Consider the following 57,671-nt stretch of genomic DNA (forward strand, 5'->3'; position numbering starts at 1 on the left):
AATTGAAGATTGCTCATACTCACATTTCCACGTTGCCGCGGAAGATATGAGGCAATTCGATCAAATTGTTCTTTTGTTATTTCCATATAATTATTATACTATATTTTATACTTTAATGCAATAGTGTTAACAGACTCTAGTACAAAATCGGAGATGAGCAATCTGAAACTAACGGCAGAGGAAAAACAGTTTTTTAAAAGCTGTGCAGAGGAATTATTGAATTCCGACGATGTGCAGTTGATGGATACTTTCATACAGCATGCGGATGTTTCCTGTTTAAAACACAGCATTTCCGTGGCCTACCTCAGCTTCTGGATTTGCCGTAAGCTAAATCTGCAAGTTGATTACCGAAGCATCATTCGGGGCGCGCTTCTGCATGACTTTTTTCTATATGACTGGCATAATACAAAAAATCCAATAGGGTTGCACGGCTTTAAGCATCCGCTTACCGCCCTTGCAAACGCGGAAAAACATTTCCTGCTGAATGAGTTGGAAAAAGATATTATTGTAAAGCACATGTGGCCGTTGACGGTGAAATTTCCAAAATATAAGGAAGCTTACATCGTCAGCTTTTCGGACAAATTTTGCTCCATCGCTGAAATTTTACGAATTTCTTCTGTAACCGAGTCCTATTAAAAAGAACCGCCAAGTTTTTTGGCGGCTCTTTTTTCTTACATATTATGGAAAAAACAGGCTGACGCCGTCTGAAAGACGTTGTCAGCCCTTTTCACATACGATACACTCATTTTTACCCAGGAGAGAGGAAAAGAACGCCCCTTTTTACAGAATTCGGTTATCGTATCTTCCTATAATCCACCAGCTTATTTTGTAAACATGCGATACATTGCCTCCAGGCAAATCTGCGCATGCACCATAAAGCGGTCAATGTCAATGTTTTCGTTCGTATTGTGCAGCCGGCGATCCGCTTCGTCCGGGAAGAAAGGACCGAACGCCACGGCGCGGCCTTCAAATGCACGCGCATACGTGCCGCCCCCGGTAGCGTATAGATCCGCCGGATTCCCGGTGATCTCGGCATACGAATCCTTCAAAAGGGAAATGAACGGATTGTCCTCCGGAAGGAAAAGAGGCTTAGAATGTGTTTGCCATTCGCATTTCAAGCCAAAACCTGCGGCATTTTTTGCGATCTTTGCAAATATCCCCTCTCCATCTCCGGTAACAGGATAGCGAATATCAATTCCGATCGAATCTTCGCCCTCCCCTATATTTACGAGACCAACATTGAAAGTAAGCGGACCGGATTCTTTATCCCGCTGCGAAATGCCAAGGGATTCGCCGTAAAGCTCCGTACTGATCTTTGTATTAACAAACCGAACGAGCGTACCCAGCTCCTCTGCTTTAAAAACGACGCCGAGAAGCTTCATTAAATGGGTTGCGGCATTAAATCCTTCCTGCGGTTGCATGGCATGCGACGCTTTTCCGGCGGAGGTGATTTTCGCGCCGTCCGCCGTCCGCTCCACATGGAAATCGCCGGGCGTTGTTTTCGCAGCCTCCTGCAATTTCCGGAAGACATCTTCCGTGCAGAGAATCTCCGCCGCCGCTTTGGACGGTACGGCATTGACGACCGTTCCGGCAGTAAATTTCTTTATAACGGAGCTGTCGCTTTTTGTGGAAATCGTCAGACGCATGATTCCCTTTTCGCGGTTGCAGATACCGTAATCGGAATCCGGCGTAAAGGCCATAACCGGCATCTGTTCCGATTTCAGATACATTTCCAGATCATTGCTGCTTGTTTCTTCCCCGCCGCCGAAAATGACGCGAAGACGGCGTTTTCCCTTAATATTTTCATCTTTCAGGACTTTTAAACAGTAAAGAGCGACAATTGCCGCGCCCTTGTCGTCCGCGGTGCCGCGCCCGAAATACAGGTTTCCCTTTTTTGTAAGCGTAAACGGGTCGGTGTCCCAGCCTTCCCCTTCCGGAACAATATCGAGATGCGCAACAACAGCCGCAACCTCGTCTCCTTCGCCGTATTCTGCGTGGCCGGCATACCCTCCGACATTTTTCGTTACAAAGCCCATCCGATCCGCCATATTTGCAAACGCGTCCATGACCCTTGCCACTTCCCTGCCGAACGGCATTCCCTCCTCCGGCTTTGATTGGACAGAGGGAATAGCAACCAGCTCCGCCAAATCTTTCAGTATATCCTCACGGTAATTTAATATTTTATTTCCAAAGCTCAATGTTCATCTTCCCTTCTTCATGTTAATTTATTATACCATAAATTATTCCAAAAATTAAGAGCGAACCGGAGTTCGCTCTGTAAAACTTCTGGCTGATCAGCCGATCGCGGAAGGATTTTTCTCCCGGATCATCTTCAACGCTGCTTCGTCGGCAACCACCGTTAAATCATTGTGAAGCTGAAGAATAGAAGCGGGAACTTCCGGCGTTATCGGCCCGAAAAGGGAACGGTACAAAATATCCGCTTTACTTTCCCCGTTTGCTATCAGCAATATCTTTTTTGCCTGCATAATCGCTTTAATGCCCATTGTGATCGCATAGTGAGGGACATCCTCGGGCTTTTCAAAAAAACGGGAATTCGCATCAATGGTCTTTTGTGTGAGTCTGACGCTGTGTGTGGTTTTGTCAAAATCGGAATCCGGCTCATTAAAACCGATGTGGCCGGTATGGCCGATTCCCAAAAGCTGTAAATCGATTCCGCCAAGGCTGTTGATTACATGGTCATAACGTTTGCATTCCGCTTCAATATCCTTTGCCAACCCGTTGGGAACGTTTGTGTTTTCTAATGGGATGTTTACATGTTGGAAAAAGTTCGTATTCATATAGTAGCGGTAGCTCTGCTCATGGTCGGGAGCCAAACCGCAGTATTCATCCAAATTAACCGTGTGAACTTTGGAAAAATCGATATCTCCCTTTTTGTACCATTCCGCAAGCTGGCTGTAAACACCCAGCGGCGTGGAACCGGTTGCAAGGCCCAAAACCGAATGGGGGAACAGAATCACTTGAGCAGATATGATATTCGCCGCTTTTCTGCTCATGCTTTGGTAATCCGGTGCGCTGATGATTTTCATTTCAATCTCCCTTTCCTTAAATAAAAAAATAATTTATTTTTATAAACTGTATTGAAAATCATTTCTACAACAGATTATAACACAAAATAAAAAAAAACTACAGAGCAAAATACACAAAGCTGCTCTGCAGTTTAATCTTTTATCCGGTTTTCAGCTCATCAAGGAAAGCAATGGCCTCTTCGCCCGGGACAGGCTTGCTGATGTAGTACCCCTGAATTAGGTTGCATCCGCATTCGGAAATACACTGCGCCTGCTCCTTTGTTTCCACTCCCTCGGCAATCACCTTCAGATTCAGGCGATGCGCCAGCCGGATGATCATATCAACAATGTCTCTCCTTACCCTATCGGAAACGATGTTGTCAATAAAGCTTTTATCGATTTTCACCGCATGGATCGGCAGTTCCTTTAAGTAAGAAAGCGAAGAAAAGCCGGTTCCGAAATCATCCAGATAGATGCTGATGCCGCAATCCGTGAGGATTTTCAGTTTTTTTACCACATCATCAAACGATTCAATCAAGCAGGACTCTGTAATTTCAATCGCCACGCTCTCCGGCTCCAGCTCGTAATAGCAGAAACGCTCGATTACATAATCCGTAAAATCCGCCTGCATTAACTCAATCGGCGAAGCATTAAAGGATACACAAATGCCGGGGTCACTTATGCTTTTTGCAAAAGCAAAGGCTTGGTTGATCATGAAACGCCCCAACTGCTTAATGAATCCGGTTTCCTCGGCCAGCTCGATAAACTGAAGCGGAGGAACCATTCCAAATTTCTTGCTGTTCCAGCGGGCCAAAGATTCAAAGCCGACGACGGCTTTTTTATCATAGTCGTACTGCGGCTGATAATAGCAGACCAATTCCTTATTGTAGATGGACAATTTCAGCTCTGAAAGCATTTGGAAGCGTCGCTCAATGGACATCCCATACTGGTCGTTGTAGATTTCATAGCTTCCCTTTGAGTTCTTTTTTGCCTCCTGCAGCACAAACTCCCCGCGGTTAATGATATCGTCAAACTTATTTTCCTTGACAACCTCGCTGTAATTAAAGAGGACAGCGCCAATGCTGCAGGTTAACTGGATAACATTTTTCCGAACCAGAAAAGGCTTTTTAAAGAGTTCGACGATCTTTTTCGCGAAATCCTCCAACTGGGCGTTTGTACTGATATTCGAGATAAACAAGGCATATTCATCGCCGCCGATTCTTCCGATAATGTTATTCTTCCCGGTAAGCATCGCCAAGCGTGAAGCGGCGGCAGCAAGGAATTCGTCCCCCACATCATTCCCAAACGTATTGTTTACGGAACGGAAATTATCCACATCAAGAAAAAAAGCTCCGCCTGTTTTGCACTTGGTGCACTCAAACCATTCCCTTATATTTTTTTTCACCCCTTTTCGGTTCGGCAGATCGGTTAACGCATCACTATAAATAAAATGATTGATTTCTTCTTCCTGGTGCAGCTTTGCTTCATAAGTATTCTTTTTAAATTTTAAAAAACTAATTGCACAAGCAATACATATCAAAATTAAAAAAGCGACGAGTATTTCACTCATGAACAGGACTTTACCCGCCTGCGACTGAAACGTATTCTCTTCCGCTGTGACAGCAAGAATCCAGCCGTCGGTACCCTGAATCGCACTATACCCCATCAAATTAGCCGTACCATCCACAGTTAACAGGCCGTTTCCAGGCCGATCCTGCTGGAAATCCCTCTGAATCCTTTCCAGTTCTTTCGGATTCGATTGTTTTCTGAAATATTGAAAAAAATTTTGGAAACTGTCTTCGCCGGCACTTCTGGAAATCACGGAACCGTCCGAGGATAAAAGAAAAAAGGAACGATCCGGCCCGGTGGCAATGCCGTCCAGTATTCCAAGATTTCCGTTATCAGCCGTTGCGGCGATAACCCCGTAAACGGCATGAGACCGGATAACCGGAACGGCATACGTAATCACCTTACGGTCAACATCAAAAAGATCGGTCTGGCCGAAGGAAACATTCGCATTTCCTTTCATGGCCTGCTGAAAATATTTTTGTTTGTCCAATCTTACGATTTTTCCATCATTGGTAACCACCCGGCCGGTTTTATCCGCAAAATAAATCCTTGTAAAATTTCTTCGTTCTGCTCCTTTGGAAAGCGCGCGGATTTGCTCTAAGGTATCATTCGATTTTAAAAACTCCTCCTGATCGGAAAGAGTTCTCAGAAAATCCAAATTTTCCGTAATCGATACATGTACCGCGTTTGCCCCTTGCGCGGAAATTTCCTGAATCATCGACAGGGCATCGGATGTGAGAAGGCTTTGAACTTTGTAAACAAGCCCTGCGCCTGACAAAAGCAGCAATAGAATAAGTATAGTGACTGCAACCATCATTTTATTTTTTTTTGACATGCAATCACCCACTTCTATTTATAATCAATTCTTTCGACTATTTACATCCATAATTATTTATCAAATATCGTATTATAAATATTATCGGCCTGCCGCCTTAAAATTTAAGCAAAAATGCATAAATTCATCCACCCTGCAAACAATTCGATTAGAAAACCAAACGGGGTGATATAGGATGAAAAAAAATGCATTGCTTTTTTTTACGGGAGGAACGATTTATCCCGCATTGGAAATCCTTTGCAGAGGCAAAACGGATATCTCTATGGCCGCTGCCGGAGGAATCTGCCTGTGCTTAATCAACCGCGTATGCAACCATGACATGAAAGCGAAACCTATGTCGGTAAAATGTTTTGTAGGCTCAGCGATTATCACAGCGGTAGAATTCGTCATCGGTATGATTGTAAACGTCGCATTAAAAATGGACGTGTGGGATTATTCCTCCATGCCTCTCAATATAATGGGACAAATCTGCGTTCCTTTCTCCATGCTTTGGTGCCTTCTTACCATTCCGGCAATGGGAATCTGCGCATTATGCGAAAAGCACATAGCAGAGTAAGACCCGTAAAAATCCGCCCCTCAATCACTTGGGGCGGATTTCCTATATAGCAATATACTCCAATGCGATTGAAACGGTTCCGTATAAAATTTGAAAAATATTTTCTCAAGCAGCCTTATTTTGCAAAACATCCTTTTTTTCGATTTTCTTCGCTATTGAAAAAATACTGGGCATCCACTATAATTTAATCGTGGTAGATGATTGTATAATCGATCGTTTAAATAGAAAGGAAGTGTTGTAAATGCAAAAGATATTGGTAAGCCTTGACTCTGTGAAAAGAAAGTTATCGGAAATTGAAAAAGATAATATGGAGTATATTGAGTTTAACATTGTTCCAAGGCAAGTAGACAATACGTACATACATCCTGCCTTTCTGCATTTCGATGGTTTGTCTAAAAACGGATTTCGAAAGGATTATGAAAGTATAGATGCTCTTCCCCTGCACACAGTCGGTTCGTGTAAGTATAAGCCGGTTTTGATCCCTTTGCCCTTTTAGCTTCTGTCCACTTACAATCAGCTGCCATCATAAAGAAGTCACAAAACAGCGTTGAGTGGGTTTTTAAAACCCTCTCAACCTTTTTTATGTTCAAAACGGTGGACATACACCTGTAAATTCAGGCGAAGACAAAAAATAAAGGAAGCCACATGAACAACTGATTTTCTCAGTATCCATGCGGCTTTTTTGTTTGGTGCGCGAGATGGGACTTGAACCCATACGTCATGCAACACACGCCCCTCAAACGTGCCTGTCTGCCAATTCCAGCACTCGCGCGACTCAGCAAGGAGTATTATATCATCATCCATATGATCATGTCAACCCTATTTTATAATTTTTTAAAAAGTTTGTCGATCAGACAGCAAAACGCATCATACGTGAGAATACTGTTCAATACGTCCGGCATGGAATTGGGTGCCAGATGTTCGGGCAAGTTCAGCTCTTTGAGCAAAACGGCTCTCCTCTGCGCACTATTTTCCCCGCCGGAAAGTCCCGCAAGATAAAGATCTATCTTTGTAATTTTACGTCCCGCCGGTTTTTCATCCGAATCGCAGGTGACCCCGGCGCGCCGCAAAGCGTCGACAAGCACTTGGGCGGGTACGCCCTCTACCCCGAGCTTTCCCTCCTGGGAGGGCTTTTCCTTCCGCTTTTCCTTGCCAAGGATATCGGGAATATAAGCATGCTTGATCTTCTCCGGGCTGACTGCTCCGGAAAGGTAATTGCGAATTAGAAAACCTGCGGAGTCGCTGTCGGTCAAAACCAAAAGGCCGCGCGCATCCGCAAGACGGCGGATCATATCAAGCTGTTTTTTATTTTTAAAAATCTGAAAGCCGTTCGTTTCAATAATCAGGCCGTCGATAATCGACGACAGCTTGATTTTATCATACTTTCCCTCAACAATAACCGCTTCCTTGATTTTAATCAACCCACCCGCTCCTTTTCTGCGATTAACAATAACTCCGCAATCAGTTTTTCCATAACGATCCGCCGGTCGCCGCGCGCGCTTTTCAACGCGGTATCGGCGTTCAGAAGCGCCTGCAGGCTCTGCCGAAGTATGGAGGTCGTCAGCCGCGCGGCATCGCGTTCCGCATTGGTAAGCCGGAATTCCTTGCGGGCGTAATCGAAATGCTTTGCTGGTTCTGTTACGCCAAAGCCCCCTTGAACGGACATCCGGACACGGTACATATCGACATATGCGGAGGATAGGACCGCTAGAACGGACACCGGCTCCTCATTCTGCTGAAACAAAAGATCCAGCACCTTATAGGCCCTGTCGTAATCGGCCGAAACAATCGCTTTTGATAAATCATAGACCCTCGCTTCCAGGTTTTTTACGACGATCCGATCAATTGTCTGAGTGGTTATTTCCCCTTCCTGCACGTAGGCGCACAGCTTGTCCAGCTCGTTAAAAAGCGTCTGCATAGAATTTCCGCAGGAGCGGATGATCCGCCCTGCATTCTGCCGCGAGAGTTCACAGCCGCGTTTTGCAGCAGCGGAACACAACGCCTTTTCAAGCTCCGGCGTGGAACACCTGCCAATATGAACCGTAACGCCCACTTCATTTGCCAGCGTGATAAACTTCTTCCATTTTTTATTGGTCTTATAATCGATTTCAATAGAAGGCAGAAAAAAGACTAGTACCGTGGAATCCGGTATGCTTTTCACCAGTTCTTCCAGCTTTGCGCTTTCCTGCGCCCGCAGGCCTTCCACGTTCAAGTCGGACACGGCAACGCATTTACGTTCCGCCATGAACGGGAGAGCCTCCACAGCGGAAGCGATTTCATCGATGGAAGCGGTATCGCCGAACCGCTGAAGGTTAAAATCCGGAAAAGCGGTTCCGCCTGCCTTGGCTATTAATTTCTTCGCATAAAGGGCAAGCAGATATTTCTCTTGGCCATGCAAAAAATACAACCTGGAAAAATTGGACTTTTCTATTTGTTTTTTCAGTTCTGCTTCGGTGATTTCCGGCAAGTTACTCCCTCCTCAGTTTAACGGTTCGATTTTCCTGTATTTCAAAAACAATATTTCCCGCACCGCCGGTAATTACGGTATTTTTACCGTTCAGACTTTTACCCGCTTTGGACAGGTCTTCCTGATCCATAGAAAGCACACAGCAAACCGGATTCAATAGCTCCATTTGCAGCAGCATGGAATTTGTAACCACAACATCAGCATCAAGCCATTGTGGCGGCAGTTCGGAAAGGTTGTCCTCCGGACAAATAAGGACGGACACCCCGCCTGTCGAAATACGCGCCGTACAGGCTTTTCCGCTCCATTGTGCGTCCACTTCTGTATTGTCCCACAAATGCAAGCGGGCGGTCAAGTGAAATGTGGAAACTTCCGCGGCATTCGGCAATTCTTTTTGCAAAAAGCCGTCAATCAGCCCATCACTTTGGATCAGCACCCTGCGCGGGAAAAATGCTCGGATCAGCTCCGCCGCGTTTTTCGATTCCTCGTCCGACAGCGTTAGCGGCTGAAGGCAGTCCAGCCGGGTAACCCCTTCGCTTTGCAAATAGCTTTTGATCGGGCCGGAAGAAAATCCGCCGCAGCCGAAAACCGCCGCATGCCCGTTGCGTGTTAAGACAACCGATTCCGTACTGCCAACATCCAGCACCGCAAGGCGTGTCACATCGCGAAGGAAAACCTGATGGGACAAAACCCCGGTGAAAAGCAGAATTGCCGAAAGCAGGGCGACATTGCGGTAAAGGCGCCTGCTTTGTTTCATCAGCATAGCGGACGCAAGAAGCAGGATGGTCCCAGCAAGCCAAAGCAGGATAAAGCCCCCGGACGCGGAAACGCTCGCAAACGGAAGCTGTGCAAGCCAATATGCGCAGGAAAGCATGAATTTTGCCAAAAGCCCCGCCGCCAGCGCAAACGGCATTGCCAGAAACGACTTAGGGCTGAGCAAATTCATAACGGCAGCGATGGCGGAAAAATTCATCATCAATGTGGAAGGAACCAGTTCCAGTAAATTTGCGGCAGGCGCTGCGAGGGAAACTCTTCCGAAGGCAAAAATGATAATCGGGAGAGTGAACAGCACCGCCCATACGGTAGTGGCAAGAATCCCGTTGACCCCTCGGACCAGCGGTGAAATTTTCGGGATACGGTCAAGCTTTACATTCAGAAAAGCTGCTGTTTTCCCGGAGTATAAAACAAGCCCAAGTGTAGCGGCAAAGGAGAGCAGAAGCCCCACATCCGCAGCCGCATACGGATTTCCAAGACTAATCAGCAAAACCGCGATTCCCAGGGAATTCAGCGAATCCGGGCGGCGGGAAACCACCATCCCCCCCAGATAGAGAATGCACATAATCCCGCTGCGGGTAACGGAAGGGACAAAACAGGTAACCGCCATAAAACAGACGACCCCCGCGCAGGCGATTACAGAGGCAACCCGCTTCGGAACTTTCAAGAACAGCAAAAGCATCAAAATAAGCTGTGCCATTGTCGTCATATGCAAGCCCGAAACAGACAGGATATGGGAAATTCCAATGGTTCGGAAATCATCGGTAACCTGCTGGGGCAATCCGGCCGTATCGCCGAACAAAACGCCGTTTATAAGTCCGGCTTCATCCGGCGGTAGGATGGAGCGAACCGATTTCAGAAGTGCCGACCGCAGCCGGAGGGCATAATAATACGGCGGTTTTCGCGTAGGCGGGCTTACCTTCACCCCTTCGTATTCATACAGGAAAGCAAACAGGGGGATTCCCTTTGAAGCATAGTAGGAACGGGAGGAATAGCCTTCCCCGCCATTCGGCAGAAACAAATGCACCTTCCCCTCTACATTCGAGTAGGGTTCCACATTCAACGCATTGTGCGCGGAAAGCCGGATTTTAAACGGGTGTTCCACTTTCTTTCCGGAAATGCTGTTTACTTCCGTCACATAATAAAAACGTCCGTACGCTTTTGCCGGCAGCTCGCAAACGGTTCCCTCAACGACCACGTCTTTTCCAGCAAGCGCCTGCACCGGTTCCATAACGGTTTTATGGAAGCCGTAAAAGCTTCCGAACGCAACCGATATGGTCAGAAACGCGATGGGAAAGATACCCGTTGCGCGCAGTTTCGGCTCAAACATTGCCACGATGAAACCCAGAATTGCAACGCACGCCAGAAGTATCGATCTGTTCGCGCCAAAATAGACGGCGGCCGCCAGCGTCAGCAGATAACAAAAACCCACCAACACAAGCGGCCGCTTCATATACATTCCTCCGAATTTGAAATAGTCCGTTTCCGTCTCCAAAAGCAACCATTCCGATCAGGAGCTTTGCCGTCAAGATTCCAAACAGCAGACGGCATGCAAAGATTACTTCTTGTCTTTAAAGAAGAGAGGCAGGGGTTCCAGATAAATAATATCGTCCCTGTCCTTCGCGTCGCCCTCGGCCAGTACACAGGCGCGGCCTACAATCTTACCGCCGAACTGCCGGACGAGGTCTTCCATGGCGGCAAGGGATTCCCCCGTGCTGATTACGTCGTCCACAATCAGCACACGTTTGCCGTTCAAGCCTTTATAGTCATCCTCGGCAAGATACAGCTTCTGCACATGGTCGGTTGTGATCGATTTCACCTCAACATGAATCGGATTGCGCATATACGCCTTAACGCTCTTGCGCGCTACGATATAGCGCCGACAGCCCTGGCGCGCCATTTCATAACAAAGCGGGATTCCTTTTGTTTCTGCGGTAACCACCACATCATGCTCGGGGCATTTTGCAAGGAGCGCCGCGGCAGCCTTCTCAGTAATCTCTACATCGCCGAGCATAACAAAGCCCGCGATGTCAAGCGTGTCGCTGATCGGACAGATCGGAAGGCTCCGTTCACAGCCCGCAATCGTCATCTTATAATATTCACCCATTGTTTATCGACCTTTCAGAAATAAAATCATCGAAGAATCAGCCCGGAGGCCACTTCATCGAGCGACCGCCCAGCAGGTGGAAATGCAGATGAGGAACACTCTGGCCGCCGTCTTTTCCAACATTGCTGACTACACGGAATCCGTCCGTCAGGTTCTTTTCCTTCGCCAGCTTTGCCGCGACTTCAAAGATACGGGCGACAACCGCGCTGTTCTGCGGGGTTATTTCTTCCACAGACCGGATATGCTCCTTTGGGATAATCAATATATGCACCGGAGCCTGTGGGTCAAGATCGTAGAACGCAAGCACTTTGTCGTCTTCGTACGCTTTATTGCTCGGTATTTCCCCATTCGCTATTTTGCAAAATACGCAGTCCATATGATACCTCCTTTTGTAACAATACAACAAAAACCATTATAGTCTTAATGAATCATATTGGCAACTATTTTTTCTGCCTGGGCAAGCGCTTCGTCCAATTTTGCAAGATCCTTTGCGCCAGCCATCGCGCTGTCGGGCCTTCCGCCGCCGTTTCCACCCGCAAGCTGTGCCACCTGCCGCACAATCTGCCCGGCGTTCGCGCCCTTTGCCAGCGCTTCTTTTGCAACGCAGGCGGCGATATTCGCCTTTCCGTCGTGCGTTCCCGCCAGTACGGCTACCATATTGGGTGAAAAGTCACGCGCTTTGTCGCACATCGCGCGCAGGGCGTCTGGCTGTGCACCGGGAATGACCGCCGTAACCAGCTTCACGCCGTTTACGTCCTTTGCGCCCGCCAGCAGGCTGTCCATCCGGATTGCGGCCAGCTTCGCGTTCAGGGCTTCGATCGTTTTATCCTTTTCCTTCAGCTCGGCGGTAAGCTGGCCTGCCCTCTGCACAAGTTCAGAGGGATTGTTCAATTTCAGCGCCGCCGCTGCTTCATGAATCTCCTGTAAGGTTGAATTCAGAAGCGAAAGCACGCCCGTTCCCGTAACACCCTCAATACGGCGTACGCCGGCCGCAACGGAGCTTTCCGATACAATCTTGAACAGGCCGATTTTCGCGGTATTATCGATATGCGTGCCTCCGCAGAATTCCTTCGAAAAATCGCCGGCGGAAACTACGCGGACAATCTTTCCGTATTTTTCTCCGAACAGCGCCATCGCGCCTAATTTTTTCGCCTCTTCAATCTCCATTTCGCGGCATTCCACGGGTATGCCGCTTAAAATCGCCTGATTGACAAGCGCTTCCACTTTCAGCAATTCTTCTTTTGTCAAAGCGGAAAAATGGGTAAAGTCAAAACGGACATGCTTCTCATTGACAAGCTGGCCGGCCTGTTCCACATGGTCTCCCAGAGCCTTGCGCAGGGACGCCTGAAGCAGGTGCGCGGCCGTATGGTTCCGCATAATTGCAAGGCGCTTTTCCTTATTTACGGATACTTTAACTTCTTCCCCAACGCGGACTTCCCCTGCAGACACCACCGCGTGATGGAGATAATTTTTCGCATGGTTTTTGGTTGTGTCCTTTATTTCCAGAATCGCGTTGCCGGACTCGATCGTGCCGGTATCGCCGATCTGCCCGCCGCTTTCCGCGTAGAACGTTGTTTTATCGAGCACCAGCACAATTTCATCGCCGGCCGTCGCGGATTCCACGCGTTCACCATCGCGGACAATGGCAGTCACCTTTGCTGTTGTTTCAAACTGGCCGTACCCAAGGAATTCTGTTTCCGGAACACCTTCCAGAATGTCGTTTTCGCCCTCCCATGCATCCGCACCGGCGTTCTTTCTTGCCGCGCGGGCGCGTTCGCGCTGTTCTAGCATCAGGCGCTTAAATTCTTCCTCGTCAACCGTCATACCGCGCTCCGCGACGATCTCTTTCGTCAGGTCGATCGGGAAGCCGTAGGTATCGCTCAGGCGAAATGCGTCCGCACCGGAAAACACCTTGGACTTGGCGTTTTCAATATATGTGTTTAAGAGCTGAAGGCCCTGGTCAATGGTTTTCGCAAAGCTTTCCTCTTCCACGTTGATAAGCTTTAAGATCATCGCGCGTTTTTCATCCAGCTCCGGATACGCGTTCTTATTCTCATCAATGACGGTATTCGCAACCTCGGAAAGGAAGGTGCGGCGAATTCCGAGCAGACGCCCATGGCGCGCGGCGCGGCGCAGCAGGCGGCGCAGGACGTAGCCCCTGCCCTCGTTTGAAGGCATAACGCCGTCGCCAATCATGAACGTGGTGCTGCGGATATGGTCGGTGATGACGCGCAGGGAAATATCCTTTTTCGGGTCGTCACCGTATTTTACATCCGCAATCCGGCAGATATGCTTCATAATATTCTGGACGGTATCGACAAGGAACAGATTGTCCACATTCTGCATAATGCAGGCCAGGCGCTCCAAGCCCATGCCGGTGTCGATATTCGGGTGCTCCATCGGCGGGTAATTTCCCTTGCCGTCGCTGTTAAACTGGGAGAACACAACGTTCCAGAACTCAACAAAGCGGTCGCAGTCGCAGCCGACGCCGCAGGTTGGGGAACCGCAGCCGTACTGTTCGCCGCGGTCAAAATAGATTTCCGAACAGGGGCCGCAGGGGCCGGAGCCATGCTCCCAGAAGTTGTCCTCTTTCCCCATACGGACAATGTGGGAGGGGGCAACGCCGACTTCCTTTGTCCAGATTTCGTACGCTTCGTCGTCATCGGTATAAATGGTGACCCAAAGGCGGTCAACGGGCATTTCCAGAACCTTCGTGCAGAATTCCCACGCCCACGCGGTCGCCTCATGCTTAAAATAATCGCCGAATGAAAAATTGCCGAGCATTTCAAAGAACGTGCCGTGGCGCGCGGTAATGCCTACGCGCTCAATATCCGGCGTACGGATGCATTTTTGGCAGGTAGTCACCCTTTTGCGGGGCGGAGTCACCTCTCCGGTAAAATATTTTTTCATCGGTGCCATGCCGGAATTGATCAGCAAAAGGCTGTTGTCGTCCTTCGGCACCAAAGAAAAGCTTGGCAGGCGCAGATGCCCCTTCGATTCGAAGAAAGACAGATATTTTTCACGCAGTTCGTTCAAACCAGTCCATTTCATTGCAATAACTCCATTCCGCCTCTCAGGCCAAAATAATAGATATCTTTGTTCGGTGCGCCGCAAAAAAAATAGACTTCACCATCCACAATGGGACGGAGAAATCCGTGGTACCACCCAAATTGCGCTGCCGCGCCGCTTGAATCCCTTAACGCGGGGAACGCCGCGGCTCGTCGCCGCAGGGCTGGGGTTGGCTCCAGCGCCGGGGAATGCAGGAATCTTTCAGCCAGGGACCCCCTCTCTTTCGCAGTAACCGACACATTCGTACCCTTTAACGCCATTACATTCCGGCTGCCGTCTTAAAAACAACCCAAAATGCACATTGAATTTCATTTTGATTATAAACTGTATTCTTTCTCTTGTCAATGAAATTTGGCAGATAGCGACTTATTTTTCAGCAAGTTCGTCGGCAATCTGTTTAAATACAGGGCCGCAGGTTGCGCCGCCGCCAGTGCCGCTTTCTGCGAAAACGGTAATCACGTATTTCGGGTTGTCATAAGGATAAAATCCCGCGTACCAGGATTCCACCGCCTCCACATTTTTTACGTATTTCCCGGTCTGTGCGGTAGAAGTCTTCGCACCCGCCCCCCCTTTTTCCGGCTTGCCTTTTTTACTGGTTCCTGTTTCAACGGATTCCTTCATAAAATCGCGGAGCAATTCCACGGTTCTGTCGGAAAGAATCGGCGCACTTTTCTGTTCCGAGGCTTTCGACGTATATTTCAGATTTTCGTCCACAAAGCCCTCATACACGCTCGGCGGCGTAAACTTCCCGCCGCTCGCAATGGTATTGATCATCGCGGTAATCTGCATGGGCGTTGCGGTAAGATCGCCCTGTCCGAAGGAAAAATTCGCAAGGGCGCGCGGGATGTTCAGGCTTTCCAGCGTCGGCAGATTCCCTTCGGAAGAAGCTATTCCCGGCGCGATTTCGAACGCGTGCCCAAAACCCAGGTTCTGTGCCATCAAAAGGAACTGCGCCTGCGGCACCTTTTGCATAATATTGATAAAGTAGGTATTACAGGACTGCGCCATCGCCTCCTTCATGGTTTCGGCGCCATGGCTTTCCCCGTTAAAGCAATGACACAAATCGCCATACACATTGATCGAGCCGGTGCAGGTGTAGGGCGTATCCGGCGATATGCCGTACTCCAGCGCGGCCGCGGCGGAAACGAGCTTAAAAACAGAACCGACGTTGTAAGCGGAAAGGCAGCGGTTCATAAGCGGGGAATCCTTGGATTTCAGCGCTTCCGCAAGATGGCTCGGCGAAAAAGCCGGAAGGCTCACCATGGCGCGGATTTTACAGGACGGTACCTCCGCAATGACAACCGCTCCCTTGGTAAGGTACTTTTCAGCCGCTTTCTCCGCTATGTCCTGGATATTCCTATCAAGCGTCAAGACGACCCCTCTGTTTTCCAGATAGGAAGTATCGTTAATTTTTTTGTTTTCCCCCTGCAGCACCCGATTCAGGGCGTCCACCCGATAGGTAACGGATATTTCCCCCTGATTTTTTGTAAGCTGCTCGTTAAATGCCTTTTCGATCCCCGTTGCGCCGGCTCCGGTACCGTCCAGGTAACCGATAATATGCACGGCCGGCTGCTTTTCATGGTATCGGCTATTAACGCGAAACACATCGATTCCGGGCGCGGTAATGTTTTTCAGAAGCTTCAGCGCAAACGGTTTGCCCGCAGTCAGGGACGGATACACTTCCTGCATTTCCTTGGCGGACAGCGTTTTGCTGAGCGCCGCGGCACCTTCCACGCTTGGCGAAACCGCGGCCACATACTCGCTTCCCGACCTTGTGAAAGGTACTTTATGGCAGTCATAAATCGTACCTCTCGTTTTTGCGAGGACCAGTTTGTAGCTGCTCTGGTTGTCGGCGGTCGCCGCCAGCCGCGAGCCGCTGGAGATCGAAAAGATGTTCAATATACTCAGAAACATACACATCATCATAGCAGCGAAAAAAACTGCCGTTCTTTTTTCCATAAAAAAGCCCCCATATTGGGTAGGATTCCCAATATGGAGGATTTTTATGCAATTATACGCGCTTTTTACGCAGGATCGCGCCCTTTGCGATCGGATGATCCGTTTTGAAATATACGGTCATCATCGCGTGCGGGGCGGATCCGATCGGGTTCCAGTATTCGTCAAACAGTTCATCCAGCGTAAGAAGATAGGGTTTCTTCCCTTTTTCCAGAATGTCGGCGGTATCCCCTTTGAAGAACCGGTTCCGCTGGGACAGCGTCGCAACGCCGTCTTCGTATTTCTCACATACCGCGATGACGTCATACTCCCGCACATAGCCGCCGTTTTCATAAACCTGGCCCGGTTCGTGCCCAAAATAGAAGCCGGTGCTGTATTCGCGGTGGCTGATTTTATTCAGTTCTTCCGCAATCCACGGAGAGAGTTTTTGCTTCGGATTGCGGTAATATTCGTCAATGGCATTCCGGTATGCGTTCGTGACGACCGACACATAGTAGGCGGATTTTGCCCTGCCTTCAATTTTCAAGCTGGTTACGCCGGCCTGAATCATCTCCGGAATATGCTCAATCATGCACATATCCTTCGAATTCAGAATATAGGTGCCGTTCTTGTCTTCAAAAACCGGCATATATTGCCCGGGCCGCTTGGATTCCACCAGCGCATACTCCCAGCGGCAGGGCTGTGCGCAGTCCCCGCGGTTCGCGTCGCGCCCGGTCAGATAGCTGGACAAAAGACAGCGCCCGGAAAAGGAAACGCACATTGCGCCGTGGACAAACGCCTCGATTTCCAGCTGCTTCGGCGTTTTCGCACGGATTTCCGCGATCTCTTCCAAATTCAGCTCCCGCGCAAGGACAACCCGCGAAGCGCCCAGATTGTACAGCTCGTTCGCGCTGGCGTAATTCGCAACTCCCGTCTGCGTGGACATATGAACCACCACATCCGGCGCATAGGTTTTTGCCATTGCCAGCACGCCGAAATCCGCAATAATCAGCGCGTCCACCCCGACGGACTGCGCAAAGCGCAGAAAGTCCGGGAGGCGGGCAAGTTCTTCGTTATGGGGTACGGTATTGCAGGTAAGATATACCTTAACGTTCTTCTCATGCGCTAAGTGAACAGCCTTCTGCAGCTCTTCCCGGTTGAAATTGGAGGGGGCGGTGCGCATACCGAACCCCTGTCCGGCAAGATAAACCGCGTCCGCTCCAAATTCCAAGGCCGCGCCCAGCCGTTCCGTATCGCCGGCCGGCGACAGCAGCTCAACGCGATTGCTTTCTTCTTTCAAATTTCCCCCTCCAATTATTTCAATCCTGCTTTCCTTAAATTCGCCTCATGCTTCGCATTCGTTGTGGCGTAATACGCCTTGCCGTTCTTATCGTGGCAGAAATAGAGGTAGTTGGTATTGGCCGGATTCAGTGCTGCGTCAATCGCATCCATTCCCGGATTGCAGATCGGACCCGGCGGCAGTCCCTTTATGGTATAGGTATCGTAACGGCTCTTATAAGTGGAACGCAGATCGGACGGAACCGCATCCTTTGTACGGTAAGGATAATAGGTAGTTGGGTCGGAACGCAGGCGCTGAAGGTCGCCCTCTTTCTTCGCAAGCCGGTTGTGGAAAACCGAAGATACCTTGTACATATCCTCTTTATCCGCCGCCTCGGCCTGAATCATGGAAGCCAGCGTCACTACCTGATCGAGCGACATATTTTGCGCCGCCGCCTTATCCTGAATTTGCTTGGTCAGTTTTTTGCTACAGTTATTCAGGAGCTTTTTCACCACATTCTTCGGGTCTTCTTCCCTATAAAAATCATAGGTGTCCGGGAACAGGTAGCCCTCCAGCTTGTAATACCGTTCTTTTCCGTTTCTGATCGCCTGAATGATTTCATAGCCGCTGTCAAACTGATCGGAATTGGCAATGGCAAGAAACTCCTTTGCGCTGCAAACATTCTGCTTTTCCAGCAGTCCCGCCATTTCGAGGACATTCATACCTTCTTTAATGGTGACTTTAATTGTGTCGATGCGGTTCAGATTAGACTGCAGCGCCGTAATAATCGCCTGATAATCCAAATTCGTGTCAATTTTATAACTGCCGTTGCGATAGCTTCCATCCGCTTTGGTCAGCTTGGAATACAGCATGAAGAAATTCGCATCCCGGATCACTCCGGCATTCTTTAAAATACCGGCAACCTGCTCGGAAGTTGCTTTCTTGGGAATTTCGACGGTTACGCTTACCTTCTCCTTTCCGATTGCCAGCATGTCGTTAATTCCGGTAATCATATACTGCGCAAGCAGCACGGAGGTGAAAAGTACCATAATAACCCAGAAAAAGCGGAAGAAATTCTTATTCTTCCTTCCCTTTTCCAAATTGCGAACCTGGTGCGCATGTTCGGCGCGGATCGCGGCTTCACTTTGCGAAAGCTTTGCCCGGTGCGCCGCCCGGGGATCGCTGTAACTATGCAGCACATCGCGATTCCGAGAGTCCGCCCTTCTGCCCACAGGTGCGGAAGGATAATCTTCTCCCGGCGTTGCGTAAAAGTCCTCGTCCTTTATATTCAGTTTAAAATTCTGTACCCTTTTCTGATGGTAACCGTTGGGATCCCTCTCATCACTCATGGATACAACCTCCTACAAATGCATTTCAGCCGCCTGCCCTTTGATTTACCATCCTCCGAATATACTTCTCCGTAATTAATATATCCACGGGTTTGTCATAATAGCCGTGGGGCAAATTCCACTGCACGCAGCCGGAATAGCAGATACCGACCGTTGTTCCGCCAAACCCGGCAAGGAAACGGTCGTAATAGCCCTTTCCGTATCCAAGGCGATACCCCTGAGAGTCAAAGCTGAGACCCGGTACGATACAAAGCCCCTTTGAAAAATTCGTCACTTTTCGACATTTGGAGGGAGACGGTTCCAAAACGCCGAAGCTGCCTTTTTCCAGATCATCAAGGGAAGTTATATAGAAAAATTCCATATCATATGTATCCGGAACGCACCTTGGCGCCGCAACCCTTTTCCCGCTGGCAAGCGCGGTCTTGATCAACGCGATTGTATCAACCTCGATCGGCTTGCTGACATAAGTAAACACGGTCTCCGCGCCCGTATACTCCCGTAGCGCAAGAAGCCGGTTTTGGATTTTGGAATCCATCCCGGCTTTCTGGTCTTCGCCCAGCCTGCTGCGAAACTTCCGGTAACGCGCGCGCAGACTTATTTTTATTTCTTTGATGTTCTTTATATACATTGCATCGACTTCCTAAGAGACTTTGATTTTTCAGAGCCCAACAGCTCCCCGACGATAGCCAGGGCAAACTCCACCGCTACGCCCGCGCCCCGCGCTGTAATGATTTTTCCGCTGACACAAACCGGATCCATGGAAACAGTTTGCGCGTCCAGCTCCGTTTCGTACCCCGGGAAACAGCACGCGGCATGCCCCTTCAACAGACCCATATGCCCAAGGATAGAAGGCGCCGCGCAGATCGCCGCAATATATTTCTTATGTTCTTCGCAATGCCGTAACACTTCCCGGACAACCTTTGATTTTTCCAGATTCGGTGTACCCGGAACGCCACCCGGTAAAATCACCATATCCAGGCCGTCGAAAGAAACATCCTTTTCTTCCACATCGACGGTCACTTCGATTTTATGCGAACCGGTGATTCTTTTCCCGCCTACGCCGACAGTAACCACATCCAAGCTTGCGCGGCGCAATACATCAACGGTTGCCAACGCCTCGATTTCTTCAAATCCATTTGCAAGAAAAAGATAAATCATAACAGAACCCTCCCAAAGATTAATCAAGCGGAAGTCCAAGGTAGGGCATGTCCGTATCCGCCCCAATCTGACGAACCGTTGTGCCCCCGATTGGCTTAATCATGCCAAAATCCGTAACGCTTCCCTTCTGCCCCAGCGGACTGAATGCCGGAAGGCGAAGGATATATTTCTGCGCCGGCATCTCATGAAGAATGCAGGCGGCCAAATTACGCATTGTCTTCCCGCTTGCCATCAGCTCCAAAATCAAGCAGGAACCGTCCTCCATTCGGCGGCAAAAAGCGTAGGCTGCTTCTTTCCCGGTTCGGGCGCAAATCATCCGGTCACCGTAAACCCTTCCCATTCCCTGCGCGAAAGCAAAGGCTTCGTCGCTCCATAAAACATTTCCGGCCCGCGAAAGCAGGGTTTTATTCCGAAGCAGATTTAATTCTTTAAAATCAAAAATATTCTTTGACGGGCTGGCAGAACCGGCAAGCTTTCGCATGGTTTCCTGTAACACAGTATAATGGCTGACTTTAAAAAAGGAAGTATAGTCGGACTTTTCATACAAGCGGTAAAGATCCGGCGTTGCCGGCAGCACGGACGAATACTGATCCCCCCGCTTTACGCCGACCAGCGCGGCGGCAGCCAAAAGAGCCGCCATATAGCCGCGGCCGCGGTAGGCGGGAAGTGTGGCCGCCGCATAGATATAATGCGCCTGAACCGGCTTTCCATCCGTAGTAATTTGAATGGGAAGCATGTAAAGTGCGGACGCGATCCCCTTGGTTGTAAGATAAACAAGGCATTCCCGGGGCCGAAAACAATTATTTAAAAAGTACTTTGCCGGGCGCGAGGGTTCCTGAAAGCAGGTTTCCCATATTTGGGCAAGCTCCCGGCGCATCCCCCAATCGGCAAAACAAATCATACCATAACACTCCAGACAGCACAAATGACAGCTTGTAACCGCACCTTTCTGGGAACCAGGAGCATCTTTGCCATCTGTCCCGAAAATTCTTTATTGCGATCCTTCCATGACCTTTTGCAAAATCTCTTTATGAATTGCCTCTACTGCCCTTGGTTTTTCCCCTTCTGCGCAGCGGATAATCTTCCAATTCAAATGCTGCGCGGCATAAACCGCGCTTTCATGGCATGCTGCAAGATAGGACTCATTGCTCTCATGGATATCCTTTTTCTCTTCGTTCCCGTGGTAGCGGCCGGTTAACAGCCGTTGGGACACCTTCAGCGGCATACTCAGATAAATTGTCAGATCCGGACGGGGAAGCTCCAGCTTATTGTATTCAAAATCCTGCAACCAGTCAATAAAATCATCCCACCGTTCTTTGGGCAATTTGGAAAGCTGGAAAACGATATTGGAAGTGGTGTAACGGTCGGCAATGATCAAAGCGCCGTTCTGATAGTCCTGTTTCCAGAAACGCCGATAGCTGGCAAACCGGTCAACCGCGTAAAAAGAAGAAGCGGCATAGGCGTTAACATCATTGGGATTCGAGCCGAATTCGCCGTTCAGATACATTTTCGCCAAAGCGGACGAAGGTTCGTCGTAATCCGGAAAGGAAATGCGGCGCAGCTCTATGCCCCGCTCCGCAAGGGCTTTGCAAAGCAGAGCGGTCTGGGTCGCCTTGCCGCTGCCGTCCAGCCCTTCCATTGCGATTAATCTTCCATTCATCAGTTTTCCCCTATTCCCTTAAAAAACTCTCGTATCTCGTTGATTTTTCCGCAAGACATTTTCCCTTCCGGGCAAGGTCCGGTCAAACATGCCGGGCCGCTGTTCTTAAACAGATGCGGTGCCACGCCGCGTACCAGACGCAGCATCTCCACAGCCACACTGCGAATTTCCCACTGGGCGCGATTGCAGCAACGCAGGGAAAAGAAATGCTGGAGCGAACGTACGTTAAAGGTGCAGATCATTTTTGTATTGCACGCATTCGGGAGCACAAAACGCGCGTCTTCAATGGATTTTTTCTGCGCGGCGCGATCGGCCAACTTTTCATCCATACCGGACGCCAACAGCTCTTTCTTATGCTTTTCCTTCAACAGCGCGGTCAGATTTTCGTAGTGGCGCTGGTCCTCCTCCATGGCGGCAAGGAACTCCGCCTTCGCTTCCGGAACTGCTTCAATTTCGGGAGGAATTACATATTCAAAATGGGATTCCGTAACATAACGCTGGCTTTGCACACTATAGGAAGCAATGCGGTGGCGGGTAATCTGTGCCAAAAAGGAGCGGGAAACCCCTTCGATTCCAAAGGTAAAGGATGCATGTTCAAAGGGACTTTCATGCCCAATGTCAGAAAGCATGTCAACAAAGGAGGCGGTCTTTTCCTGTGTCAGCCCTTCGGATATCGTATCGATTGAAGCGGAAGAATAACAGAGCTTTGCCGCCTGCGCAACCGTTTTTTCCGGATTTGGAGTATATGTAATCAATGTTACCTTTGCCATAAAATAGCCCCTTTTTTACATTTTTAGTCGGTAATATTAGTATTATAACAAACTATTGTAACGTGTTCAACACAAAATAAAAGGACCCAAAGCGCAAGAAAAGCCCACCCAAACAAAAGGTGAGCTTCAGAGAATTCAATTTCAGGTGTTTGAAATAATAATCTGTTCCACAATGTCTGCAACGTCTTCGCAGTAATCCAGCGCATCTTCCAAGGTGTTGTAAAGATTCTGCAACCGGATCACGTCAATCATTTCCATCTTGTTCTCGGGGTCAAAGAGCGCCCGCATAGCCTCGCTGAAAATCGCGTCACCCTCTTCTTCAAGATGGTTAACATAAACAGTTTTTTCCTTAATGGATTTATAATTCTTTTTATACTGCTCAAACTCATTCATCAGATCCTGCAGACCTTCGCAGCAATTCACGATCAAATCCACCATTTTTACCGTAAAATCGCTTGCTTTGGTAATGTGCATCATATAAATCTGATTGCCGATATCGTCGATGCTGTCGGTGATTGCCTCGATTGCACGAACCATCGCCATCATGTCGGAACGATCCAGCGGCGTAATAAAGGAATCGGCAATTAGGTTGGAACAATAGTGGACATGCCGGTCGCCCTCATGCTCAATCTCTTTCAGCTGGGCAATTTCATTCCTGTCAATATGACCGTCCGTAAACGAGGTCTGAAGCACTTTTGCAGCCTTGCACGAAATATTGATCCCTTTCTTAAACAGTTCAAAATAGTCCGGCCCTTTAGCAAAAAAACTACTCATAGAATTCCCTTACCCTTCAATAATAACAGATTATTTATTCTCTACATAATATATCAAAAAATGAGTATAAACAATTTGGTCATAATGTAACCAAGAAGCATGCAGGCCGGGAAAGTAAGCACCCACGCCATAACCATTTCCTTGGCGATCCCCCAGTTAACATCGGAAAACCGCCTTGCGGCGCCCGCGCCCATCATAGCCGTTCCTTTTGTATTGGTTGTGGAAAGCGGTATACCGGAATGCACCGTTGTAATGAGCATGCACAGGGAAGCGACGATTTCAGCGGAAAAGCCCTGATATTTTTCCAGTTTTACCATATCGATTCCCATTGTCTTTATAATACGGTAGCCTCCGATGGAAGTTCCGATTGCCATAACAAGCGAACACAGAAGCATGATCCAAAGATCAATGTGAACCGTTGAAGGAACCGGCTGATTGTTTGCCAGCAAGATCACCAACACAAACACGCCCATGAATTTCTGGCCGTCCTGCGCGCCATGGCTGGTCGCCATTAAAGCGGCGGAAGCCATCTGGCCGATCGAAAAAAAGCGGTTTGCTTTTACGCGTTTCACGCGGCGGAAAAGGTAACCAACCAGCTTTGTAACAAAGTAGGCCGCGGTAAAACCGACAACCGTTGAGATAAATATGCCCCAAAGCACTTTTTCAAATTCAGCCAGCTTAAAAGCAGAAAGGCCGTTATAGGCAATTCCGGCCCCCATTAAGCCGGCAATCAGCGCATGGCTTTCGCTGGTCGGAATGCCGAACCGCCAAGCAGTTAGAGACCAAATAACGATGGAAAGCTGCGCCGCACAAATCGCGATCAGCGGATTGGAACCGGTGCCCACATCGACAAGGTTTGCGATGGTACTGGCCACGGCCGAGCCAAAGCACATGATACCGACCAGGTTGAAAAACGTTGCCATAATCACGGCCACCCTCGGAGAAAGAACCCTGGTTGAAACAACCGTAGCGATTGCATTCGGCGCATCCGTCCAGCCATTGACAAAAATCGAAGCGCAAACGAGTATAAGTGCCACAAAAAGTGCAAGCGACATTTAATAACCTCATTTCGTTACATGTCGTATAGATTGTCCTTAAGTTTAACATAATTATAACAGAATCTTTACAAAATAGAAACAGAAAAAAATTTGTAAAAAGACGAATTAATCCGCAAAATAGATTTGTATTTTGTACTTATTGATCATTTTAATAGGATTTATGATATGATTTGCTGATTAATAATACTCTATATTAATGATTATATAAAACATTCTAAGCATTCGCCTATTTCCAAAAATATACTTTCAAACCGAAAATATTTCTGTAACACAATGAAACACCTACCATAAAATGGTATAGAGAATCAAGCTTCAACAACTGTAATAAAGGAGGATATTCTATGGATGGAAACTGCTCGGAAAGCAATGCAAATGTGCAAAACAACGGAACTTTCAATGAAGCTGTATGCATAGACGGGTTACGGGTTTATGATTCATGCAGCGAACTGCATTGATCAAGATGGAAACAGCCGAAAGAGCGCGAAAGCATTTTGAACTTCCTGCATAGCGGGACGAAATATAAAAAGGACGAAACCGTAAACGGCTCCGTCCTTTTTACTGTCTGTCCGCAGCATACGCCACAGTCCATACAGTCATTTTTCTGCGCATCGCACAATACATTTTATAGTGCCCTCAAGGGATTTCCTGCTTATTATTTTGTGAACCGTGCCAGCCGCCGGAATAGGTATTCATCAAGCTGCCGCTCAACATTGCGATTGAAAGCGCGCTTATATGCCGAACAGAATTTCCGGCAGATCCGGTTCTGGAAACCGCTCTTACACTTTTTACACGGCATGTCGATCATTTTCTTCTCCCCCTTCCGGAACAGCACCGGCGGATGCTTCGTCTACCCCAGCTGTATGTAAGCTGTTCCAGTCAATCGTTGTTTTTATTTGGCAGCCGGTCGCTTCTCCGCAAATCCATTTGGCAGCGCATCGCAAATCCTCCAGATTCTGCTTTACTTCCGCCGCCGTTCCCGGGCGTAAATGAATCGTAATGTCCGGATTTCCTGCGTCACGCACGATGACCACCTCTCTATAGAATATGATCGCCCTATTTGCCGTATGCTTCATTTATTTTCTTTTAAGGGAATATTCCAATCGAAATCTGCAAATGAACAAAGCGGGTGATTAGGATGGATATAGCTATTTATCTGCGCAAAAGCCGCGCGGAAGAACTCAATAATTCCATTGGCGAAACGCTGCAAAGGCACAAGGAAACGCTTTTGGAATTTTCCAAAAAAAACCATCTAAATATAAAAAGGATTTACGAGGAGGTGGTATCCGGCGAATCGCTTTACGCGCGTCCCCAAATGCTGAAACTGCTGTCCGATGTAGAAAAAGGAAGCTATGACGGCATCCTTTGCATGGATATTGACCGCCTGAGCCGCGGCACGATGAGCGATCAGGGTATCATTCTGGAAACATTAAAAAATGCAAACACCAAAATCATTACGCCCAACAAAACCTATGACTTAAATATTGAAACAGACGAAACCTTCTCCGAATTTGAAACCTTTATGGCCCGTCAGGAGCTGAAAGCCATCAAACGGCGCCTGCAGCGTGGAATCCAAAAATCGATTGAAGACGGGTGCTACATTGCGAACGCCCCGTACGGTTACAGCAAAACGACGGTCAATAAGCGCCCCACCCTTGCCATAAAGGAAGAGGAGGCTCGGTTCGTACGGCTGATTTTCGAAATGTATGTACAAAAAGGCTGGGGATGCCAAAAAATTGCGGATACGATTTGCCTGATGGGTGCAAAGCCGCGACGGTCAGACCGCTTCGGGCGGACCTCCATTATGAAAATCATCCATAACCCGGTCTATATCGGGCTGATTGCCTGGAACAGGAAGACGCAGATCCGGAAAGGGGCAAGGGGCAATGCAAAGCAAATCACGATTTACAATCCAAAGGAAAAGTGGACGGTCGTAAAAGGGATCCATCCCCCTATTATCGACAAGGAGCTGTTCGAACAGGCGCAGAAGCTTTCCGCCGGGCGGAACCATCCGCCTTCCAATACGGGCATCATCCAAAATTCCCTTGCCGGCTTGGTTTACTGTGCGAATTGCGGGACCGTCATGCAGCGACAGGTAGTCCGCGGCCGCCCCTATCTGCTTTGCCAAAAACCCGGCTGTATGCCGTCTTCCGCTCTCCTGCCCGTTGAGGATGCGATTGTGCGCACGCTGAAAGAAACCTATCAACAAGTAATGGTGACATTGGAAAAGGCGCCGCAGCCCGCCGGAAAGAGCCGGATTTCCCAAAAAGCATGCGAATCGGAAATCCGCACGACGGAATACCAGATTGGGCGGCTGCACGATTTGCTGGAGCGGGGGATCTATGATGAAAACACCTATTACTCCCGGCTTTTCCTTTTGGAAGAGAAAAAGAAGAAGCTTGCAGAAACCTTGCGCGCGCTTCTTGGCGATTCTCATGAAAACGAGGAAAAAATCGCAAAATCGGAAGCTTCCATTTGGGAGTTGTACGATTCGGCCACACCGCAGGGCAAAAACATGCTGTTAAAAGCTTTTATCGACCGGATCGTTTATAAAAAGGAAAAAGGGGCCAAACCCTTCCAATTTACTCTGGACCTGTATCTGCGGCCTTTCGAATCGTTTCCAAACGCTTTCTAAATTTGATATTTTCTTCTGATTCACTTCATTATTTTCTAAATATACATAAAATTTTGTTCAAATCGTTTTTATTATTTGTTTATATATCCTATTTTTCCACATAACCGAAAATCACATAAATTACGACTTTTTTCGCTATTGCAATTTTACAGGATATCTCGTAAAATACAAACTGTTGTGTAAAAAAAATTTGAAAGGATGTTTTAAAAATGCAGAAGATTCACATTAATGCGAATTCCTTATTGGAGAGAGTAAGGGAAATTCAAAAGGATGGTATGGGGCTGATCGAGCTTTGCATCATAGCGGAACAGACAGACGGCAAATACACGAACCCTGCATTCCTCCATTTTACCGGTATCTCGACAAAAGGGGAATACAAGGACTATGAAAGCATTGATGAGCTCCCGCTCGCACAGCACTTGAACGTCAGTATGCCGGCTTAGAACAGGGCTTCTTATCTGATACATAAACCCACACCGGGTAAGATAAATCTATATTTTTGAAATACAGGAAAGCTTCCATCCCGTTCCCCCTTCTGATAAAGACTGCCTTGAAGATTTAAGGGTTTATTTCCCACCGGATAAGCACGATCTGATTGAACACGCGACCAATGTCCGGCTGAGAAGCGCTGAAGTCATTACGGTGTTCCTCGACTTGGAGCCGGTACCATTTAACAGGGGCTTTTATTCGGTAGATATGACCTTTTTCTTCAACATTTGTGTGGACGTATTTTGTCCGCTGGCCACAAGTCCCTGCATTGTAAATGGTGTGTCCATATTCAGCAAAAGGGTCATTCTGTACGGCAGCGAGGGCAACGTAAAGATGTTCAGCTCCGATTGCACACAAGAGGACTTAATCGTACAAAACTCCAGGTGCGGAGATGTACTTCCCAAAGCAACCTGCCAGGTTGCGGAACCGATTTGCCTTTCGGCCCGCATCTGCGACTGCCAGTCACATTGCAACGAAGCCTGTTGCCAAATTCCAGATTGCATCTGCAGGCAGTTCGGCGGCCAGCTTGATTTTTCATCAAATCGTTCCGTTTACGTAACAATCGGTATTTTCACAATCGTTCAAATTGTCAGAAATGTTCAAATGTTAATCCCAGCTTATGACTTCTGCATCCCGGAAAAAGAATGTGTCACTTCATCGGACGATCCGTGCGATATGTTCCGCCGCATCGAATTTCCGACCGAGGAATTTTTCCCGCCCAAGGTCAGCGATTGCGGCTGCAATAGTGATCGCCCCCGCAGATAAAAAGAAGCAAACGTGCACAGAAAACAAATGAAGCCCGTCTGAATTCAGACGGGCTTCACATTTTTATGGCTGCTCTCTTTGCAGGCGGGCAAAATTCGCCATAAGCTTCTTTGTTCCCACTTTGTCAAAGGCAATTTCCAAAAGGGTGTCGTTCCCCATCGGCGTAGCGGACAGTACCATTCCTTTCCCGAAAGTCTTATGGAAAACGCAGTCCCCCGCTTTAAACTGAACAGCAGGGGGGGCGCTGTGAAAGAAACCGGAAGGGCCGAAATTGCGCGCAGCTTCGGTTGTAATCGCCCTCGCCTCAAACGCGGAGGTCGGCAGCCGGGTCCCCGGCTGCGGCTTTTTCCATTCCCTTGTACGGGTGCGATTAAGCAGTTCCTCCGGAATTTCCTCTATGAAACGGGAAGGTTTATTCCGGGAAGTGCTCCCGAAAATCATACGGCTTTCGGCGTTAACCAGGAAAAGTTCTTCCTTGGCACGGGTAATCGCCACATAAGCAAGGCGGCGTTCCTCTTCAATCTCCACCGGATTGTAAATGGCCTGCATTCCGGGGAAGATGCCGTCTTCAAAGCCCGGCAGAAACACAACCGGGAACTCCAGGCCTTTTGCGGAATGAACCGTCATCATAACCACGCTGTCGGAGCTTTCGTCGAAATTGTCAATATCGGTAATGAGGGATACCTCTTCCAGGAAGCCCTCCAAGGAAGCTTCCTCCCCGTTTTCTTCTTCATATTTGATCAGGTTGGAAGCAAGCTCGTTAATATTGTCGATACGATCCTGCACATCGCCGTTTTCCGATGTGTAGAGGCTTGCGATATAATCTGTTTTATCAAGAATCAAACGATACAGTTCATTCAGGCTGGTATTTTCATCGTTTAAAGCATCGATTAGCTCCTGTATGATCGATGCAAACTGGAGCAGCTTCGGTGCTGATCGCTTCAAAGGTTCGTACTGGTCCGCGTGCCGGATAACGTCAAAAAGGCTTTCCCCCCTTGCAGCGGCGATTTCCGTTGCCTGCGCCACCGTTTTATCCCCGATGGAACGTTTCGGCTGATTGATAATCCGGCGCAAACGGATCTCATCATTCGGATTGTTAATCACGCTTAAATAGGCGATCATGTCCCTGATTTCTTTGCGCTCGTAGAAGCGCTGCCCGCCGATAATCCGATAGGGAATTCCGGATTTCACAAAGATTTTTTCAAGGATGTTGGACTGGGAATTCATGCGGTATAAAATCGCGAAGTCGGAATATTTCCGGCCGTCCGCCACGCCGGACAAGATCGTTCTGGCCAGAAAATCGGCCTCGTCTTGTTCGCTGTAAGCGGTATGTACACTAATTTTTTCGCCTGTTTTGTTATTAGTCCACAAGGTTTTCCCCTTGCGCTGAAAGTTGTTTTCGATTACCGCATTGGCGGCGTTTAGGATATTTTTTGTGGAACGGTAATTCTGCTCCAAGCGGATGACCTTTGTGTTCGGAAAAGTACTTTCAAAGCTTAGGATATTTTCAATGGTTGCGCCCCGGAATTTATAAATGCTCTGGTCATCGTCGCCGACCACACAAAGGTTCCCGCTTTTTTGTGCCAGCAGTTTTACAAACAAATACTGCGCATGGTTGGTATCCTGATATTCATCGACCATGATATAGCGGAATTTATTCTGATAATAATCCAGAACATCCGGGTTATTCTGCAGCAGAAGCACCGCGTTGCAGATCAGGTCGTCAAAATCCATCGCGTCGGCTTCACGGAGCCTTGCCTGATAAAGCTTGTACGCCTTAGCGATCAAAACCAACCGGTTGTCATTGCCGGCCTGCTTCATAAATTCCTCCGGCAGAACCATGTTGTCCTTCGCATGCGATATGGCGGACAGAATGGATTTGCAGGAAAGGAGCTTGTCGTCGATCCCCAGCGCCTTCTGGCACTCCTTCATCATGCGGCGCGAATCGTCCGTATCGTAGATGGTGAAATGGCTGGAATACCCCAGCCTGTCTCCGTCCCGGCGAAGCATGCGTGCACAGGTGGAATGGAAGGTGGACGCCCAGATATCATTCCCATCCTCGCCAAGCATATTAACCAGCCGGTTTTTCAGTTCTCCCGCCGCTTTATTGGTAAAGGTAATCGCCAAAATCTGCCATGGACGGCAGGCGCCTACCGACAGCCTGTCTACCAACTGCTGCGGCAGGGGAATGTCATGGTCAAGGTATTCCTTGATGGAATTTTGTTCCTCGTCGGACAAATCGCCTGGAACCGTCTGGCTGCTGAATGCATTTCCGTATTTTATAATATTGGCGATACGGTTTACCAGCACCGTCGTTTTTCCGCTTCCGGCGCCGGCCAAAATCAGCAGCGGACCGTTTACATGAAGCACCGCTTCACGTTGCCTGTCGTTCATTTTGCAAAATTCTTTATTCAGAACTTGTTGCCGCAGTTCAAAGATTTGGCTCGTAGATAGATTGCTCATGTGTACACCTGAAATTCTTTCGGACAGTCAACCATCCGTTATTCGTATGATATGCTTATCATTGTACAATATTTTCAACGCAATAGCAAATGAAATGAAAGCCAGCGGCCGATGAAACAAAGAATACCCGCACGAAACGTGCGGGTATTTCTCCAAATTAATTATTTTCCTTATCCCAATATGCTGATTAAAACACCGGCGGCTACTGCAGACCCGATTACTCCGGATACATTCGGCCCCATCGCATGCATCAAAAGGAAGTTGCCGGGATTTTCCTCCTGGCCCACCTTTTGCGAGACACGCGCCGCCATTGGAACGGCTGAAACACCTGCCGAGCCAATCAGCGGATTCACCTTTCCATGGGAAGCCCAACACATCAGTTTGCCGAAAAGGACACCTCCGGCGGTGCCGAAAGAAAACGCCAGAAGACCTAGGATGATAATTTGGATTGTCTTCAAAGACAGGAATACGGAACCGGTCGCCGTAGCGCCGACGGTAACGCCAAGGAATATGGTAATAATATTCATCAGTTCATTCTGCGCCGTGTTGGAAATACGCCCCACAACACCGCTTTCACGGAAGAGATTTCCCAACATCAGCATCCCGACCAGCGGACAGGCGTCCGGCAGAATGAGTGAAACAATTACTGTTACAATAATTGGGAACAGAATCCGTTCCAGCTTGGAAACCGGGCGAAGCTGTTCCATTACGATGCTTCGCTCTTTCTTGGTCGTCAAAGCTTTCATGATCGGCGGCTGGATAATTGGCACCAATGCCATGTAAGAATACGCCGCGACAGCGATGGGCCCCAACAGTTCCGGCGCAAGCTTTGAGGTTACAAAAATCGCGGTCGGACCGTCCGCTCCGCCGATAATGCCAATCGCGCCGGCCTGTTTGCCGGTAAAACCGAGAAATACAGCGCCGATAAAGGTAGTAAAGATACCAAGCTGCGCTGCCGCGCCAAGCAAAAAGCTCTTCGGGTTTGCAATCAGCGGACCGAAGTCGGTCATTGCGCCAATTCCAAGAAAGATCAACGGCGGATAGATTCCAAGCTTAACGCCCTGATATAAATAATAAAACAGCCCGCCCACCTGAGGAATCTGATAGTATTGCTGATTCCCCATCGTTACAATCGCATAATTTGCCGTTGCACCGCCATGGGCAGCCTGATAATCGCTGACGAGTTGCAGCGTGGTCTGCGGTGCAGCCATAATTGCGGGGTAAAGATTAACAAGCAACATACCAAACGCAATAGGAAGTAGTAAAAGGGGCTCAAATTGTTTTTTAATAGCCAGATAAATCAGGATTCCGGAAATCACAATCATAACATAATTTCGCCAATCATTTGTAGCGAAACCGGAAGTCCTGAAAATTCCTTCAATCGAATGTATAAATTCATCCCAAATAACCATATCGAAACCAGCTCCTTCCAAGTCTTTCCTGCCGCCGGGCAGGTATTAAAACGGACGGGTATTCTCCAATAGCCCGGCTATTCTCCACAACGAACGTCCCGGCTGCGCCGCGCGGCGGATACTCTTTATTTTTCCGGCGGACGAACCGTACACCGCATATACGGCAGCGGCAATCGCCGCGGCCGTTTCTTCCGGGATACCGGCTTCAACAGACGGAACCGGTGCAGAAGCCCTTTGAACGGTTGATACGGATTTCGGAACCGGATCTGTCTTTGCATTCGGCTGAATGTTCTTAATAACCGCACTATATCCTTTAATAATATACGTAAGGAATATCAGCATAACAAAAACGATAACCAGGCCGGTTAGTAAAACAATCATCGAAAGCTGTACTTTTTGATCCAAACTCAAGTGTATTCCTCCATTCTCATAATCAGATAATTTTTTTCATTTTACAATCATTATACATGATGGAAAAATTTATTTCAATTCTTTTTGGCGCTCTTTTTATTGCATAAGCTTTTGATGCGAATTATAATGAAATTATATATATTCAGGCAGGAGGCTTCTAAAGGATGACAAATGACGAATTCAGGCGCTCTTTTCGCGTTCCGTTTCACAACAGTCTGGGTTTGGCCGTATACAGTTGCGGCGTTCAACGCTGCGGCGCCTGCCATTCGTGGGGACCCGCCGTGCGCGACCATTACCTGATCCACTACGTCGTTTCAGGAAAGGGAACATTTTGCTGCGGCGGCACCGAATACCACCTTACCGCTGGCGACGGCTTTCTGGTGGTTCCTTCAAAGGTCGTATATTACGCCGCGGACCGCGAAGACCCGTGGGAATACTGCTGGGTCGGCTTCAACGGAAGCGACGCGAAAAGGCTGATGGGGCAAACCGGCCTGCTGGAGCGCAGCCCGGTGTTTCACTATGACAATGATTCGCTTTTTGAGGATCTGCTGACAAAGGTCTGCAACGCCTCCGGTCCGAAGCCAAGCGATGAAGCGCGCATGGAGTCCGGCCTGTTGATCTTTCTGGCCGCGCTGATGGATCAGTTCGGAACGCCGACACAGCAGCATCCGAGCGGCTTTGAGTACGTGCAGAAAGCAATAAAATTCATCGAGTACAACTATTCCAGCGATATTGGAATCACCGACATCGCCGCCAGCGTCGGAATCAGCCGCAGCCATCTGTACCGGCTGTTTATGCAGCATATCTCCATGCCGCCGAACGAATACCTTATGCGTTACCGTATCAATAAGGCATGTGAGCTGTTGGAAACCAGCAGCCTGTCCGTTGGCGAAGTGGCTTATTCGGCAGGATTTTCCGATCAATTGTACTTTTCACGGGTATTTAAAAAATATATGAACACTCCGCCAAGCCGTTACACCGGGTATGAGCGGGCAGAAAAAGTAAAGGAGAATAGAAAATGAGCGAAGCTGTCGACCGTATTGCAAAATGGGCTGAGCAAATAGAAAAATACAGCGCGGTGGAATGGGACAGGCTCCCCGAAATATATCTGTATATGGATCAGGTCCTTACCTACATGAATAAACAGATCGGCGTGTTTGAGCGCAGCGAAAACACAAGCCCCCTGACTTCCAGCATGATCAACAATTATGTAAAGGACGGCATCCTTCCCCGGCCCGAGCAAAAGAAATATTCCCGCGAGCATCTGGCGCTGCTGTTAGTCATCTGTATGCTGAAACAGGTTCTTTCAATCCAAGATATTTCTTTCCTTCTGAAAACACTTCTGGAAAACACAGGTAAAAAGGAAATGTACGGACAATTCTGCAACGCGCACTCCGCAGCATTGAAGGAAGTCTGCGAACGCGTTGCGCAAACCGCCGGGCAGGGGGACGCCGAGCTGACGAAGCTCGCCATCGAACTGTCCATTGAAGCGACCGCCCGCCGCACCGTGTCCGAAAGGATTCTAAGCGAGCTTTCGACTGCCGAGGAAAAGGCAAGAAAGGAACGGGAAGAAAAGGAAAAAGGCGGAAAAAAAGAAAAATAAAATAAGGTATTTACAGGGCCGCCCGGCAAAAGGGCGGTCCTGTTTATCTATAATCAAATTTCCCTTATGAACCATAATAGCAATTCCGCATATTATAAAGAAGCAAACGAAAGAGAGGGATTGCTATGTGTGGAATTGCAGGATTCTGCGACTACAATGATGACCTGAGTGAAGAATCTTATTTCTGGGGCTCCCTTGCAAAGCGGATGGGAAACCGCCTGAAACACCGCGGTCCGGATGACAGCGGAATCCACGTGTCGGCGCACGCGGCATTTGCCCACACACGACTTGCCGTTGTCGATATACTGGGCGGAAAACAGCCGATGACTGCCGTTTCGGACGGCTTCCGCTATACCATTGTTTACAACGGGGAACTGTATAACAGCAAGGAACTGCGCGATGAACTGACCGCCCTTGGGCACACATTTGAAACCAAAAGCGACACGGAAATCTTGCTGAAATGCTATATCCAATTCGGATTTACCTGTGCGGAAAAACTAAACGGGATCTTTGCTTTCGCGGTTGACGACGAACGGCGGCAATGCTGCTATTTATGCCGGGACCGTTTCGGGGTGAAACCGCTGTTCTACGCAATCGAAAACGACCGGCTGGTATTTGCCTCGGAAATCAAGGCGCTGTTTGAATACCCTGGCATCAATCCCGTAATTGACCGGCAGGGGCTTTGCGAAATTTTCGGCCTGGGGCCCGCCAGGACCGCGGGCATCGGGGTTTTCCGGAATGTCATGGAAATCAAACCCGGTTACTGCGCCGTATATGATAAATTCGGGCTGGAAACGGTTCCTTACTTTGAACTGAAAAGCTATGAACATCCCGACAGCTACGAGGACAGCGTCAAGAAAGTAAAATATCTGGTGGAAGACGCCGTAACAAGACAATTGATATCCGATGTTCCGCTTTGTACATTTTTATCCGGAGGGCTGGATTCCAGCATCATTACCGCCATTGCTGCACGGAATTACCAGGCCTTGGGAAAAGTGCTTTCTACTTATTCCTTTGATTTTACCGGCAATGAAAAATACTTCAAACCGACTGCGTTCCAGCCGGGCGCCGACCGTCCGTGGGTGGAAAAAATGGTGGAAACCTTCCAAACCGACCACCATTTTTTGGAGTGCAATAACGTTACGCTTGCCGATAAACTGTACGATTCGGTCATTGCGAAGGATCTGCCCGGAATGGCGGATGTGGACTCTTCCCTTCTGTATTTCTGCAGCCTGGTAAAAAAGAAGCATGTCGTCGGCCTAAGTGGCGAGTGCGCGGATGAAATCTTCGGGGGATACCCCTGGTTCCATAAGGAAGAGGCGTTCGAGGGGCACTGCTTCCCATGGTCCCCCGATTTATCGCTCCGCTCCGGCCTGCTGCTGCCGGAAATCGCGGACGCCCTGCATATGGACGATTATGTCAATATGCGGTACGAGGAATCCATTGCAGCCGTTCCAAAGCTGGAAGGGGAAAGCGCCCTCGAAAGACGCCGCAGGGAAATCTCCTATTTAAACATTCGCTGGTTCATGTCTACGCTTCTGGACCGAAAGGATCGCGCCAGCATGGCAAGCGGACTGGAGGTTCGTGTCCCCTATGCCGACCATCGAATTGTCCAGTATGTGTTCAACACGCCATGGGAATATAAAAACCACAACGGCGTCGTGAAAAGCTTACTGCGCGACGCGGCAAAAGACTGGCTACCCGAAGATGTTCTGGAGCGCAGGAAAAGCCCTTACCCGAAAACACACAACCCTGCTTACGAGCTGCTTGTAAAACAAAGGCTGGCCGCTGTGCTTTCCGACGAGGGCGAACCGATCCATCAGTTGATTGATAAGACGGCCGCCGCACAGCTGCTTGGGCAAAAATCTGATTACGGAAAGCCGTGGTTCGGACAGCTGATGGCCGGTCCGCAATTGATGGCATATTTACTGCAAATCAATTTCTGGCTGAAAAAGTATGAAATTGTGATTAAACTATAAGGATTTATTCCCCGCGCAGCCGCCCGGCTTTTCCGGCGAACAGATCATTTTGATAAAGACGAAAACATACCCCCGGCAAGCCGAGGGTATGTTTTATCAGGATTTATTTTTTATCATCCTGTTTAACTCTTCCATAAAGGTATTGATATCCTTAAATTCGCGGTAAACGGAAGCAAAACGGACATATGCCACTTCGTCGATGTCCTTCAATTTCTCCATCGCATATTTCCCGATTAAACTAGAAGGAACCTCCCGATCCAGCGAATTTTGAAGCATATTCTCAATTTCATCGACAATGCGTTCCAGCATATCAATGGAAACCGGCCTTTTTTCGCACGCGCGCAGCAAACCGTTTAGAAGTTTGTTGCGGTCAAAAGTTTCCCGCGATTTATCTTTTTTGATCACCACAATGGGTACCGTTTCAATAACTTCATAGGTAGTAAAGCGTTTGGAACATTTTAAGCATTCTCTTCGCCGACGGATTCTCTCCCCTTCATCGGTCGGGCGCGAGTCAATAACCTTTGACTCGTCATGTCCGCAGTAAGGGCACCGCATTGTAGGATCACCTCTAACAATCTTGTATTTTGTGTAATTATACCATATTTTATAATTCGGTTTCAAGCATTTAATGAAACATTATCGGAATTCTCAAAAACTGCGGAAGCCATTCGTTTTTCCTTCTAATTTCTATATGCAATTGTCATAGCCGATCAGGGATTCCACAACCCTTTTCGCATAGACAAGCTCCTGCAATTTGTCAAAATCGCGCCGGTAAACCTCAATAATCAAATCCCCCGAGTAACCATGCTCCAACATGATGCGTTTCAGCGCATCAAAATCCATGGTGCCGCTCCCCGGCAACAGGCAGTCATGCCCCGGCTTATTGTCATTGATGTGAACATGGACCAGCCTTTCGCCCATCGCGGCGCACATTTCATATGGGTCTTCCCCTCCCCGCACCGCCTGTTTTACATCAAGGACAAACGCACATTCATCCCCGAGATAGTTCCGCATTCTTCGAATAAAATCCGGATCGTCGCTTCGGAAAAGGTTCACATTTTCCTGTGCCACCGTTACGCCGAAGGATTTTCCCAATTCAAACAGCCTGGCGTAGTGCTCAAAATATTCATTTTCAGTAATCCGGCTTCGCTTATCATTGCGCTGGCCATGAAGAACGAGAATACTTGCTTCCAAAAGGTTCGCAGCATGAAAATAGTGTTTATAAAACTCAAGACCGTCACAAAAGCGGCGCTCATAGTCTGAAAACAATAAAAAGCTTTCGAATCCGGAGGTAAACGGATGGATGGATTTCACACAGCTACCGCTTTCTTCCGTCATCTGTTTTAGTGTCCGGAGATAATCCGGCTTTAATTCGCTGCTGGTATTTATAAACACCTCAAAGATGTGGAATTCAAACTCAATTAGCGTCGAAAGGGCCTGTTCCAAGTGCATGGGGTAAAGACAGGCTGTGGAAATGCCGGAACGCATAGAAAAATCACCTCAAATGAATTATATCCCGAGGAAAAGGAAAAGTCCAGTTTAAACACGCGGCGGCGGGAAACGATAACAGCAGACGCTAAAACACGATGGGGGAGAACAATATGCAAAGGAAAAAGACGGATGAAAACGCTTCCTTGCTCAACCATATCTATCATACGGCGCAGCTGAGGCTGGATGCGGTTCAGATGCTTCTTCCCCAGGTCCGGGACGAGCCGCCGCTTCGCCGCCAGGCGGAACATCAGAAGGAAGACTACCTTTTCATCGCCGAAAAAACAAAGCAAATGCTGCGTGACAGCGGAAGGATACCCGATTCGGGACGATTACTGAAAAAAGCGGTTTCGCTCGGTTCCCTGCGGATGAATACGTTCGCAAATAAAAAGCCGGCGCATATTGCAAAAGTAATGATCACCGCCACCGAAGCCGGGATTTCCGATATGACAAAGAACCTGAACCTTTTCGACGGCGCTGAAATTCAAACAAAAAAACTGGCGGAAGAATATATCCTAAGCGAGCAAAAAAACATTGACGCGCTAAGGCTGCATACGTGGCATGCTTGATTTCATCGGGTTATTTCATTATAATATGTGAGCGGGGCCCGTATGCTCCGCACTTTACATATAAAGAGGTAAAATTATGGGTTTGCTAAACGCAAGCAATTTAAATAAATCCTTTGGCACCAACGTGATTTTCAGCGGCATTTCCTTTGAAGTACAGGAAAACGACCGGATCGGGCTTGTGGGCATAAACGGTTCGGGGAAAACAACCCTGCTGAAACTGCTCACCGGCGAGCTGCAGCCGGACGCGGGGGACATTTTCAAGGCGAATTCGACCGTGCTCGGCTATATGGAGCAGCACGTCTGCCGCGACCTTGACCGCAGCGCCTACAATGAAGTTTTAACCGTCTTTTCCGATTTGCTTCAAATGGAAAAAGAGCTTGAAGAAATAAACCTCCGCCTGCAGACAAAGCCGAAAGACCTTGACCAGCTTATTGAAAGGCAAGCCATGCTAAACGACCGCTTTGTCGCCATGGGCGGCCTTACCTGCCGCAGCAGGGCACGCTCGGCATTACTGGGGCTGGGGTTTGACGACGAGCAGATGGGCATGCCGATTGGCGTATTAAGCGGCGGGCAAAAAGCAAAGCTGCAGCTTGCAAAAATGCTCCTGTGCGGCGCGAACCTTCTGCTGTTGGACGAACCTACCAACCATCTGGATATCTCATCCGTAGAATGGCTGGAAGACTTTCTTCGCTCCTACTCCGGAGCCTATCTTGTGATTTCCCACGACCGTTATTTTCTGGATAAAATCACCAACCGTACATTTGAAATGGAAAAACGAAGGCTTACCGTTTATAAGGGAAACTACACTGCTTATCTTGCGCAGAAAGAAGAGAATCATTTAGCGGCGCAGCGGAAATACGACAATACACAGAAGGAAATCAAACGGATTGAGGGAATTGTCGCGCAGCAGCGCCAGTGGAATAAGGAAAAGAACATTAAAACAGCCGAGAACAAGCTGAAAATGATCGAACGGCTGGGGAAAACGCTAGAAAAGCCCGACGACAATCCGGAAAGCATCCATTTTGATTTCGACATCAGCCAACGCGGCGGAAACGATGTTCTGACCGTGGAAAACCTTGCGTTAAGCTTTGACGGCAAACACTTATTTAAAGATGTAAACCTTCATATTCGCCGACGCGAAAGGGTATTCCTGATCGGCCCGAACGGCTGCGGGAAAACCTCCCTGTTAAAAACCATTCTAGGGATTTATCCCCCCGAAGCGGGAGAGTTCCGTTTCGGCGCAGGAATCGACATAGGCTATTACGACCAGATTCAGGCGGGCCTTCATCCGGAGAAAACCGTAATCGATGAAATCTGGGATTCCTACCCCCGCATGACGCAGACGGAAATCCGGAACGCGCTCGCCGTATTCTTATTTAAAGGCGACGACGTGTTCAAGCCGGTTTCCGCCTTAAGCGGCGGCGAGCGGGCCAGGGTGCTGCTGCTGCGGCTGATGCTCTCCCGCAACAATTTCCTGCTGCTCGACGAACCGACAAACCACCTAGATATCGGATCCTGCGAAGCGCTGGAAGCCGCGCTGCAAAGCTACGAGGGCACGCTTTTGATTGTGTCCCACGACCGGTATCTCATCAATAAAATCGCGGACCGCATCTATTATCTGGACGAAAACGGGACGCAGGAATTTATCGGCAACTATGACGAATACCTGAAGGCAAGCCGGCAAAAAACAATCGAAGAAGCGGAAAGCCCCGATGTTAAACCGAACGAATACAAGCTACAAAAGGAACGCAACGCGGTTATTCGTAAGGAAAAGGCGGAAATGCGGCGCTATGAAGCGCGGATTGGCGAAATCGAGAAGGAAATCAGCGAACTGGAACAGGAATTGTTAAAGCCAGAAATTGCGAGCGATTATCAGGCCGCGATGGAAATTACGGAAAAGATCAGCGCATTAACGCAAGAAAACGATGAATTCTATAAGCAATGGAGCATTCTCGCGCAAAAGTATGAAGAATAAAAAAGGGCCCGGCGTGTTCGCCGGGCTTGGGGATTCATTTTTTTGCTACAGGTTTGAACTGCTCAAGTTGGGCAATAAATTCTTTTCCTTCTTCGCTCGGGACCTCGATGGTCACCGGTTTGGAAAGATCCATGCTGAAAACGCCCATAATGGATTTGGCATCGATCTTATATTTATCTGTAGTAAGGTTTATCGGAAAGGAATAGCTGTTTGTCAATGTAACAAATTTCTTTACAGCCTCAATGCTTGACAATACGATAGAAGTTGTGTACATCAGAGTCCCTCCATATACAAAATTCATATCCCATGATATAGCACTACGGCATTTTGGTCAATATCAATTATGACCAGACTTTTTGACAAATAGCAAAATTAAATATTCAAATTTTTAAAAGGGGAAAACATGAAAGTTTCTGTTATTACGCTCGGATGCAAAGTAAACCAGTACGAATCGCAGGCGATGCTGTCCCAGCTTACCACCGCGGGCTTCAGCGCCTGCGGCGCGGATGAGGAAAGCGACGTTGTGTTAATTAATTCCTGCACCGTAACGGCAATGAGCGACCACAAGGTGCGCCAGGCGCTCCACCGCGCAAGGCGCAAAAACCCGGACGCCGTCATCGTTCTTACGGGCTGCATGCCGCAGGCTTTTCCCGAAGCCGCGGCGAAGCTGCAGGACGCGGATATCGTTCTCGGCAATTCCAACCGCTCCTCACTTCTTCCGGACATTCTGAATTACCTCTCCTCACGCCAGCGCATCGTGGATATTGTCCCCCATGAAGAGGCATCCGGATTTGAATCGATGAAGGTTAATCAATTTTATGAACGAACGCGCGCTTTTGTGAAAATTGAAGACGGCTGCAACCGCTTCTGCTCGTACTGCATTATTCCTTACGCGCGCGGAAGGGTGCGCTCCAAACCCATGGATGAGCTGAAAAAGGAAATAAACGAAATCGCCGCAAACGGCTACCGCGAGATTGTATTGACCGGGATCAACCTTTCCGCTTACGGACAGGATATCGGACTGCATCTCTGTGACGCTGTGGAAGCTGCCTGCGCGCCCGAAAGCATCGCGCGGATACGCCTTGGTTCCCTGGAGCCCGAACAGCTCAGCGAGGACGTGATCGCCCGTTTGAGCCGCCAAAAGAAACTCTGCGCACAGTTTCACCTCTCGCTTCAAAGCGGCTGTGATGAAACACTACGGCGCATGAACCGGCATTACAATACGAATGAATACCGCACCATCGTGAAAAACCTTCGCGCGGCATTTCCAAACGCCGCCATTACAACGGATATTATGGTTGGCTTTCCCGGGGAGACCGAGGAAGAGTTTCAAAAATCACTGGACTTTGCAAAGGAAATCTGCTTTGCAAAGGTTCATGTCTTCGCTTATTCCCGCCGCCCCGGCACCAAGGCGAACGACGCACCCGATCAGGTTACGCAGGCGGTTAAAGAACAGCGCAGCCAGCGGATGATTGAAATAACGCAAAAAACGAAAGAGGACTTTTTCCGCCGTCAGGTCGGTTTAACCGAACCGGTTCTTTTTGAACGTGAATGTGAAAAGGGCGTTTACGAAGGCTACACCGAAAACTACACCCCGGTAAAAACACATAGCGATGAATCGCTTGCCGGGCGTATTGTTCCGGTAAAGCTCACGCAGGCCCAGCACGATTTCTGCATTGGAGAGATTTAACGGAGCACTTTCATAACATTCTGAACCTCTTCCTTTGTCTGATCGGCATTCAGATAATCCCATGAATAGAACATAAAGCCGTCGCAGGAAGCCTTCCTTCCCGTTTCAACCTGACGGGCCAGAATGTTATTGGATTTTTTCCAAGTGCCGCTGTCTGCGTCGGAGCCGCTTTTGTAAACGGCAAGGCCGAGGTACAGCTTTACATCTTTATTTACGACCAGCTTTCGCCAGTTCTGCGCGGCCGTGCCGAACGGGAGCACCGGATTTTCAAAATTCACATAGAGCTGCGGGCAGATATAATCGACATAGCCCCGGACGCTGCACCAAGATGCAACATCAGCCCCCATTTTCTTATCGTTCTCAATGTTGCCCTGGGGCGCAATTCCGAACGGCAGATTCGGCTTTACTTCCTTGATTTCACTATAAACAAGCGACACCAGCGCGTTGATATTTCCCTGCCGCCATTCCAGAAGGCTGACCGGCGTACCGCTTTGGGAAGCGGCCGCGCAATAGCTGTCGTAGGCGCTTTTATCGAAGGATGCGTCCTGTGTGGGATAAAAATAATCGTCGAACTGGATCCCGTCCACGTCATAATTTTTCGCGATCTCTTGGGCGCCGTCCGCAATGAGCTTGCGGACCTGTGCGTAGGCGGGATTATAATATTTCCCGTTTGCACAGTCTACTGTCCATCCGGCTTTCGCCGAATCCTTTTTCCATAGATTATAGTTATTTCCCTGCGCCAGAATGGACGGCGATGCCGACGTCTGAATGCGCAAGGGATTGATCCACGCTTGAAGCTTCATGCCTGCCTTATGTGCTGACGCGACCATCAGCGCGAGTGGGTCGTAGCCCGGATCAACGCCCTGTGTGCCGCCGACTACATGGCTCCATGGAAAATACGCAGACTTGTACAAAGCGTCGCCAAACGGACGCACCTGCACAATCAGCGTGTTCATTCCACAATTTTTCGCCCCGGACACAATGGCGTCAAATTTCTTTTGAAAGGCCGCCTCGCTTTTATCGTTGCTTTTACTCATATCCAAGCTCATATACGGCACCCACACCGCGCGCATTTCATCGACCGGTGCTTTCACCTGTTCAGCCGGCGCGGACGCAACCACGGGTGCTGTGTCCGGCTCCGGAATGCTTTGCTGCAGACCGGTTGCAGCATTCGGCTGAAAGGCAGAAGCCTGTTGTGCGGAAACGGCAGGAATCCCTCCGCCCTTTTTGTTTTCCATATTCAACGCCATGGAAACAGCGACCGCCGCCGCAAGCAGGCATATGCAGACGAAAATGCTATGCCGGTCGAAAAGCTTGATTACCATAGAAACCCGTCCTTTCATTTTTACTGTCCGTTCCGCCTTCTGTTTCCGCGGAATAGAGATATTGACAGAAGCGTTTCCATCGTGTAGGATACCATTTAATACATTTCGTAAGGGGGCATATCCATGTTCTTTATCGTGGGGATCACCAACGGCGCACACGATCTGGGAGTCAGAAAATGTGGATTTTTTCCCTGCTGTTCCGCAAATGGGGCGATGGCTCTGGTCACCTGCACCTTTCAGCAGTTTACTTTTTTCTTCCTTCCCCTGTTCCGTTTCAGCAAGCGCTATTTTGTCACCTGTCCAAACTGCGGCGCGGTTTACGAGCTTTCGGCCGATGAGGGAAAGCGCGTTGAAAAGGATTATACAGTTGAAATAGATCCAAGGAAGATGTATATCATCCAAGGCGCTTACCGAAGAACCTGCCCAAACTGTAACTGCCCTGTTGACCCAAACTGCAATTACTGCCCAAACTGCGGCGCAAACCTGCGATAAAAGAGAGGAAAAGACATGCCTGCTTATATATACTGGTGTTCTTATCTGATTATTATTAATTTCATAGCAATCGTTGTGACAATCGTAGACAAGCATAACGCGAAAAAGCATCGCCGGCGCGTTCCGGAGGATGCTCTGCTTTTTCTTGCCGCATTCGGCGGCTCCGTTGGCATGCTGCTTACGATGTATGCAATTCGCCACAAAACGCATCACAAAAAATTTATGTTTGGCATTCCGGTGATTATTACGCTGCAAATCGTCACCGCTTATTATCTATTTTTCCGTTAAACAAATAGAACAGTTTGATATTTCATATCAATCCCAGAAAATCCACACAGCGTCCCAACAGGGCAGGCATACCCCGTCTCCGGATTTCATATACTGTTAGAAAACGGTACCCGCTAACAAATTATGAATGAAAAGGTGTGATGGGTTTGGTAATACATACTGTCCGGCAGGGAGATACCATCTATTCTTTATCAAGAAAGTATGGTACGACCGTTCAAAAGATAATAGCTGATAACGGTCTGGAAAACATCAACCATCTTGTCATCGGCCAAGCAATTGTAATTGACGTAGACAGCGTGCGCCACACCGTATTACCCGGCGAATCACTATATTCCATCGCGCGGATGTATGATACGACGGTCTTTCGTATATTGAGCGCAAACGAAGGGATTACCGACCCTTCCTCCATCAGCGTAGGTCAGATTATTATCATCCCGTTTGCAACTGAAAAATCAGGAACGATTGAAGTAAACGGCTATGCGCAAACGGATATCGAAAACACCACACTAGAACGCACCCTTCCGCACTTAACCTACCTTAGCATTTTCAGCTATCAGGTCAAACCGGACGGAAGCCTGACCGCCATTCAGGATGGCCCGCTTATCGAGGTGGCCCGACGGCAGAGCGTAGCTCCGATGATGGTTATTACCAACATAAAAGAGGGCGGCGGCTTCGGAAGCGAGCTTGCGAATACGATCCTGACCAACGAGACGCTTCAGGACACCCTTCTTGACAATGTCATAGGCATTATGCAGGAAAAAAACTATTTCGGGCTGGATGTCGATTTTGAATATATCTTCCCGCGCGACCGGGAAAACTACAATAATTTTCTGAAAAAAACGGTGGATCGCCTGCATTCTCTGGGCTATATCGTAACAACAGCCCTTGCGCCCAAGACAAGCGGGAGCCAAGCGGGGCTTCTGTATGAAGCGCACGACTATGCGACCCACGGACTTCTGGTTGACCATGTTATCCTGATGACCTACGAATGGGGCTATCTGATGGGGCCGCCCCGTGCGGTCGCCCCGGTTAACCTTGTGGAAGATGTAATACAGTATGCGGTATCGGTTATGCCGAGCAGAAAGATTTTCATGGGAATCCCGAACTACGGCTACGACTGGACCCTCCCCTATATTCAGGGCACCGCGGCGCGTCCGATGACCAATGTGGGCGCAGTAAACCTTGCCTCACAGGTCAGCGCGAACATTCAATTTGACCAAACCGCGCAGTCCCCATTTTTTAATTATTACGACAGGAGCGGAAAGCAGCACATTGTTTGGTTTGAAGACGCCAGAAGCATTGAAGCGAAAATGAAAGTGGTTGCCAAATACAACCTTGGCGGGGTAAGCTACTGGACGATTAACAGCTTCTTCCCTCAAAACTGGGTGGTACAGGACAATATGTTTACCATCAAAAAAGTTTTATAGCAAAAAAGGACTTGGCCGGTTGGCTCAAGTCCTTTTTATTTACAGCCACGAACGGTTGATTTTAATATAAATCATCTTCACAATCTGCGCAAATGTAATATATCCCAGAATAATCACCGCAAGCCAGCCAAAGTATGCCATAGGAAGGCTTGCAAGCCCCACATAAGCGCCGAGCGGTGTAAATGGAATAAGAATACCGATCGCCATGATAACGGACGTCAGGAGCACCACAGGAGTTGCTGCGCGGCTTTGCACGAACGGAAGTTTCGGCGTACGGATCAGGTGGATGATCAAAGTCTGGGAGAGCAGACTTTCAACAAACCATCCGGCGTTAAACAGCGCGATTAGAGCGGGGTTCGTCGCTGTGTTGCAGCCAAATACGAACCACATCAAAAGATAGGTCGCAATATCAAAAACAGAGCTTACCGGCCCGATACAAAGCATAAACTTGCCGATGCTCGTAGCATCCCATTTCCTCGGTACGCAAAGATATTCCACATCCATGTTGTCCCACGGAATGGAAATCTGGGAAATGTTATACAGTAAATCCAGAACAAGAATCTGAACCGGCATCATGGGCAGGAATGGCAGAAACGCACTCGCGACCAGCATAGACAGCATATTCCCAAAATTGGAGCTTGAGGTCATCTTGATATATTTAATGATATTTCCAAAGATTTTGCGTCCTTCAATAACGCCATGCTCCAGCACCATCAAATCCTTTTCCAAAAGGATAATATCCGCGCTCTCCTTGGCAATGTCCACCGCCGTATCGACAGAGATACCTACATCGGCTTTGCTGAGCGCCTGTGCATCGTTGATGCCGTCACCCATAAACCCAACCGTATGACCGATTTCCTGCAGCGCATTGACAACGCGAGCCTTCTGCATCGGAGAAAGCTTGGCGAAAACAGTGGTGTCCCCTGCCTGCCGCATCAGTTCTTCCTCGCTCATTTCCTCTATTTCAGAGCCGAGAAGGATTTTATCGACCGACAGCCCGACGTCACCGCAGATTTTCCGCGTTACTCCTTCGTTATCGCCTGTAAGCACCTTTACCTGAACGCCGTATTCTCCCAGCGCGCTTATAGCGGCGGCGGCAGATTTCTTCGGCGGGTCCAAAAGGCCGAGATAGCCCATCAGTGTCATATCGCTCTCGTCTTTTACTCCGAAGACGCCCTCAACGGACGGGTCTCTTTTCTGGGCAACGGCAATTACCCTCATCCCCTGGGAATTCAATTCTTGCGCCATATTGACAACCTGCCTGCGCAGCTCTTCGGTCAGCGGCAGGACTTCACCCTGATATTCGCAGCAGGAGCAAATCTGGAGGATTTCTTCTACCGCGCCCTTTGTAATAACCTGTGTTTTTCCCTCACGGTTTTTCAGCACGACGCTCATGCGGCGGCGCGCAAAATCAAAAGGAATTTCATCTACTTTGATATATTCGTTATTTAAATAAGTTATGCTTTCTTCATTGGCTTTATCAATAACCGCCAGATCGATCAGGTTTTTCAGCCCTGTCTGAAAATAACTATTCAGATAAGCATACTTCAAAACTCTTTGGTCTTCTATGCCCTGTACGTTTAAGTGGCGCTCAATAACGATTTCGTCCCTTGTCAGCGTACCGGTCTTGTCGGTACAGAGAATGTCCATCGCACCGAAATTCTGAATCGAATTCAAATGCTTTACCACGGTCTTCTGGCGGGACATGCTGACGGCTCCCTTGGCCAGATTCGTCGTTACGATCGTCGGCAGCATTTCCGGTGTTAAACCAATGGCAACGGAAATGGCAAATAAAAGCGCTTGAATCCAGTTGTGCTTCGTAAGACCGTTCAGCAGGAATACAACCGGAACCATAACCAGCATAAAACGAATCATCAGAAAGCTTACGGAATTCACACCCTTATCAAAACTGGTGGGTGCACGTTCGCCGGAAAGTGCCCTGGCCATGTTGCCGAAATACGTGTTATCCCCGGTGGCAAGCACAACGGCAAGAGCGGAACCGCTCACGACATTGGTACCCATAAAGCAGATATTCCGAAGATCAAACAGGTTGTCTTCCTTTTTCGTTCGGTCCGGATCGGAGAATTTTTCAATTGGTTCGGATTCACCCGTCAGCGCCGACTGGCTGATAAATAAGTCCTTTGCCTTTAAGATCCGCAAATCGGCGGGGATCATGTCGCCGCCCGCAAGAACAACGATATCGCCCGGCAGTAGGTCGGCCATCGGTATTTCTTCGCGTCCGTTTTCACGGCGAATAACCGTTGCTGTTGTTTTTACCATAGATTTCAGGCTTTCCGCTTCTTTTCCGGAACGGAATTCCTGAAAGAAGCGCAGGCCGCCGCTGATCAGCACAAGGGTCAGAATCACGATAACCGCAGCCGGACTCCTTTCTTCCGGTTTTGCAAGCTCGACTTCGGTAATAAAGGAGATTGCGGCAATTACAAGCAACACAAAGGTAAACGGATTCTCGAACGCCTTTATTAATTGTATATACCATGGCTTTGGCTTCTCATGGGATATTTCATTGCTTCCGTACTGTTCGGAGAACATTTCAACGTCAACAATATCCAACCCTTTTTCCCTTGTCTTAAGGGTAGAAAGCAGAATATATTTTTCCATGTTCGAATATTCTTTGAGTTTCTTTGCAATGGCCTGCGCGCTGATATCTGTCATTTGTGTTTTCTTCATTTTAACACCTCCTGCGGGGTTTTTAAGGAAAAAAGTCCCCTGCCTGATTGGGCAAGGGACGAAAGATTCTGTTGTGCAATCACATACAATTAATATTGAGTTCAGCAGACGACCGCCCTGCTTTCGGGACAAGGCAACCGAATTAGAGAAATCAGTTTTTCAGGTACACAGGCTGGACGGGTGCTTTCTCCGCGTAGTCCGGCACAAGCGAAGGCAGGCGAAGCTGGCTTTCCAGGCACTCCGAACCGATGCCCATCGCTGAATACATAAAAATAAACAATAAGCCGGTCTGAATCCAAAGAATCGTCACATCGGTCATACCGTGCACAGCGGTAGCAACCAATGCCGCTGTAAAAAGAATATTCATATTCATCCCAATATTATTTTTGAAACGAAGCAACAAAAGCTTTAGCTGAGCAAGACAGTAAATTCCGATTGCTCCAAAACCGACAAAGCCAAAATTCAACAGGGTGTCCAGCAATAAATTATGGCAATGATAGGTTTTGTAGCCTCCAAGCTGTTCACAGATCATCTGATAGGAAAGCGCGCCTGTTCCAAAGAAAGGATGCCTTGTAATGCCGCGGAGCGCAGTCGTCCAAATTGAGAGCCTTTGGCCGCAGGTGCTGTCGATTGCTTCAAGGCCCCGCGGAAAAATCGAGGGAAAAATAGCCCCAACCGTAACAAAGGCCGCTGCAACACAAACCAACCCAACCGCAAGGGCATAGCGGTTCTTCAACACCAGCATCGTCATGACGGCGCATGCGGTAGCTATGAAGGCGGAACAGCTAGCCGACAGATAAAGTCCAATCAAGTTGAGTTCAATAACGGCAAGATAAAAGTTCTTTTTTTGTTTGTTGGTAAATATGCGATATATGGCAATAATGATTATAAATTCAATCATCATTCCATAACAGTTCGCGTTATGGAATACGGAAACCGGGCGGTATCGCGGCGCCAGACCGTAAACGGTTACTTTCTGGTAAACGGCGATCGCAACGCACCAGAGGCTCGCGATACACGTAAGATCCATTACTTTGTTAAAAAGAGAACGGTTCATTACGCTTCGAACATAGAACGCACAGGTAGCTGCAGCGAGAATAACGATTGCGTACACCATTCCCCAGTAATTATTATAGATTGCGGATATAAAAAACGGAATAATCAGAAAACCAAGAAGAAACTTTGAATAAGGAGAAGAAAATGCTTTTGTCCTTACTTTACAGTTAATCATCGTCATAATGGCGATTCCGCAGGTTACAACAACGCTGAAGTAAAAGGGTACAAATACGGAAGCCGCCAACAATAAAACGAGCATGCTGTCAATATCCTGGATCGGAAGTTTTAATTTTCGAAAGTCAAATTTTATCATATTCAACATATTCGATAAGATTCAGACCCCCTTTTCTCATTTTACGATCTGTGAAATTTAATCCACTCAGCATTTCACATTTTTTTATTATACCATAACGTTTTTTGGAAACAAGATAAATTATGATTGAATATGCGACTTTAACGATTCATAATTTATGTGTTTTGACGAAAATTGTTATCAATTTTTAAAGTTTTTTGCAAATTACGTTTTGCTTTGTCGTATATAGTATAATGAATTTCAATGCGAAACATACATGAATAGGGGACAAAATACATGACACTTGATGAAAGCTGCTCCAAAGGATTAACGCAGGAGGAGGTGGAATCCCGCCAACAGCGGGGTCTTGTAAACGGAACAGATGAAATAAAAACCAAATCGATCGGACAGATTATATTAAATAACCTTGTTACGCCATTTAATATTTTAAATGTAGCGCTTGCCGCTTTAATCGTTATGGTAGGGTCCTTCAAGAATCTGTTGTTTATGGGTGTTATCATCTGCAACACCCTTATTGGAACAATACAGGAAATCCGGGCAAAAAAAACAATCGACCGGCTGAAGCTGATCGCGGCGCCGAAAGCCGGCGTCATGCGGGGCGGGGTAAAGCAGGAGCTCCCCGTTGAGGACCTGGTATTGGACGACATCCTGATTCTGACAAGCGGAAATCAGGTTTGCGCGGACTGCGTGGTCGTTGACGGCGAATGCGAAGTCAACGAATCGTTAATTACCGGCGAGCAGGATCCTATCTTAAAAAAAGCCGGGGATCACCTTTTAAGCGGAAGCTTCATTGCAAGCGGAAGCTGCTGTGCAAGGGTTGAACACATCGGTGCGGAAAATTATGCGTCAAAAATCACGAAAAACGCCAAATATTTAAAAAAGCCGAACTCCGAAATTATGAACTGGATTAATAAAATCATAAAATATATTGGTTTTTCCATCATCCCGATCGGTACCCTTCTATTTTACAAGCAGTATTTTCTGTCCGGGGAACCTTTTCAGCGCGCCGTTGTCGGCACCGTTGCCGCTTTGATCGGCATGATTCCGGAGGGGCTTGTCCTTTTGACTAGTGTCGTGCTGGCCGTCAGCGTCATGCGTCTGGCGTATCATAAGGCGCTGGTGCAGGAGTTATATTCGATTGAAACGCTTGCGCGCGTGGATACGCTCTGCCTTGACAAAACAGGCACGATCACGGAAGGGATCATGCAGGTGGACGCAATCCTTTCGCTTTCCGATCGAACAAAAGTAGATATCGAAAACGCCATCGCCGCCTTAATCAACACGTTAAACGATGAAAACCCAACAGCCAACGCAATCAGGGGGCTCGGCCTTGCCACGCCGGATTGGGAATACACGCACAAAGTTGCGTTTTCATCCGCCCGCAAATGGAGCGGGGCCACGTTCCGCAGCGAGGGCAGCTATCTGTTAGGCGCGGGGGAATTTATTCTAAAAGACGATTTTTCGAAAATCAGCGCTCTTGTAAAGGAGCATTCTGCTCTAGGGCAGCGCGTCCTTCTTCTGGCCCATTCCCCAGACCCGATCCAAGGCAACGAGCTTCCGGCAACCATCGAGCCTGTTGCCCTGATTTTATTAAGCGATAAAATTCGGAAAAACGCAAAAAGAACCCTGTCGTTTTTTGCCGACCAGGGTGTGGACATTAAGGTGATTTCCGGCGATAACCCGGTAACCGTTGCAAATATCGCAAAAAAGGCGGGATTGAAAAACGCAGACAAGGTCATCGACGCTTCCCTGCTATTGACCAAGGACGATTTAAAAGACGCGGCGGAAAAATATACTGTGTTCGGACGCGTAACTCCCCAGCAAAAACTGGACCTTGTCAAAGTTTTGAAGGAGCAGGGGCATACGGTTGCCATGACGGGCGACGGTGTGAACGACGTGCTCGCTTTAAAGGAAAGCGATTGCAGTATCGCCATGGCCTCCGGAAGCGACGCTTCGAAAACGGTGTCGCAAGTCGTCCTGTTGGATTCGGATTTTGCAAGCATGCCACGGATTGTAAACGAAGGAAGGCGTTCGATTAATAATTTACAGCGTTCCGCTTCCCTGTTCCTTGTCAAGGCGATTTTTTCCGCAATCATTGCCGTACTTTTTATCTTTGTAAACTGCGGTTATCCATTCCAACCGATTCAATTCACGCTGATCAATGCGGTGACCATTGGGATTCCATCCTTTATCCTTGCTTTGGAACCGAACCGGGAACGCATACAGGGAAGCTTTATGATCAACGTCATGCGGAAATCGCTGCCGGGCGCGCTAACCATGTCGACAAATATACTCTTCCTCGTATTAATCGCGTGCAGCTTGAAATTTTCCCACGAGCAAATTTCCACAATGGCAGTAATCGTCACCGGTTATACCGGGCTGCTTACCCTATTTAAGGTCTGCATCCCGTTTAATATCAAGCATGCCGTTCTGTTTTGGCTGATGACGGGCATTTTTGTGGTTGCCATGCTCTTCTTTAAACCGTTTTTCTCCCTTGTGAATTTAACCTTACCCATGCTGCTAATTCTCGCTCCGTTGCTGCTTGCAGCCACCAGTTTAATGGCTCTGTATTACCATATGATTGAAAAAGTAATTATGAAAAAAGCAAAGTAGACCTTTCAAGTTAATGTTCCTAACATAACCCAGATAATCCGGTTTTAATCGATAGAACCAAACGGAAAGATATTACAAAAGGACAGCGCCGAAGAAACTTCGCGCTGTCCTTTTTCTATGCATTCCCCGCAAGGATGTCATCCAGAAAATTCTCAATATCCGTAAAAACTTCCTGCCGGTTTATTTCACATAAGATTGAATGCTTTGCGCCGGGGTACAAAATCAGCCGCACATCATGGCCGGTCTTTTTCAGCTTCCGCGCAACCTGACGCACGCCCTTTCCGAACCCGCCCACCGGGTCGCTGTCCCCGGAAATCAGCAAAATAGGGATTTGCGGCATCTTTTTAAACCAGCTCGGGGAAGCTACCCGCTCCTGTAAAAGAAGAATATCCCGGTAACCGGACACGGTAAAATCAAAACCGCAGAGCGGATCCTTTATATATTTTTCCACCTCGTCCGCATCACGCGAAATCCAGTCCGCCGGAATGGAAAGCAGGGCAAAATTCCTGGTGCTATTGACCGAAGCCATCTTTTTGAATATCACGTCGTGTCCCTTTTCGCCCTTCTTTTTCACGGCGGTATTGCAAATCATCTTCTGCACTTTTATAGCGGCTTTCGGCACACTCCCGCACGTCCCCATAATTACCGCGCCGGCCAGTTCGCTGCCGTGCTGCGCACAGTAGGATCTGACCAAAAGGGAGCCAAGGCTGTGGCCCATGAGAATATAGGGCGCTTCGGGATAATCCCTGTGGATGAGCGTATAAAGCTTGTGCATATCCTGGACCAGATTCTGGAAGCCGCCTTTTCCGAAATAACCGTAGGAGCCTCCTGCAGAAACAGATTTCCCGTGCCCCAAATGGTCGTTTACCGCAACCGCAAAGCCCTTGGATGCCATATATTTTGCAAATTCAACGTAAAGCAGGCTGTGTTCCGACATGCCGTGCGCGATTTGCAAAACGCCCTTGACGTTTGCCTTTTCCGCCGGCTCCAAAATCCTTACAAAAATCCGTTCATCCTCCACACAGGAATCAAAAGACAGTTCTCTTTTCTTGATATCCAACTTTCCCACCTCTTCACGCTGCTTTCATCCTATACCATATTATATCGCAAAGAGGAGAAAAAAGATCGTATGAATTGTAAACAATTCTAGACGGCAATATTATAAATGACAAAATAATGAAAAACCGACCCGCCAAGGACAAAAAGGTGCCACACACTATGCATATATTTCATCTTCTTGCCTAAGCCGTATATGACCGCACCGACCGTATAAAGCACGCCCCCCAGAAGCAAATACAGAATGGAACGGGAGTCAAGCTTCTGCATCAGCGGCTGAAAGAAAAATATCACAAACCAGCCGAGCGCGATGTAGCAAACCATGGAAAATGTTTTAAAACGGTTCAAATTGATCGCGTTCAGAACAACCCCTATGATTGCCACCGTCCATACAATGGTAAACATCAGCCATCCGGTCGCCCCGCCGAAGCACAACAGGGAAATCGGCGTATAGGTACCCGCAATCAACAGGAAAATGGTACAATGGTCGAGAATCCGGCAGATTTTTTTGCCGTTGCAGATACCGAGCGCATGATACAGGGTGGAAACCGCATACAACAGAATCATGGTCGCTCCGAAGATCGACACCGCCGTTGTCGTCAGCGCATCATGCCGCCCGTACATCAGCAGCGCCACCAAACCGGCAATGGCAAGCCCCACGCCCACGCCGTGCGTTGCGGCATTGAGGATTTCCTCCAGCACCGTATAATCCGGCAGTTCCAGTTCGCTTCTCCGGACCGCCCTCCACGCCGTTTTATTTATTTTGTTTATACTGTTGTCTACCATGATATCACCATCTTTTAAATATTATATTATGTAGTATTTAATACTAGGTAATAGTGTATCGCGGTACAATGGATTTGTCAAGGGGAAACTCCCTCTAAATTAAACGGCGGGATAAAATCCCGGCTTGCCGATTTTCTTTCCTGAACGAAACCGTCCAAATTCAGTCGGAACAGATGCTCCTGTACCTTATGGTATTCCCGTGCCGTAATCCGGCGGTTGATTTCGGGAAAATCCTCCGCTTTGCCGCAGGGAATATATTGCGCCATCAAACTGACCAGAACGCCGGCGGGCAGGCTTTCCCCCAGCCAGTCGAGGACGGCGATGGAATTGCGCGTATTCCCCGGCAAAATGAGATGCCGCACAATGGTGCCGCGCGTCATCATGCCTTCCGCGTCAAACGCGGCCGGACCGGTCTGGCGCGCCATTTCAAGTACGGAGGCCTTCGCGTTTTCCACATAATTCGGCGCGCCGGAATATTTTTGCGCAAGCAGGTTGTCCGCATATTTGAAATCGGGCAGGTAAATATCAATCCACCCGTCGAGCATTTTCAGCGTTTCCGGATTTTCATACCCGCCGGAATTATAAACGACCGGCAGCTTTGTTTTCCGGAGTGCAAGTGCCTTTAAAATCGCCGGAACAAAATGCGTTGGATTCACCAGATTAATATTGTGCGCCCCCTGTTCCGCAAGACGGTCAAATATGTCCGCCAATTCCTGCGCGCTGATAATTTTCCCCACTTCTTTTTCCGTACTGATCCGATAATTCTGGCAGAAAACGCACTTCAGACAGCAGCCGGTAAAGAAAACCGTGCCGGAGCCGCGCTTCCCGCTGATACAAGGTTCTTCCCAAAAATGAAGCGCTGCGCGCGCGACAACCGGATTTGCGCCCATCCCGCAGAAGCCGGCGCCTTGGTTTTCCGTTCGAAGCGCACCGCAGCCACGCGGACAAAGGGTGCAGTGCTGAATCGTCAAGCTCTCCCCTCCGTCAGGCACATCATTGCGGCAAGCCCGCCGCGTTTTCCGCCGGTTGCGCGGTGCGACCAAAGCCATTGGGCGTTGCAGCGCGTACACAGTCCCGCAACCGAAATCTGCTCCTGAGGAATACCGGCGTGCATTAGTATGCGCCGATTTGCCTCCCATAAATCGATATGATATTTTCCTCCCCCGTTGTTTACGATAAATTCCTGCGGTTTCAGTTCTGTTAGTTTGGAAAATTCTTCATAAACCGGCGTGTCCACTTCAAAGCATTCGGGGCCGATGGACGGTCCGACCGCGGCAACAAGGTCACGGGGGCTGCTCCCAAATTCCCTCCCCATAGCTTTAACCATTTTCGCACCGATTCCGGCGACCGTACCACGCCAGCCCGCATGGGCCAATCCGATCGCACGCCTTGCGGGGTCAAGGAAAAACAGCGGGACGCAGTCCGCATAGAAAGTCACCAGCGTGACATCTGGTTCATCCGTGATCAAGCCGTCCACACTTTGGATATCCTTGGGTTTCCAGATACCCGTTCCCCGGTTCCGGGCACCCACCCTGCGAATAAAGGTTCCGTGATCCTGCGCGGAAGCTACCAGCGTGGTATAATCAAATCCCGCAGCGGAACAGAAGCGATGGAAATTCTCCGTTACATCCTCGTCAGAGTCGCCCCGCCCGAAATTTAAATTCATCGAGGCAAATTCCTTTTTGCTGACCCCGCCGATCCGGGTAGAAAAGGCATGCCTTACAAAGCCGTATTTTTCAAATTCCAGGAACGTAAGATAGGCAACGCCCCCTTTTTCATAGAATTTCATATTTTTACTGTCGTAATTCATAATGCCTCCAACAATTGATGATTTTTTGATTGTAGCATAGGGAAATCCGGAATGCAAACGGGCAGCGGCTCCCCTTTCCTCCCCCGCTATACTTATATATAATACTGCAGGAAGGCCGCGAGCGGAAGCAAGCGCCAGGGCACAAAAAAAGGAGAGCCGTCAGCTCTCCTCTTGAGGATTTTGCTCCTCTCTTTGATCCTTGTCGGATGGAACCGGAAGGATCCCTTTTTTTACAACCATGCCCTCATATTTCAGTTTAAACTGAACCCGGCCGTAAAACCGGTGATGGCAGTGCCAGCAGACAAACTCCGCGCGGTAGCTTTTATTTTTAAGCTGCCAGTCGCCCGTGCGGTGCGCACGCCGCCCGCAGAAATCGCAGGTAAAGCGCAGGTCGTTCCGCCGGATCAGCGGATGGTTTAAGTCGCAGATGATCACCGTTTTAAACAGCAGCTTGTCGTAAAACTCCTGCGCAGTCGCGTCCTGAATCAGCGGTTTAATTGTTTCGGGGTCATACAGCTTTCGTAAGCACTGGAGGGACAAAAGGCTGTCCCCCAAAGCGCGGTGGTGGTCATAGCCTTCTTCGTTAATGTTTAAAAGCTGCGCTGCGGTACTCAAGCCCATCTGCTTGGTCTTGTCGTAATTCAGCAATTTTTCACAGTATTCCTGTAAATTAACATACCGCTTTAGAAAAGGTATGCGCTCATTTCCGCAGAAATAGCGGCAGTTTTCAATCAAGGCGAGGATATCGGAGGTGCCCCATGTCATAAAAATCGCGTCACCCGCCCATTTTTTAAAGCGGCTGGTAACCTGCATGAATTGAAGGCCGTCCTGCAATTCTTCATTGGTTATGCTGGTCAGCGTCTTTATTTTACCGCTCAGTTTCTTCCCAACCTGAGGCCGCACCAAGGATTCAAAGGTATCTACAATCTGTAGGTTTTCATCAACCTTCACGGCGCCGAATTCGATGATTTCGTTGATAAAGCCTTTCAATTTCCGGCTGTAGGTACCATTCCATTCCAAATCAAGTATAATATACATTTTATTTTTTCTTGCTGGCTTGCTTCATGCGCAGCTCTTTGCTCAGAATCTTCTTGCGCATGCGGATACTTTTCGGCGTCACTTCAACCAGCTCATCGTCGCGAATAAATTCCAGACATTGCTCCAGGCTTAAAACGGTATGAGGCGTCAGCTTCAGCGCCTCATCCGAACCGGCGGCCCGGGTATTGGTAACATGCTTCTTCTTACAGACATTTACAACAATATCGTCGGATTTCGGGCTTACGCCCACGATCATGCCTTCATAAACCTCAACGCCCGGCCCAATAAACATGCGGCCGCGATCCTGTGCATAGAACAGGCCGTATCCGGTGGATTCGCCGGTCTCATGCGCAATCAGCGCGCCCTGCGGACGCGTCTGGATGTCGCCTTTATAGGGTTCGTAACCATCGAAAACGCTGTTCATGATGCCGTTGCCGTTGGTGTCCGTCAGGAATTCCTGCCGGTAACCCATAAGCCCGCGCGCCGGAATCTTGAATTCCAGATGGCTCATCCCGGTATCGCGGGTGCCCATATTCACAATTTCCGCCCTGCGCGTGCCAAGCTTTTCCATAACCACGCCCACGTAATTATCCGGAACCTCTATCATAAGAAGCTCAATCGGTTCACATTTTTTCCCGTCAATGGTTTTATAGATAACCTGTGGGGCGGATACCTGAAATTCATAGTTCTGGCGGCGCATCTGCTCAATCAGGATGGAGAGGTGCAGTTCCCCTCTTCCGGACACCTTGAAGGTATCGGGGGAATCGGTTTCCTCCACGCGCATTGCCACGTTGGTTTCCACTTCTTTAAACAAACGGTCGCGCAAATTGCGGGATGTCACATATTTTCCTTCCCGCCCCGCAAACGGGCTGTTGTTTACCATAAACAGCATGGAAACAGTCGGCTCATCAATCTTAACA

Annotated in this window: 50 protein-coding genes and 1 tRNA gene (1 of these 51 running past the window's edge); 15 read left to right on the top strand and 36 right to left on the bottom strand. The window is 48.6% G+C overall.

From position 1 onward, the window contains the following. The first annotated feature begins 216 nt into the window (after positions 1 to 216). Positions 217 to 636 carry an HD domain-containing protein gene (locus P9B68_RS08170; RefSeq protein ID WP_330566920.1) on the top strand — a complete coding sequence of 140 codons (420 nt, stop codon included), beginning with the start codon at positions 217 to 219 and terminating at the stop codon, positions 634 to 636. Between the two features lie 185 nt (positions 637 to 821). On the opposite strand, the gene P9B68_RS08175 is transcribed toward P9B68_RS08170, so the two are convergent. The 3 genes from P9B68_RS08175 to P9B68_RS08185 form a co-directional block, all read right to left on the bottom strand. Next, entirely contained in the window at positions 822 to 2,198 is a 1,377-nt protein-coding gene (locus P9B68_RS08175) for a Sapep family Mn(2+)-dependent dipeptidase (RefSeq protein ID WP_135656684.1), read from the bottom strand. A 96-nt stretch (positions 2,199 to 2,294) separates the two neighbouring features. Then, on the bottom strand, positions 2,295 to 3,047 hold the full coding sequence (gene nagB, locus P9B68_RS08180; RefSeq protein WP_135656682.1) for a glucosamine-6-phosphate deaminase: 753 nt from the start codon (positions 3,045 to 3,047) through the stop codon (positions 2,295 to 2,297). A gap of 139 nt (positions 3,048 to 3,186) precedes the next feature. After that, on the bottom strand, positions 3,187 to 5,430 hold the full coding sequence (locus tag P9B68_RS08185; protein ID WP_277668827.1) for a bifunctional diguanylate cyclase/phosphodiesterase: 2,244 nt from the start codon (positions 5,428 to 5,430) through the stop codon (positions 3,187 to 3,189). Between the two features lie 175 nt (positions 5,431 to 5,605). On the opposite strand from P9B68_RS08185, the gene P9B68_RS08190 reads away from it, so the two are divergent. Beyond that, positions 5,606 to 5,986, top strand: a complete 381-nt coding sequence (locus P9B68_RS08190) for a putative ABC transporter permease (protein ID WP_135656678.1) — start codon at positions 5,606 to 5,608, stop codon at positions 5,984 to 5,986. A gap of 687 nt (positions 5,987 to 6,673) precedes the next feature. On the opposite strand, the gene P9B68_RS08195 is transcribed toward P9B68_RS08190, so the two are convergent. The 18 genes from P9B68_RS08195 to P9B68_RS08280 all read right to left on the bottom strand — a co-directional run bounded on the left by P9B68_RS08195 (position 6,674) and on the right by P9B68_RS08280 (position 25,405). After that, positions 6,674 to 6,758: transfer RNA gene (locus P9B68_RS08195), tRNA-Leu, on the bottom strand. Between the two features lie 52 nt (positions 6,759 to 6,810). Continuing rightward, complete coding sequence (locus tag P9B68_RS08200; RefSeq protein WP_135656676.1) at positions 6,811 to 7,407, bottom strand: toprim domain-containing protein; 597 nt, start codon at positions 7,405 to 7,407, stop codon at positions 6,811 to 6,813. Continuing rightward, positions 7,404 to 8,453 carry a DNA polymerase III subunit delta gene (gene holA / locus P9B68_RS08205; protein WP_277668828.1) on the bottom strand — a complete coding sequence of 350 codons (1,050 nt, stop codon included), beginning with the start codon at positions 8,451 to 8,453 and terminating at the stop codon, positions 7,404 to 7,406. The genes P9B68_RS08200 and holA overlap by 4 nt, the downstream gene beginning before the upstream one ends. 1 nt (position 8,454) lies before the next feature. Further along, positions 8,455 to 10,677, bottom strand: coding sequence for a ComEC/Rec2 family competence protein (locus P9B68_RS08210; RefSeq protein WP_277668829.1), 2,223 nt, complete (start codon positions 10,675 to 10,677; stop codon positions 8,455 to 8,457). 105 nt (positions 10,678 to 10,782) lie between these two features. Continuing rightward, positions 10,783 to 11,331: a phosphoribosyltransferase family protein gene (locus tag P9B68_RS08215; protein WP_135656669.1), complete on the bottom strand. Its 549-nt coding sequence runs from the start codon at positions 11,329 to 11,331 to the stop codon at positions 10,783 to 10,785. A 37-nt stretch (positions 11,332 to 11,368) separates the two neighbouring features. Further along, the gene (locus P9B68_RS08220) at positions 11,369 to 11,707 is read right to left on the bottom strand and encodes a histidine triad nucleotide-binding protein (protein WP_277668830.1); all 339 of its coding nucleotides are present in this window, start codon (positions 11,705 to 11,707) and stop codon (positions 11,369 to 11,371) included. A gap of 44 nt (positions 11,708 to 11,751) precedes the next feature. Next, a complete protein-coding gene (gene alaS, locus P9B68_RS08225; RefSeq protein WP_277668831.1) occupies positions 11,752 to 14,382 on the bottom strand; it encodes an alanine--tRNA ligase in 2,631 nt (876 codons plus the stop codon). A gap of 384 nt (positions 14,383 to 14,766) precedes the next feature. Continuing rightward, on the bottom strand, positions 14,767 to 16,359 hold the full coding sequence (locus P9B68_RS08230; RefSeq protein WP_135656661.1) for a peptidoglycan D,D-transpeptidase FtsI family protein: 1,593 nt from the start codon (positions 16,357 to 16,359) through the stop codon (positions 14,767 to 14,769). A 52-nt stretch (positions 16,360 to 16,411) separates the two neighbouring features. Next, on the bottom strand, positions 16,412 to 17,635 hold the full coding sequence (locus P9B68_RS08235; protein WP_277668832.1) for a peptidase U32 family protein: 1,224 nt from the start codon (positions 17,633 to 17,635) through the stop codon (positions 16,412 to 16,414). 14 nt (positions 17,636 to 17,649) lie between these two features. Beyond that, complete coding sequence (gene mltG, locus P9B68_RS08240) at positions 17,650 to 18,963, bottom strand: endolytic transglycosylase MltG (protein WP_135656656.1); 1,314 nt, start codon at positions 18,961 to 18,963, stop codon at positions 17,650 to 17,652. A gap of 25 nt (positions 18,964 to 18,988) precedes the next feature. After that, positions 18,989 to 19,591 (bottom strand): 5-formyltetrahydrofolate cyclo-ligase, encoded by a 603-nt coding sequence (locus P9B68_RS08245; RefSeq protein WP_135656654.1) that lies wholly within the window; start codon positions 19,589 to 19,591, stop codon positions 18,989 to 18,991. Then, positions 19,582 to 20,121, bottom strand: coding sequence for a DJ-1 family glyoxalase III (locus P9B68_RS08250; protein WP_135656652.1), 540 nt, complete (start codon positions 20,119 to 20,121; stop codon positions 19,582 to 19,584). The genes P9B68_RS08245 and P9B68_RS08250 overlap by 10 nt, the downstream gene beginning before the upstream one ends. Before the next feature lie 19 nt (positions 20,122 to 20,140). Continuing rightward, the gene (locus P9B68_RS08255; protein WP_277668833.1) at positions 20,141 to 21,022 is read right to left on the bottom strand and encodes a GNAT family N-acetyltransferase; all 882 of its coding nucleotides are present in this window, start codon (positions 21,020 to 21,022) and stop codon (positions 20,141 to 20,143) included. A gap of 90 nt (positions 21,023 to 21,112) precedes the next feature. Further along, entirely contained in the window at positions 21,113 to 21,781 is a 669-nt protein-coding gene (locus P9B68_RS08260; protein ID WP_135656648.1) for a dTMP kinase, read from the bottom strand. Then, the gene (thyX, locus tag P9B68_RS08265) at positions 21,781 to 22,551 is read right to left on the bottom strand and encodes an FAD-dependent thymidylate synthase (protein ID WP_277668834.1); all 771 of its coding nucleotides are present in this window, start codon (positions 22,549 to 22,551) and stop codon (positions 21,781 to 21,783) included. The genes P9B68_RS08260 and thyX overlap by 1 nt, the downstream gene beginning before the upstream one ends. A gap of 141 nt (positions 22,552 to 22,692) precedes the next feature. Beyond that, positions 22,693 to 23,325: a DUF47 domain-containing protein gene (locus P9B68_RS08270; RefSeq protein WP_135656642.1), complete on the bottom strand. Its 633-nt coding sequence runs from the start codon at positions 23,323 to 23,325 to the stop codon at positions 22,693 to 22,695. Positions 23,326 to 23,378: 53 nt separating this feature from the next. Beyond that, entirely contained in the window at positions 23,379 to 24,380 is a 1,002-nt protein-coding gene (locus P9B68_RS08275; RefSeq protein ID WP_135656639.1) for an inorganic phosphate transporter, read from the bottom strand. Between the two features lie 788 nt (positions 24,381 to 25,168). After that, entirely contained in the window at positions 25,169 to 25,405 is a 237-nt protein-coding gene (locus P9B68_RS08280) for a hypothetical protein (RefSeq protein ID WP_277668835.1), read from the bottom strand. A gap of 113 nt (positions 25,406 to 25,518) precedes the next feature. On the opposite strand from P9B68_RS08280, the gene P9B68_RS08285 reads away from it, so the two are divergent. The 3 genes from P9B68_RS08285 (at position 25,519) to P9B68_RS08295 (ending at position 28,269) form a co-directional block, all read left to right on the top strand. Further along, the gene (locus P9B68_RS08285; protein ID WP_135656634.1) at positions 25,519 to 27,015 is read left to right on the top strand and encodes a recombinase family protein; all 1,497 of its coding nucleotides are present in this window, start codon (positions 25,519 to 25,521) and stop codon (positions 27,013 to 27,015) included. A gap of 209 nt (positions 27,016 to 27,224) precedes the next feature. Beyond that, positions 27,225 to 27,458, top strand: coding sequence for a hypothetical protein (locus P9B68_RS08290; RefSeq protein ID WP_135656631.1), 234 nt, complete (start codon positions 27,225 to 27,227; stop codon positions 27,456 to 27,458). Positions 27,459 to 27,669: 211 nt separating this feature from the next. After that, entirely contained in the window at positions 27,670 to 28,269 is a 600-nt protein-coding gene (locus P9B68_RS08295) for a hypothetical protein (protein ID WP_243112890.1), read from the top strand. A gap of 63 nt (positions 28,270 to 28,332) precedes the next feature. Here P9B68_RS08295 and P9B68_RS08300 read toward each other — a convergent pair whose 3' ends face one another. The 3 genes from P9B68_RS08300 to P9B68_RS08310 form a co-directional block, all read right to left on the bottom strand. Then, on the bottom strand, positions 28,333 to 30,663 hold the full coding sequence (locus P9B68_RS08300) for an ATP-dependent helicase (RefSeq protein ID WP_135656626.1): 2,331 nt from the start codon (positions 30,661 to 30,663) through the stop codon (positions 28,333 to 28,335). Between the two features lie 239 nt (positions 30,664 to 30,902). Continuing rightward, positions 30,903 to 32,144, bottom strand: a complete 1,242-nt coding sequence (locus P9B68_RS08305; protein ID WP_135656624.1) for a sodium ion-translocating decarboxylase subunit beta — start codon at positions 32,142 to 32,144, stop codon at positions 30,903 to 30,905. 45 nt (positions 32,145 to 32,189) lie between these two features. Further along, a complete protein-coding gene (locus tag P9B68_RS08310) occupies positions 32,190 to 32,555 on the bottom strand; it encodes an OadG family protein (RefSeq protein ID WP_277668836.1) in 366 nt (121 codons plus the stop codon). Between the two features lie 164 nt (positions 32,556 to 32,719). On the opposite strand from P9B68_RS08310, the gene P9B68_RS08315 reads away from it, so the two are divergent. From P9B68_RS08315 to asnB, 3 genes are all read left to right on the top strand, one after another. Beyond that, positions 32,720 to 33,577: an AraC family transcriptional regulator gene (locus tag P9B68_RS08315; protein WP_135656620.1), complete on the top strand. Its 858-nt coding sequence runs from the start codon at positions 32,720 to 32,722 to the stop codon at positions 33,575 to 33,577. Further along, on the top strand, positions 33,574 to 34,158 hold the full coding sequence (locus tag P9B68_RS08320; protein WP_277668837.1) for a DUF1836 domain-containing protein: 585 nt from the start codon (positions 33,574 to 33,576) through the stop codon (positions 34,156 to 34,158). Before P9B68_RS08315 ends, P9B68_RS08320 begins: the two co-directional genes overlap by 4 nt. 125 nt (positions 34,159 to 34,283) lie before the next feature. Further along, complete coding sequence (gene asnB / locus P9B68_RS08325) at positions 34,284 to 36,137, top strand: asparagine synthase (glutamine-hydrolyzing) (RefSeq protein ID WP_277668838.1); 1,854 nt, start codon at positions 34,284 to 34,286, stop codon at positions 36,135 to 36,137. A 96-nt stretch (positions 36,138 to 36,233) separates the two neighbouring features. Here the strand turns inward: asnB and nrdR are convergent, their stop codons facing one another. Both nrdR and P9B68_RS08335 read right to left on the bottom strand, forming a co-directional pair. Beyond that, positions 36,234 to 36,692: a transcriptional regulator NrdR gene (gene nrdR, locus P9B68_RS08330; protein ID WP_135656614.1), complete on the bottom strand. Its 459-nt coding sequence runs from the start codon at positions 36,690 to 36,692 to the stop codon at positions 36,234 to 36,236. 132 nt (positions 36,693 to 36,824) lie between these two features. Next, complete coding sequence (locus P9B68_RS08335) at positions 36,825 to 37,625, bottom strand: sugar phosphate isomerase/epimerase family protein (RefSeq protein WP_277668839.1); 801 nt, start codon at positions 37,623 to 37,625, stop codon at positions 36,825 to 36,827. Positions 37,626 to 37,738: 113 nt separating this feature from the next. On the opposite strand from P9B68_RS08335, the gene P9B68_RS08340 reads away from it, so the two are divergent. Both P9B68_RS08340 and P9B68_RS08345 read left to right on the top strand, forming a co-directional pair. Then, the gene (locus P9B68_RS08340) at positions 37,739 to 38,194 is read left to right on the top strand and encodes a hypothetical protein (protein WP_277668840.1); all 456 of its coding nucleotides are present in this window, start codon (positions 37,739 to 37,741) and stop codon (positions 38,192 to 38,194) included. Between the two features lie 76 nt (positions 38,195 to 38,270). Next, a complete protein-coding gene (locus P9B68_RS08345; protein ID WP_135656610.1) occupies positions 38,271 to 40,169 on the top strand; it encodes an ABC-F family ATP-binding cassette domain-containing protein in 1,899 nt (632 codons plus the stop codon). A 34-nt stretch (positions 40,170 to 40,203) separates the two neighbouring features. Here P9B68_RS08345 and P9B68_RS08350 read toward each other — a convergent pair whose 3' ends face one another. Then, positions 40,204 to 40,443, bottom strand: a complete 240-nt coding sequence (locus tag P9B68_RS08350) for an HPr family phosphocarrier protein (RefSeq protein WP_135656608.1) — start codon at positions 40,441 to 40,443, stop codon at positions 40,204 to 40,206. Positions 40,444 to 40,572: 129 nt separating this feature from the next. On the opposite strand from P9B68_RS08350, the gene mtaB reads away from it, so the two are divergent. Continuing rightward, on the top strand, positions 40,573 to 41,859 hold the full coding sequence (mtaB, locus tag P9B68_RS08355; RefSeq protein WP_135656606.1) for a tRNA (N(6)-L-threonylcarbamoyladenosine(37)-C(2))-methylthiotransferase MtaB: 1,287 nt from the start codon (positions 40,573 to 40,575) through the stop codon (positions 41,857 to 41,859). Here the strand turns inward: mtaB and P9B68_RS08360 are convergent. Then, positions 41,856 to 43,184, bottom strand: coding sequence for a glycoside hydrolase family 10 protein (locus P9B68_RS08360; RefSeq protein ID WP_243112888.1), 1,329 nt, complete (start codon positions 43,182 to 43,184; stop codon positions 41,856 to 41,858). The genes mtaB and P9B68_RS08360 overlap by 4 nt on opposite strands. Before the next feature lie 123 nt (positions 43,185 to 43,307). Here P9B68_RS08360 and P9B68_RS08365 point away from each other — a divergent pair, with 123 nt between their 5' ends. The 3 genes from P9B68_RS08365 (at position 43,308) to P9B68_RS08375 (ending at position 45,391) form a co-directional block, all read left to right on the top strand. Beyond that, positions 43,308 to 43,676, top strand: coding sequence for a zinc-ribbon domain-containing protein (locus tag P9B68_RS08365; protein WP_135656605.1), 369 nt, complete (start codon positions 43,308 to 43,310; stop codon positions 43,674 to 43,676). Between the two features lie 15 nt (positions 43,677 to 43,691). Next, positions 43,692 to 43,964 (top strand): DUF1294 domain-containing protein, encoded by a 273-nt coding sequence (locus tag P9B68_RS08370; RefSeq protein ID WP_135656604.1) that lies wholly within the window; start codon positions 43,692 to 43,694, stop codon positions 43,962 to 43,964. Between the two features lie 146 nt (positions 43,965 to 44,110). Further along, positions 44,111 to 45,391, top strand: a complete 1,281-nt coding sequence (locus tag P9B68_RS08375) for a LysM peptidoglycan-binding domain-containing protein (protein WP_135656603.1) — start codon at positions 44,111 to 44,113, stop codon at positions 45,389 to 45,391. Between the two features lie 39 nt (positions 45,392 to 45,430). Here the strand turns inward: P9B68_RS08375 and mgtA are convergent, their stop codons facing one another. Together mgtA and P9B68_RS08385 are read right to left on the bottom strand one after the other, a co-directional pair. Next, positions 45,431 to 48,079 carry a magnesium-translocating P-type ATPase gene (gene mgtA, locus P9B68_RS08380; RefSeq protein WP_135656602.1) on the bottom strand — a complete coding sequence of 883 codons (2,649 nt, stop codon included), beginning with the start codon at positions 48,077 to 48,079 and terminating at the stop codon, positions 45,431 to 45,433. A 151-nt stretch (positions 48,080 to 48,230) separates the two neighbouring features. Beyond that, positions 48,231 to 49,448 (bottom strand): O-antigen ligase family protein, encoded by a 1,218-nt coding sequence (locus P9B68_RS08385; protein ID WP_277668841.1) that lies wholly within the window; start codon positions 49,446 to 49,448, stop codon positions 48,231 to 48,233. Positions 49,449 to 49,724: 276 nt separating this feature from the next. Between P9B68_RS08385 and P9B68_RS08390 the strand changes: the two genes are divergently transcribed. Continuing rightward, complete coding sequence (locus P9B68_RS08390; RefSeq protein ID WP_277668842.1) at positions 49,725 to 52,061, top strand: cation-translocating P-type ATPase; 2,337 nt, start codon at positions 49,725 to 49,727, stop codon at positions 52,059 to 52,061. Positions 52,062 to 52,176: 115 nt separating this feature from the next. Here the strand turns inward: P9B68_RS08390 and P9B68_RS08395 are convergent, their stop codons facing one another. The 6 genes from P9B68_RS08395 to typA form a co-directional block, all read right to left on the bottom strand. After that, complete coding sequence (locus tag P9B68_RS08395; RefSeq protein ID WP_277668843.1) at positions 52,177 to 53,121, bottom strand: alpha/beta fold hydrolase; 945 nt, start codon at positions 53,119 to 53,121, stop codon at positions 52,177 to 52,179. Between the two features lie 86 nt (positions 53,122 to 53,207). Then, positions 53,208 to 53,903, bottom strand: a complete 696-nt coding sequence (trhA, locus tag P9B68_RS08400; RefSeq protein WP_135656598.1) for a PAQR family membrane homeostasis protein TrhA — start codon at positions 53,901 to 53,903, stop codon at positions 53,208 to 53,210. Between the two features lie 77 nt (positions 53,904 to 53,980). Further along, a complete protein-coding gene (locus tag P9B68_RS08405; protein WP_135656597.1) occupies positions 53,981 to 54,874 on the bottom strand; it encodes a radical SAM protein in 894 nt (297 codons plus the stop codon). Continuing rightward, a complete protein-coding gene (gene pgeF, locus P9B68_RS08410) occupies positions 54,871 to 55,713 on the bottom strand; it encodes a peptidoglycan editing factor PgeF (RefSeq protein WP_277668844.1) in 843 nt (280 codons plus the stop codon). The genes P9B68_RS08405 and pgeF overlap by 4 nt, the downstream gene beginning before the upstream one ends. Before the next feature lie 159 nt (positions 55,714 to 55,872). Beyond that, a complete protein-coding gene (locus tag P9B68_RS08415; RefSeq protein ID WP_135656595.1) occupies positions 55,873 to 56,751 on the bottom strand; it encodes a 3'-5' exonuclease in 879 nt (292 codons plus the stop codon). A 1-nt stretch (position 56,752) separates the two neighbouring features. Further along, positions 56,753 to 57,671, bottom strand: partial view of a translational GTPase TypA gene (typA, locus tag P9B68_RS08420; RefSeq protein ID WP_135656594.1) — the 3' portion only. 902 nt of this gene lie beyond the right edge of the window; 919 of the gene's 1,821 nt are visible here — the last part of the coding sequence; the start codon falls outside the window, past its right edge; the stop codon is at positions 56,753 to 56,755.

This window comes from Caproiciproducens galactitolivorans (assembly GCF_029266045.1).
Classification (GTDB): domain Bacteria; phylum Bacillota; class Clostridia; order Oscillospirales; family Acutalibacteraceae; genus Caproiciproducens; species Caproiciproducens galactitolivorans.

What these genes read in the sequence shown, in the direction of transcription:
- P9B68_RS08285 (WP_135656634.1), top strand. Translation starts at nt 25,519, where the DNA reads ATGGATATAGCTATTTATCTGCGCAAAAGCCGCGCGGAAGAACTCAAT.
- mgtA (WP_135656602.1), bottom strand. Translation starts at nt 48,079, where the DNA reads ATGAAGAAAACACAAATGACAGATATCAGCGCGCAGGCCATTGCAAAG.
- P9B68_RS08390 (WP_277668842.1), top strand. Translation starts at nt 49,725, where the DNA reads ATGACACTTGATGAAAGCTGCTCCAAAGGATTAACGCAGGAGGAGGTG.
- P9B68_RS08335 (WP_277668839.1), bottom strand. Translation starts at nt 37,625, where the DNA reads ATGCGTTCCGGCATTTCCACAGCCTGTCTTTACCCCATGCACTTGGAA.
- nrdR (WP_135656614.1), bottom strand. Translation starts at nt 36,692, where the DNA reads ATGCGGTGCCCTTACTGCGGACATGACGAGTCAAAGGTTATTGACTCG.
- P9B68_RS08215 (WP_135656669.1), bottom strand. Translation starts at nt 11,331, where the DNA reads ATGGGTGAATATTATAAGATGACGATTGCGGGCTGTGAACGGAGCCTT.
- P9B68_RS08190 (WP_135656678.1), top strand. Translation starts at nt 5,606, where the DNA reads ATGAAAAAAAATGCATTGCTTTTTTTTACGGGAGGAACGATTTATCCC.
- alaS (WP_277668831.1), bottom strand. Translation starts at nt 14,382, where the DNA reads ATGAAATGGACTGGTTTGAACGAACTGCGTGAAAAATATCTGTCTTTC.
- P9B68_RS08245 (WP_135656654.1), bottom strand. Translation starts at nt 19,591, where the DNA reads ATGTATATAAAGAACATCAAAGAAATAAAAATAAGTCTGCGCGCGCGT.
- P9B68_RS08345 (WP_135656610.1), top strand. Translation starts at nt 38,271, where the DNA reads ATGGGTTTGCTAAACGCAAGCAATTTAAATAAATCCTTTGGCACCAAC.
- P9B68_RS08415 (WP_135656595.1), bottom strand. Translation starts at nt 56,751, where the DNA reads ATGTATATTATACTTGATTTGGAATGGAATGGTACCTACAGCCGGAAA.
- P9B68_RS08290 (WP_135656631.1), top strand. Translation starts at nt 27,225, where the DNA reads ATGCAGAAGATTCACATTAATGCGAATTCCTTATTGGAGAGAGTAAGG.
- nagB (WP_135656682.1), bottom strand. Translation starts at nt 3,047, where the DNA reads ATGAAAATCATCAGCGCACCGGATTACCAAAGCATGAGCAGAAAAGCG.
- P9B68_RS08350 (WP_135656608.1), bottom strand. Translation starts at nt 40,443, where the DNA reads ATGTACACAACTTCTATCGTATTGTCAAGCATTGAGGCTGTAAAGAAA.
- P9B68_RS08320 (WP_277668837.1), top strand. Translation starts at nt 33,574, where the DNA reads ATGAGCGAAGCTGTCGACCGTATTGCAAAATGGGCTGAGCAAATAGAA.
- P9B68_RS08255 (WP_277668833.1), bottom strand. Translation starts at nt 21,022, where the DNA reads ATGATTTGTTTTGCCGATTGGGGGATGCGCCGGGAGCTTGCCCAAATA.
- P9B68_RS08360 (WP_243112888.1), bottom strand. Translation starts at nt 43,184, where the DNA reads ATGGTAATCAAGCTTTTCGACCGGCATAGCATTTTCGTCTGCATATGC.
- trhA (WP_135656598.1), bottom strand. Translation starts at nt 53,903, where the DNA reads ATGGTAGACAACAGTATAAACAAAATAAATAAAACGGCGTGGAGGGCG.
- P9B68_RS08185 (WP_277668827.1), bottom strand. Translation starts at nt 5,430, where the DNA reads ATGTCAAAAAAAAATAAAATGATGGTTGCAGTCACTATACTTATTCTA.
- mtaB (WP_135656606.1), top strand. Translation starts at nt 40,573, where the DNA reads ATGAAAGTTTCTGTTATTACGCTCGGATGCAAAGTAAACCAGTACGAA.
- P9B68_RS08275 (WP_135656639.1), bottom strand. Translation starts at nt 24,380, where the DNA reads ATGTCGCTTGCACTTTTTGTGGCACTTATACTCGTTTGCGCTTCGATT.
- P9B68_RS08270 (WP_135656642.1), bottom strand. Translation starts at nt 23,325, where the DNA reads ATGAGTAGTTTTTTTGCTAAAGGGCCGGACTATTTTGAACTGTTTAAG.
- P9B68_RS08260 (WP_135656648.1), bottom strand. Translation starts at nt 21,781, where the DNA reads ATGAATGGAAGATTAATCGCAATGGAAGGGCTGGACGGCAGCGGCAAG.
- P9B68_RS08250 (WP_135656652.1), bottom strand. Translation starts at nt 20,121, where the DNA reads ATGATTTATCTTTTTCTTGCAAATGGATTTGAAGAAATCGAGGCGTTG.
- P9B68_RS08370 (WP_135656604.1), top strand. Translation starts at nt 43,692, where the DNA reads ATGCCTGCTTATATATACTGGTGTTCTTATCTGATTATTATTAATTTC.
- P9B68_RS08340 (WP_277668840.1), top strand. Translation starts at nt 37,739, where the DNA reads ATGCAAAGGAAAAAGACGGATGAAAACGCTTCCTTGCTCAACCATATC.
- P9B68_RS08385 (WP_277668841.1), bottom strand. Translation starts at nt 49,448, where the DNA reads ATGATAAAATTTGACTTTCGAAAATTAAAACTTCCGATCCAGGATATT.
- thyX (WP_277668834.1), bottom strand. Translation starts at nt 22,551, where the DNA reads ATGGCAAAGGTAACATTGATTACATATACTCCAAATCCGGAAAAAACG.
- P9B68_RS08210 (WP_277668829.1), bottom strand. Translation starts at nt 10,677, where the DNA reads ATGAAGCGGCCGCTTGTGTTGGTGGGTTTTTGTTATCTGCTGACGCTG.
- P9B68_RS08230 (WP_135656661.1), bottom strand. Translation starts at nt 16,359, where the DNA reads ATGGAAAAAAGAACGGCAGTTTTTTTCGCTGCTATGATGATGTGTATG.
- P9B68_RS08365 (WP_135656605.1), top strand. Translation starts at nt 43,308, where the DNA reads ATGTTCTTTATCGTGGGGATCACCAACGGCGCACACGATCTGGGAGTC.
- P9B68_RS08315 (WP_135656620.1), top strand. Translation starts at nt 32,720, where the DNA reads ATGACAAATGACGAATTCAGGCGCTCTTTTCGCGTTCCGTTTCACAAC.
- P9B68_RS08305 (WP_135656624.1), bottom strand. Translation starts at nt 32,144, where the DNA reads ATGGTTATTTGGGATGAATTTATACATTCGATTGAAGGAATTTTCAGG.
- asnB (WP_277668838.1), top strand. Translation starts at nt 34,284, where the DNA reads ATGTGTGGAATTGCAGGATTCTGCGACTACAATGATGACCTGAGTGAA.
- P9B68_RS08220 (WP_277668830.1), bottom strand. Translation starts at nt 11,707, where the DNA reads ATGGACTGCGTATTTTGCAAAATAGCGAATGGGGAAATACCGAGCAAT.
- pgeF (WP_277668844.1), bottom strand. Translation starts at nt 55,713, where the DNA reads ATGAATTACGACAGTAAAAATATGAAATTCTATGAAAAAGGGGGCGTT.
- mltG (WP_135656656.1), bottom strand. Translation starts at nt 18,963, where the DNA reads ATGAGTGATGAGAGGGATCCCAACGGTTACCATCAGAAAAGGGTACAG.
- P9B68_RS08300 (WP_135656626.1), bottom strand. Translation starts at nt 30,663, where the DNA reads ATGAACGACAGGCAACGTGAAGCGGTGCTTCATGTAAACGGTCCGCTG.